This is a genomic window from Lacrimispora sp. YZC11 (assembly GCF_057543815.1).
Genome location: NZ_BAAJYQ010000017.1, coordinates 55361 through 113031 on the forward strand (window position 1 = coordinate 55361; position 57671 = coordinate 113031).

Annotated in this window: 62 protein-coding genes (2 of these 62 running past the window's edge); 23 read left to right on the forward strand and 39 right to left on the reverse strand. The window is 45.0% G+C overall.

All coding sequences use genetic code 11. From position 1 onward, the window contains the following. The 7 genes from AC27IJ_RS19540 to AC27IJ_RS19570 all read right to left on the reverse strand — a co-directional run. A protein-coding gene (locus AC27IJ_RS19540; protein WP_487150415.1) for a DEAD/DEAH box helicase crosses the window boundary here: on the reverse strand, positions 1-140 show its beginning. The gene continues 1444 nt to the left of window position 1, outside the view; only the first 140 of its 1584 coding nucleotides appear in the window; the start codon lies at positions 138-140; its stop codon lies beyond the left edge, outside the window. Between the two features lie 2 nt (positions 141-142). Then, positions 143-592 carry a hypothetical protein gene (locus AC27IJ_RS19545; protein ID WP_487150417.1) on the reverse strand — a complete coding sequence of 150 codons (450 nt, stop codon included), beginning with the start codon at positions 590-592 and terminating at the stop codon, positions 143-145. 14 nt (positions 593-606) lie between these two features. Next, the gene (locus tag AC27IJ_RS19550) at positions 607-1731 is read right to left on the reverse strand and encodes an ATP-binding protein (protein WP_487150419.1); all 1125 of its coding nucleotides are present in this window, start codon (positions 1729-1731) and stop codon (positions 607-609) included. Continuing rightward, positions 1731-3005 (reverse strand): AAA family ATPase, encoded by a 1275-nt coding sequence (locus tag AC27IJ_RS19555; protein WP_487150421.1) that lies wholly within the window; start codon positions 3003-3005, stop codon positions 1731-1733. The genes AC27IJ_RS19550 and AC27IJ_RS19555 overlap by 1 nt, the downstream gene beginning before the upstream one ends. Positions 3006-3058: 53 nt before the next feature. Beyond that, positions 3059-3298: a hypothetical protein gene (locus AC27IJ_RS19560; RefSeq protein WP_487150423.1), complete on the reverse strand. Its 240-nt coding sequence runs from the start codon at positions 3296-3298 to the stop codon at positions 3059-3061. A gap of 16 nt (positions 3299-3314) precedes the next feature. Continuing rightward, complete coding sequence (locus tag AC27IJ_RS19565; protein ID WP_487150425.1) at positions 3315-3464, reverse strand: hypothetical protein; 150 nt, start codon at positions 3462-3464, stop codon at positions 3315-3317. Positions 3465-3684: 220 nt separating this feature from the next. Continuing rightward, positions 3685-3894, reverse strand: coding sequence for a hypothetical protein (locus tag AC27IJ_RS19570; RefSeq protein ID WP_487150427.1), 210 nt, complete (start codon positions 3892-3894; stop codon positions 3685-3687). Between the two features lie 160 nt (positions 3895-4054). Between AC27IJ_RS19570 and AC27IJ_RS19575 the strand changes: the two genes are divergently transcribed. The 5 genes from AC27IJ_RS19575 to AC27IJ_RS19595 all read left to right on the forward strand — a co-directional run bounded on the left by AC27IJ_RS19575 (position 4055) and on the right by AC27IJ_RS19595 (position 7968). Then, complete coding sequence (locus AC27IJ_RS19575; RefSeq protein WP_487150429.1) at positions 4055-4540, forward strand: helix-turn-helix domain-containing protein; 486 nt, start codon at positions 4055-4057, stop codon at positions 4538-4540. A 33-nt stretch (positions 4541-4573) separates the two neighbouring features. Further along, positions 4574-5038 carry a hypothetical protein gene (locus tag AC27IJ_RS19580; protein ID WP_487150431.1) on the forward strand — a complete coding sequence of 155 codons (465 nt, stop codon included), beginning with the start codon at positions 4574-4576 and terminating at the stop codon, positions 5036-5038. 76 nt (positions 5039-5114) lie between these two features. Further along, the gene (locus AC27IJ_RS19585; RefSeq protein WP_487150433.1) at positions 5115-5606 is read left to right on the forward strand and encodes a zinc ribbon domain-containing protein; all 492 of its coding nucleotides are present in this window, start codon (positions 5115-5117) and stop codon (positions 5604-5606) included. A 13-nt stretch (positions 5607-5619) separates the two neighbouring features. Beyond that, a complete protein-coding gene (locus tag AC27IJ_RS19590) occupies positions 5620-6339 on the forward strand; it encodes a hypothetical protein (RefSeq protein WP_487150435.1) in 720 nt (239 codons plus the stop codon). Positions 6340-6525: 186 nt separating this feature from the next. Further along, complete coding sequence (locus tag AC27IJ_RS19595) at positions 6526-7968, forward strand: recombinase family protein (protein WP_487150437.1); 1443 nt, start codon at positions 6526-6528, stop codon at positions 7966-7968. Between the two features lie 60 nt (positions 7969-8028). Here AC27IJ_RS19595 and AC27IJ_RS19600 read toward each other — a convergent pair whose 3' ends face one another. The 3 genes from AC27IJ_RS19600 to metG all read right to left on the reverse strand — a co-directional run bounded on the left by AC27IJ_RS19600 (position 8029) and on the right by metG (position 11670). After that, on the reverse strand, positions 8029-8805 hold the full coding sequence (locus tag AC27IJ_RS19600) for a TatD family hydrolase (protein ID WP_313257571.1): 777 nt from the start codon (positions 8803-8805) through the stop codon (positions 8029-8031). 21 nt (positions 8806-8826) lie between these two features. Then, positions 8827-9582 carry a TraX family protein gene (locus tag AC27IJ_RS19605; protein WP_487150439.1) on the reverse strand — a complete coding sequence of 252 codons (756 nt, stop codon included), beginning with the start codon at positions 9580-9582 and terminating at the stop codon, positions 8827-8829. 108 nt (positions 9583-9690) lie between these two features. Further along, positions 9691-11670: a methionine--tRNA ligase gene (metG, locus tag AC27IJ_RS19610; protein WP_487150441.1), complete on the reverse strand. Its 1980-nt coding sequence runs from the start codon at positions 11668-11670 to the stop codon at positions 9691-9693. A 520-nt stretch (positions 11671-12190) separates the two neighbouring features. Between metG and AC27IJ_RS19615 the strand changes: the two genes are divergently transcribed. Continuing rightward, entirely contained in the window at positions 12191-14011 is a 1821-nt protein-coding gene (locus AC27IJ_RS19615) for a DUF885 domain-containing protein (protein WP_487150443.1), read from the forward strand. 51 nt (positions 14012-14062) lie between these two features. Here the strand turns inward: AC27IJ_RS19615 and AC27IJ_RS19620 are convergent, their stop codons facing one another. From AC27IJ_RS19620 to AC27IJ_RS19630, 3 genes are all read right to left on the reverse strand, one after another. Next, a complete protein-coding gene (locus AC27IJ_RS19620) occupies positions 14063-14599 on the reverse strand; it encodes a GerMN domain-containing protein (RefSeq protein WP_312445594.1) in 537 nt (178 codons plus the stop codon). Between the two features lie 27 nt (positions 14600-14626). Continuing rightward, on the reverse strand, positions 14627-15076 hold the full coding sequence (locus AC27IJ_RS19625) for a MarR family winged helix-turn-helix transcriptional regulator (protein WP_312445636.1): 450 nt from the start codon (positions 15074-15076) through the stop codon (positions 14627-14629). Positions 15077-15179: 103 nt separating this feature from the next. Beyond that, on the reverse strand, positions 15180-15707 hold the full coding sequence (locus tag AC27IJ_RS19630) for a spore maturation protein (protein WP_312445592.1): 528 nt from the start codon (positions 15705-15707) through the stop codon (positions 15180-15182). 257 nt (positions 15708-15964) lie between these two features. On the opposite strand from AC27IJ_RS19630, the gene AC27IJ_RS19635 reads away from it, so the two are divergent. Continuing rightward, a complete protein-coding gene (locus AC27IJ_RS19635; protein WP_487150446.1) occupies positions 15965-16324 on the forward strand; it encodes an arsenate reductase family protein in 360 nt (119 codons plus the stop codon). Between the two features lie 77 nt (positions 16325-16401). Here the strand turns inward: AC27IJ_RS19635 and AC27IJ_RS19640 are convergent, their stop codons facing one another. Beyond that, a complete protein-coding gene (locus AC27IJ_RS19640; protein WP_312445588.1) occupies positions 16402-16890 on the reverse strand; it encodes a hypothetical protein in 489 nt (162 codons plus the stop codon). A gap of 110 nt (positions 16891-17000) precedes the next feature. Here AC27IJ_RS19640 and AC27IJ_RS19645 point away from each other — a divergent pair, with 110 nt between their 5' ends. Further along, on the forward strand, positions 17001-18068 hold the full coding sequence (locus tag AC27IJ_RS19645; RefSeq protein ID WP_312445586.1) for an undecaprenyldiphospho-muramoylpentapeptide beta-N-acetylglucosaminyltransferase: 1068 nt from the start codon (positions 17001-17003) through the stop codon (positions 18066-18068). Positions 18069-18071: 3 nt separating this feature from the next. On the opposite strand, the gene AC27IJ_RS19650 is transcribed toward AC27IJ_RS19645, so the two are convergent. From AC27IJ_RS19650 to AC27IJ_RS19660, 3 genes are read right to left on the reverse strand one after another with little or no spacing between them, the layout of a single operon-like run. Further along, on the reverse strand, positions 18072-18614 hold the full coding sequence (locus AC27IJ_RS19650; RefSeq protein ID WP_312445584.1) for an RNA polymerase sigma factor: 543 nt from the start codon (positions 18612-18614) through the stop codon (positions 18072-18074). Continuing rightward, positions 18601-19044: an HIT family protein gene (locus AC27IJ_RS19655; protein WP_312445582.1), complete on the reverse strand. Its 444-nt coding sequence runs from the start codon at positions 19042-19044 to the stop codon at positions 18601-18603. Before AC27IJ_RS19655 ends, AC27IJ_RS19650 begins: the two co-directional genes overlap by 14 nt. 23 nt (positions 19045-19067) lie before the next feature. After that, positions 19068-19688 carry a rhomboid family intramembrane serine protease gene (locus tag AC27IJ_RS19660; protein WP_312445580.1) on the reverse strand — a complete coding sequence of 207 codons (621 nt, stop codon included), beginning with the start codon at positions 19686-19688 and terminating at the stop codon, positions 19068-19070. 330 nt (positions 19689-20018) lie between these two features. Between AC27IJ_RS19660 and AC27IJ_RS19665 the strand changes: the two genes are divergently transcribed. The 6 genes from AC27IJ_RS19665 to AC27IJ_RS19690 all read left to right on the forward strand — a co-directional run bounded on the left by AC27IJ_RS19665 (position 20019) and on the right by AC27IJ_RS19690 (position 24045). Continuing rightward, positions 20019-20408: a Fur family transcriptional regulator gene (locus tag AC27IJ_RS19665; protein WP_312445578.1), complete on the forward strand. Its 390-nt coding sequence runs from the start codon at positions 20019-20021 to the stop codon at positions 20406-20408. Between the two features lie 32 nt (positions 20409-20440). Then, positions 20441-20737 carry an AraC family transcriptional regulator gene (locus AC27IJ_RS19670; RefSeq protein WP_312445577.1) on the forward strand — a complete coding sequence of 99 codons (297 nt, stop codon included), beginning with the start codon at positions 20441-20443 and terminating at the stop codon, positions 20735-20737. A 116-nt stretch (positions 20738-20853) separates the two neighbouring features. Further along, complete coding sequence (locus AC27IJ_RS19675) at positions 20854-21843, forward strand: metal ABC transporter substrate-binding protein (RefSeq protein ID WP_312445575.1); 990 nt, start codon at positions 20854-20856, stop codon at positions 21841-21843. A gap of 11 nt (positions 21844-21854) precedes the next feature. Continuing rightward, entirely contained in the window at positions 21855-22565 is a 711-nt protein-coding gene (locus tag AC27IJ_RS19680; protein WP_312445573.1) for a metal ABC transporter ATP-binding protein, read from the forward strand. Beyond that, on the forward strand, positions 22562-23416 hold the full coding sequence (locus tag AC27IJ_RS19685) for a metal ABC transporter permease (RefSeq protein ID WP_312503538.1): 855 nt from the start codon (positions 22562-22564) through the stop codon (positions 23414-23416). Before AC27IJ_RS19680 ends, AC27IJ_RS19685 begins: the two co-directional genes overlap by 4 nt. Then, on the forward strand, positions 23413-24045 hold the full coding sequence (locus AC27IJ_RS19690; RefSeq protein WP_487150450.1) for an LptM family lipoprotein: 633 nt from the start codon (positions 23413-23415) through the stop codon (positions 24043-24045). Before AC27IJ_RS19685 ends, AC27IJ_RS19690 begins: the two co-directional genes overlap by 4 nt. A gap of 166 nt (positions 24046-24211) precedes the next feature. On the opposite strand, the gene AC27IJ_RS19695 is transcribed toward AC27IJ_RS19690, so the two are convergent. From AC27IJ_RS19695 to AC27IJ_RS19745, 11 genes are all read right to left on the reverse strand, one after another. Next, positions 24212-25516: a DUF6382 domain-containing protein gene (locus AC27IJ_RS19695; protein ID WP_487150452.1), complete on the reverse strand. Its 1305-nt coding sequence runs from the start codon at positions 25514-25516 to the stop codon at positions 24212-24214. Position 25517: 1 nt separating this feature from the next. Beyond that, positions 25518-25907, reverse strand: a complete 390-nt coding sequence (locus AC27IJ_RS19700) for a hypothetical protein (protein ID WP_487150454.1) — start codon at positions 25905-25907, stop codon at positions 25518-25520. Beyond that, a complete protein-coding gene (locus tag AC27IJ_RS19705) occupies positions 25904-26338 on the reverse strand; it encodes a prepilin peptidase (protein WP_312503533.1) in 435 nt (144 codons plus the stop codon). The genes AC27IJ_RS19700 and AC27IJ_RS19705 overlap by 4 nt, the downstream gene beginning before the upstream one ends. 12 nt (positions 26339-26350) lie before the next feature. Then, a complete protein-coding gene (locus AC27IJ_RS19710; protein WP_312445564.1) occupies positions 26351-27274 on the reverse strand; it encodes a TadE family protein in 924 nt (307 codons plus the stop codon). A 62-nt stretch (positions 27275-27336) separates the two neighbouring features. Then, complete coding sequence (locus AC27IJ_RS19715; protein ID WP_487150457.1) at positions 27337-29223, reverse strand: DUF5702 domain-containing protein; 1887 nt, start codon at positions 29221-29223, stop codon at positions 27337-27339. Beyond that, positions 29223-29408, reverse strand: a complete 186-nt coding sequence (locus AC27IJ_RS19720) for a Flp1 family type IVb pilin (RefSeq protein ID WP_312445561.1) — start codon at positions 29406-29408, stop codon at positions 29223-29225. The genes AC27IJ_RS19715 and AC27IJ_RS19720 overlap by 1 nt, the downstream gene beginning before the upstream one ends. A 15-nt stretch (positions 29409-29423) precedes the next feature. Beyond that, positions 29424-30686 (reverse strand): immunoglobulin-like domain-containing protein, encoded by a 1263-nt coding sequence (locus tag AC27IJ_RS19725; RefSeq protein WP_313257552.1) that lies wholly within the window; start codon positions 30684-30686, stop codon positions 29424-29426. 14 nt (positions 30687-30700) lie between these two features. Further along, positions 30701-31438 (reverse strand): type II secretion system F family protein, encoded by a 738-nt coding sequence (locus tag AC27IJ_RS19730; RefSeq protein WP_487150460.1) that lies wholly within the window; start codon positions 31436-31438, stop codon positions 30701-30703. Further along, positions 31428-32648 carry a TadA family conjugal transfer-associated ATPase gene (locus AC27IJ_RS19735; RefSeq protein ID WP_487150462.1) on the reverse strand — a complete coding sequence of 407 codons (1221 nt, stop codon included), beginning with the start codon at positions 32646-32648 and terminating at the stop codon, positions 31428-31430. The genes AC27IJ_RS19730 and AC27IJ_RS19735 overlap by 11 nt, the downstream gene beginning before the upstream one ends. Positions 32649-32681: 33 nt before the next feature. After that, complete coding sequence (locus AC27IJ_RS19740) at positions 32682-33683, reverse strand: P-loop NTPase family protein (protein ID WP_487150464.1); 1002 nt, start codon at positions 33681-33683, stop codon at positions 32682-32684. A 101-nt stretch (positions 33684-33784) separates the two neighbouring features. Beyond that, on the reverse strand, positions 33785-34342 hold the full coding sequence (locus tag AC27IJ_RS19745; protein WP_487150466.1) for a prepilin peptidase: 558 nt from the start codon (positions 34340-34342) through the stop codon (positions 33785-33787). Positions 34343-34688: 346 nt separating this feature from the next. Between AC27IJ_RS19745 and AC27IJ_RS19750 the strand changes: the two genes are divergently transcribed. The 5 genes from AC27IJ_RS19750 (at position 34689) to AC27IJ_RS19770 (ending at position 39554) form a co-directional block, all read left to right on the forward strand. After that, complete coding sequence (locus AC27IJ_RS19750) at positions 34689-35069, forward strand: ArsR/SmtB family transcription factor (protein WP_313152456.1); 381 nt, start codon at positions 34689-34691, stop codon at positions 35067-35069. Between the two features lie 101 nt (positions 35070-35170). Next, positions 35171-35389: a YaaL family protein gene (locus AC27IJ_RS19755; RefSeq protein WP_312445553.1), complete on the forward strand. Its 219-nt coding sequence runs from the start codon at positions 35171-35173 to the stop codon at positions 35387-35389. 26 nt (positions 35390-35415) lie between these two features. Further along, complete coding sequence (locus AC27IJ_RS19760; RefSeq protein ID WP_487150469.1) at positions 35416-36750, forward strand: alpha-amylase family glycosyl hydrolase; 1335 nt, start codon at positions 35416-35418, stop codon at positions 36748-36750. A gap of 4 nt (positions 36751-36754) precedes the next feature. Further along, complete coding sequence (gene glgB, locus AC27IJ_RS19765) at positions 36755-38665, forward strand: 1,4-alpha-glucan branching protein GlgB (RefSeq protein WP_487150470.1); 1911 nt, start codon at positions 36755-36757, stop codon at positions 38663-38665. A gap of 139 nt (positions 38666-38804) precedes the next feature. Next, positions 38805-39554, forward strand: coding sequence for a phosphotransferase family protein (locus tag AC27IJ_RS19770; protein WP_312445548.1), 750 nt, complete (start codon positions 38805-38807; stop codon positions 39552-39554). Positions 39555-39683: 129 nt separating this feature from the next. On the opposite strand, the gene AC27IJ_RS19775 is transcribed toward AC27IJ_RS19770, so the two are convergent. From AC27IJ_RS19775 to AC27IJ_RS19795, 5 genes are all read right to left on the reverse strand, one after another. Next, entirely contained in the window at positions 39684-40103 is a 420-nt protein-coding gene (locus tag AC27IJ_RS19775) for a DUF3783 domain-containing protein (RefSeq protein WP_487150473.1), read from the reverse strand. Between the two features lie 16 nt (positions 40104-40119). Further along, positions 40120-41106, reverse strand: coding sequence for a diaminopimelate dehydrogenase (locus AC27IJ_RS19780; protein WP_312503525.1), 987 nt, complete (start codon positions 41104-41106; stop codon positions 40120-40122). A 136-nt stretch (positions 41107-41242) separates the two neighbouring features. Further along, positions 41243-41527, reverse strand: coding sequence for a septation regulator SpoVG (spoVG, locus tag AC27IJ_RS19785; RefSeq protein ID WP_312445542.1), 285 nt, complete (start codon positions 41525-41527; stop codon positions 41243-41245). A gap of 23 nt (positions 41528-41550) precedes the next feature. After that, the gene (gene glgD, locus AC27IJ_RS19790) at positions 41551-42672 is read right to left on the reverse strand and encodes a glucose-1-phosphate adenylyltransferase subunit GlgD (RefSeq protein WP_312503523.1); all 1122 of its coding nucleotides are present in this window, start codon (positions 42670-42672) and stop codon (positions 41551-41553) included. After that, positions 42669-43943, reverse strand: coding sequence for a glucose-1-phosphate adenylyltransferase (locus AC27IJ_RS19795; protein WP_312445538.1), 1275 nt, complete (start codon positions 43941-43943; stop codon positions 42669-42671). The genes glgD and AC27IJ_RS19795 overlap by 4 nt, the downstream gene beginning before the upstream one ends. 245 nt (positions 43944-44188) lie before the next feature. On the opposite strand from AC27IJ_RS19795, the gene asnS reads away from it, so the two are divergent. From asnS to AC27IJ_RS19810, 3 genes are all read left to right on the forward strand, one after another. Further along, positions 44189-45580 (forward strand): asparagine--tRNA ligase, encoded by a 1392-nt coding sequence (gene asnS / locus AC27IJ_RS19800; RefSeq protein WP_487150476.1) that lies wholly within the window; start codon positions 44189-44191, stop codon positions 45578-45580. 153 nt (positions 45581-45733) lie between these two features. Beyond that, positions 45734-46804: a metallophosphoesterase family protein gene (locus tag AC27IJ_RS19805; protein ID WP_312445535.1), complete on the forward strand. Its 1071-nt coding sequence runs from the start codon at positions 45734-45736 to the stop codon at positions 46802-46804. A 3-nt stretch (positions 46805-46807) separates the two neighbouring features. Next, positions 46808-48670, forward strand: coding sequence for an ATP-binding protein (locus tag AC27IJ_RS19810; protein WP_312503521.1), 1863 nt, complete (start codon positions 46808-46810; stop codon positions 48668-48670). Positions 48671-48740: 70 nt separating this feature from the next. On the opposite strand, the gene brnQ is transcribed toward AC27IJ_RS19810, so the two are convergent. Further along, entirely contained in the window at positions 48741-50057 is a 1317-nt protein-coding gene (gene brnQ, locus AC27IJ_RS19815) for a branched-chain amino acid transport system II carrier protein (RefSeq protein ID WP_313259280.1), read from the reverse strand. A gap of 10 nt (positions 50058-50067) precedes the next feature. After that, on the reverse strand, positions 50068-51246 hold the full coding sequence (locus AC27IJ_RS19820; RefSeq protein ID WP_312445530.1) for a ribose-phosphate pyrophosphokinase: 1179 nt from the start codon (positions 51244-51246) through the stop codon (positions 50068-50070). Between the two features lie 280 nt (positions 51247-51526). On the opposite strand from AC27IJ_RS19820, the gene AC27IJ_RS19825 reads away from it, so the two are divergent. Further along, entirely contained in the window at positions 51527-53200 is a 1674-nt protein-coding gene (locus tag AC27IJ_RS19825) for a S8 family peptidase (protein ID WP_312445529.1), read from the forward strand. A 63-nt stretch (positions 53201-53263) separates the two neighbouring features. Here the strand turns inward: AC27IJ_RS19825 and AC27IJ_RS19830 are convergent, their stop codons facing one another. From AC27IJ_RS19830 to AC27IJ_RS19845, 4 genes are all read right to left on the reverse strand, one after another. Beyond that, the gene (locus AC27IJ_RS19830; RefSeq protein WP_312445527.1) at positions 53264-54259 is read right to left on the reverse strand and encodes an ATP-binding protein; all 996 of its coding nucleotides are present in this window, start codon (positions 54257-54259) and stop codon (positions 53264-53266) included. 34 nt (positions 54260-54293) lie between these two features. Next, complete coding sequence (locus tag AC27IJ_RS19835) at positions 54294-55334, reverse strand: DnaD domain protein (RefSeq protein ID WP_487150480.1); 1041 nt, start codon at positions 55332-55334, stop codon at positions 54294-54296. A gap of 408 nt (positions 55335-55742) precedes the next feature. Then, on the reverse strand, positions 55743-57122 hold the full coding sequence (gene murC, locus AC27IJ_RS19840; protein ID WP_313152449.1) for a UDP-N-acetylmuramate--L-alanine ligase: 1380 nt from the start codon (positions 57120-57122) through the stop codon (positions 55743-55745). Positions 57123-57318: 196 nt separating this feature from the next. Continuing rightward, positions 57319-57671 carry the 3' end of a hypothetical protein gene (locus AC27IJ_RS19845; protein ID WP_487150483.1) on the reverse strand. Its footprint extends 532 nt past the window's final position, so only the last 353 of its 885 coding nucleotides appear in the window; its start codon lies off the right edge, out of view; its stop codon occupies positions 57319-57321.

Here is a 57671-nt window from a genome sequence, read left to right on the forward strand (position 1 = left end):
ACACAATCTTCTGCAACCTTGGCAAACACGATTGTTTTACCACATCCGGTAGGGAGGACCAGGAGCGTCCGTCTGACGCCCTTGTCCCATTCCTCAAAGATTGCAGCCTTTGCTTCTGACTGATATGGTCTAAGTTCCATAATTAAAACTTCCCTGCCTCAAATTTTTTCGGTTCATATGGAAGATACCTCTTCACATGGTTAAACTTTTTGCTTGGATCGTCTCTGCCTGGAGTTACCTCAATTGTGGCTTTTCCCTTTGCTCCAGGGACTGCTGGCCAGTTCATCCTTACCTTGCCGTCAACTTCCTTTTCACCAACGGAAAGGAAAAACTGTGCAATTTTCCACTGCATTTTATCATAAAGGAGTAAACTTTCAGTAATAAGTGCAGTTCCCTCTGGCGTTTCAATTCTCAGCTTTAATATTGCTTTGTTGCATTCCGGAGATTTATCACCGCCCGGATGTCTTGCGCGCTCAAAAGATTCTACTGTAAATTCATAATCTCCAGGAGGAAGGAGGACGAAATCCCCTCCGCCTTCTCCTTTTTCCACTTCATCATCCCAGCCTAATTCTTTTGCTTCATAATCTGCCATCTATCTTTTCCTCCTTAATTAAATACCAAGCTGTCTTTTTCTTTCATTTCCTTAATCATGGGGTATACCTGATCCCAGGCCCCTACCAACACCCCAGAGATAAAGTCTGGCGGATAATCCGCGACCGCCATATCTGCGGGGAAGTATCCCCTGGCAGCCACAACATTCTGTATATCCCACTCGTCAACCTGATTATGTATCATCAGATCACGAAGGGCTTTCGGGATCCGCTCGTCAACCTTCACATCCGGTGGACTTATAGGCCCTGACTTTGTTTCCACTGGTGGAGCAGCCTTCTCTTCCTTTGGATGCTCCTGAACGCTCTTATTGTCTGTACTCCCAGTCTTTTCCTGTCTCGGCTGAGAAGGAGGCGAAGTTGACTTCTTTTCACCCGAAATGGGAATTCCCACATCGGAACTTTCAATAATGTGGCGAATCGACTCATATTCAAAGGGTAATTCATCAGCCAGCCCATACCGATTTTTGGCATCCCAACAGGAGTGGTGGGTGGTGTACATGACGCGCCTGCCGCCCTGGGCCTTGTTCTTGCCCTTCTGAGTGCCCTGTCCGTCTACATTGACTACCATAGTCTTATAGTTACAGAACAGGACCATGTCCCCCCATTCCTTTACCATAGGGGCCACACCTTTACTAAGCTTCATTTCCCACCGATCATAAGCGCCTAATTCATCCGGCTGCTCAAACTTTCGCATTTTCGCGTGAGCTGTAAGGACCACGTTTATCCCAATCCTGATTACATCAGTAAGGAGATTCAGAAGCTTTCCAAATTCTTCCTGAATGTATGTATAGCCTTTCCCGTAACCAAAGTCTTCAATACTGCCCTTCTTGTTCACAGCACAGACGCTGGTAATACAGAGCATTTCCGCCCAATCTGCTGTATCAACAATCAAGGTCTTGCAGATACCTGGTGTCCGGATCACCCCTGAAACTTGTTCCAAAATCATGGTCCAGCTACTAGGCTCTGGAAACCTTGCCACATCCATGTCCTTTGTACTGCCCTCAGTGTCAATAAACACTGAATCCGGGAACTGTGCAGCAAACGTTGATTTACCGATTCCCTCGGGACCATACACAACAATTTTTTTCGCCCCCGGTAACTTCCCTCTAATAATCTGCATTAAAATACTCCTTTCTTCCATTCTGTTTTCTTATCTTCCATGAGTGGGTGCTCCTCGCCTGCCACGTATCCGTCTTCTATAATGATGGAACATTCTTCCCCAGTGCTTACCCGGGTAGCAATTGCCTGCAGGCCCTCTGATTCCAGCCATTCCCCAAACTCCTTAAGTACTTCAAGGTCCATCTGCTCCAGCTTGTCCAGGAGAACGAAACCGCACTCTGGATTCAGCTTCCTTACAATGGCAGTGGATACTTTGAGCCGATCAGAGCCGGACATGTTGTCCCACTGCTGACCCTTATAAACAAGTTCTCCGTCTTTGATGGAAAGTTCCGGGAGGGGAAGCGCTGCTGAGTTAAGAAGTTTATTCTTTGCGTCACGTGTGCTATCAATCTGTTTGGTAAGCTGGTCGTACTGCCTGCGGTACTCTTTGGCGTCGTCCTCCGCTTTTTCCTTATCAAGGTTCGCCCGTACTTTCCGGTTAATTTCTTCAATATCGGCAATGTTCTGCTCCAAATCAGCGGTGGACTGGTCCTCTAAATCTTTGGCACTCATTCTGGCAATAGCAAGATCGGCTCGGACCGCCTCCTGTTTCTTAAGCAAATCCTGAATCTGCTCCATAAGTTTCTGGTCTTCCTGTTCCAGCTGATGGAGTCGCTCCCGCTTTCTCCGATTTTCTCCGTTCTGTGCCAGGATATCCTGCTGTTTTTTAATGAGTTCCGAAGCAGATACCAGTTCAGCCGGTGCATCATTATAAGAAGGCTGCTCTTTGGCATACTTCTCTTTCTGATCGGCAATGTGACCAATGACAAGCCGCTTATTATAATGCTCTTGCTCTTCCTTCTCCAGTGTCACCAGCTTGTCTCCTACCCCGATAATCTTAAGAAGGATCTGAGCCTTTTCCTTTGAGGTTGATTCCATGAACTTAGGAAGGTTAAGTGCGAACTGCTCCACAAAGTCATTAAGGAGCTGCTGACCACCCTTCTCTCCGTTTGGATCCGTGACCTTAAGTGCGCTGTTTTTTCCCTTCCGTTCCACCACAAGGCCATTGCTCATGATAATGCGGAGGTTCGGAGGAATCACGGATTGTTCCCGCTGGGCCTGTGAAGGCCGGAACTTGTCTCCGCCCAGCACCCAAGCAATGGAATCCAGCACGGAAGTCTTCCCCTGGTTATTCCTTCCTCCAATGATTGTCAGGCCGTTGGCTGATGGTTCGATCTTTACGGCCTTAATACGTTTTACATTTTCAATCTCTAACTGATTGATTTTCATAGACATTATTGCAATCCTCCTACAAATCCCCTATAATAAGGGTGTATAATATTTACGTGTTACCTTGATTCCCCGGCTGTTCCCGCAGCTGGGGTTTCTTTTTTATCCTTCCGGCATATATCGATTATCTTGATCATCTCATCATAGAACTTCGACATACACGGGTCGGCCTGTCCATCAACCTTACTAATCCCGTCAGCTTTAAAGGCTTCATAGTCTGTATTAGTCATCGGAAGGCACTTTTCAATGAGGTCATTTGTTGCTTGCAAAAGCTGGTTGTCCAGTTCTTGATTCACCATGGCGCACTCCCTCCTCTCACAAAGCTTCCAAATGCCCACATGTACCCAAAATCACAATCACGCAGGCTACAAAGATCACAGCCGGCAGAAACCATTTCATAAATTTCATAAAGCGTGATGGGCGAGTGTCAGTGTAATCATCTAAGTTATCAAAGTACTTTTGCATGGGATTCCTCCTTTCTGGGGCACAATATTAATCCCAAAGCCCTTAACGGCTCTGTAAGCACTCGATTTCCTAGAGCACGCTGCACTTTTTCTGGGAGGTCACAGACCCTTACGGGCTTTCCATCTATGGTGACCCAGTTTGTAAAGGTTATTTTTTCTTCTTTTTTTATTCTGATCACCTCCTATCTGAGTTCTGTTTTAAATAGATGATTTAAAATCATCTATTTGACAAAAAAAATATCTTCTTTCTCTTTTAAGGACTTAATGCCCAATAATTCACAAAGGGCAGAAACCTCACTAGTTTTAAACTCCTGCTTATTTTCCAATTTCAGTTGAAAACCATAAGAGGAAAGCCCTAAATAATCTGCAACATACTTCATCTTTAATCCTTTTCCTGAAATTAAACTCCTTAGCAGTTCTGTATTGGTCAAGATATCACCTCCTCGCTTTGATGATTTTAAATCACCCATCCACAATATATCATTCTGATGATTTAAAGTCAACTGTTTTTTTATATTTTTACAAAAATAATTGATTTTAAATAAACTTTGTGTTATATTTATGGTATCAATACAGATTGGATGGAAAATCATGGCGGATATCGGGAAAAGAATACGTGAAAAAAGGGAATCCCTTGGAATAACGCAAGAGGAGTTAGCGGTGAAACTTGGTTATAGGAACAAATCGACTATTGCCAAAATAGAAAACGGTACTAACGATATCGTTCAAAGCAAGGTAGTTGAATTTGCTAATGCCTTAAACACATCTACGTCCTACCTCATGGGATGGAAAGAAGAATCGCAAACACAATCGCAACCGCAAATTAATCAATCAGAACAAACTCTTCTATACAAATACCGATTGCTGGATGACAAAGGCAAGCACACAATAGATACAATCCTGGAAATGGAATATAATCGTTGCAATGCTGAGTGCACTGAAGTGGCAATGGTAAAGCCAGAAGAGAATAAACCGCACCTTCTCCCGATGGCCGCCCACAATGACACCGTCACAGAACCAGGAGAACTGGAAAAAACCAAGCATGACATTGCCAAACTAAATAGGCCAGTAAAATAATAAAATACAATTTAATCGGGGAAGTGTTTTTAAATGGAGTATGAAGAGCTACTAAATGAAGCTGATTCAGAAGGAATCTACGTTATTGAAAATTTAGAATTTGAGTCCCAGGCTTCTGGTCTCATTAATGGAGATGTGATCGGGCTAAGCAAATGCCTGTCTACATATTCAGAAAAAGCTTGTGTCCTTTCAGAAGAGCTGGGACATTATTATACAAGTGTTGGTAATATTCTTGATCAGGCTTTAGACGGAAATAAAAAACAGGAATGCCATGCAAGGCTCTGGGCCTATGATAAAATGATTACAATAGAAAAAATAATTTCTGCTAAGAAAGCCGGTTGCCGAAATCGATATGAGATCGCTGAGCACCTAAATGTAACGGAGCCTTTTCTTCAAGAAGCCATAGATTGTTACCGTTCAAAATATGGCCTCGGCTTTCAAAAGGGTGAATACATAATATTATTTGAGCCATTCAATATTTGTAAAATGGCTGAGTAAATATTGAGTTTAGCTAATTATGATTAAAATAGCCTATGGCTTTTTAATAAATAACTAAAGAAAAGAGGGAATGAGTATGAAATGTCCAAACTGTGATGCAGCAATTCCGGATGATAGTATCTTTTGCTCTTCATGTGGCCAAAAACTGGAAATATCAAATACATCCGCCTTGCCAACCAACATGACCAGTTGCCCTAATTGTGATGCTCATAATTCGAACACTGCAAACTATTGCACGAACTGCCGCAGGCCTCTCACAGAAACTGCAAATTTAGAAACAAAGAAGAGAAATGACCTGCAAGCTCAACAGACACAAGTTAAAATGCAAGCAATGGCATTAAAGGCACAGCAGGAGCAACTCCAACTCCAGAAAGACCAATTCGCCTCCATGGCCAAATGTCCTCGGTGCGGTTCCACTTCTCTATCAGGAAATAAAAAGGGATTTGGAATTGGAAAAGCGGTGATAGGGGCGACATTAATGGGTCCTATAGGACTTGTTGCAGGGAATGTTGGTGCTAAAAAAGTACAAGTAACTTGTCTCAATTGCGGCAAAAATTTTAAAGCTTAGGGAGGATATGAAAATGTTTTGTAGAAAATGTGGAACCGAATTTCAGGGGAATTTCTGTCCAAATTGTGGAGAATCATCAGATCCTATTAAAGAAAGTACGCAGGAGGATTCTACGTCAGCTTCTACGGTTCCTACTGTAAAAAAGAAAAAAGGACACGGATGTTTGACAGCTATTTTAATTTTTATCGGTATTTCTGCTATTATAGGTATTTCAGCAAATCTTTCCGCAAGTAAATCAAGCACTAGTTTAAAAGGTTCTACGAATGAGGTTGCTGCATCTGTCACCTATTCGAAAGAAGATGCTAAAGACATAGATGAGAAATCATGGGGCGGCGTCGAAATTGCGATAAAGGCTAACAATGAGATTGTAAATAATTTTGATAAGGCTTTTACTGGTGAGATTTCTTTGGTTGATTACTATGATTATTGCAAAGAAGCATCTAAGGTCTTGGGAGGCAACTCCACACAATTCCCTAAGTCTGACAATGAGGGAGCAGATACATATATTAAATCCTGTCAGCAATATGTTATCCAAGTCCAGATTCTGTCTGATTCGGTTATTCGATATATTGATAAGACAGAGACAAAAAATCTCTCCAACGTTAAGTCCAATATTGAACAATGTTCTAAATTAGCAACTATCGTTGCTCAAAACAGAGGAATATTCTTGGGGAGTAATGGCTTCACCGATGAGGAGATCAACGCTCTTGTAGAAGCAGTTTCAGTCGAGTAAGTAAGATTTCCATTATAATAGCAAAAACCGCCCGGTGCTATCAACACCGAACGGCTTCAAATAGATTTTCTCTTACCGTACTTCCGGAAAGATATATCCACTTCATCAATGGAATTATATCATTTCTGGAACGTCCTGGCAAGAGGGCGTCTTTTTTATACTCATTTTTAGGAGGATTGATATACTATGGAATATAAAAATGCTGCAGCATACATACGAGTGAGTACAGATGATCAGCTAGATTACAGTCCCGGTTCCCAGCTCGACGAGATTAAAAGTTATGCCAAGCAAAACGGGATACTCATATTGGAAGATTACATATTTATGGAGCCCGAGGGTCACAGTGGAAGAAAAGCGAAAAACCGACCAGAATTTCAGAAGATGATTGCCACTGCCAAATCAAAGCCCAAGCCTTTCGATGTTATTCTGGTGTGGAAATTCTCCCGTTTTGCCAGAAATCAAGACGAAAGCACGTTTTATAAAAGTATGCTTCGCAAAAAGCTTAGTATTGATGTGGTAAGCGTTTCAGAACCAGTATTAGAAGGAATGTACGGCCGGCTGATCGAAACAATCATTGAATGGCAGGACGAATTCTATTCGTACAATCTCGCCATGGAGGTATCAAGAGGTATGACTAAGAAGGCAGAACTGGGCGAGCCACAAGTAGCGCCTCCTCTTGGGTATAAAATTCCCTATAAAGGAGCTTCTCCAGAAATTGTACCCGAAGAAGCGGAAGTTGTGAAACTCGTCTTTAAAATGTTCCTTGAAGGTACCGGTGTATTTGGTATTGCTAGACACTTATTAGATTGTGGAATTACCGGTAAGCGGGGTGGAAAAATATGGAGTACCGCTCTTACAAGAATGCTCTCCAACCCATATTACGCAGGATACAGTCGTTGGAACGGAATAACCGCAAAAGGTGACTTCCCTGCAATTATCAGCAATGAGGATTTTGAAGCAGCCCAAAAACTTCTTAAAATAAAAAAAGGTCCTAAATATTCCAAACCGGATGAGTTGTCAAGGCACTGGTTAAGTGGCATAATACATTGCTCATCTTGCGAAAAAAGGCTGGCTTCACAAACAATTCAAGGGGCAAAGGGTAAATACATCATCTTTCAATGTGGAGGATATGCAAGAGGCGTATGTAAGGTCTCACATCGCGTCAGGGAATATAGACTTGAAAATGCAATCATTGAAGCATTGAAGGAAGTTCTCGCCCTCGGAACCATCAATTTTACAGTGCGCCGTTCCGAAACTGATAACAGTTCGCATGTCAACCTAATACAAGCACAAATGAAACAAGTAAAACTAAAACTAGAACGTGTAAAAAATTCATACATGGCAGGGGTTGACACGATAGAAGAATACAAGGCGACCAAAATATCTTTAATGGAGGAACTTGACCGCCTTGAAAAACAATCTGAGCAGATGCAACCAAACTCAGATATTGCAAAAAAGAAAATGATGGAAAATGTTCAAAACGTATATAACATTATTACATCAGAAGAATGTACCGTAGTGCAAAAAAACTCTGCCATTAAATCAATTCTTGAAAAGGTTATTTTTTCAAAAAAAGATAATCATATAGACCTCTTTTACTATCTCGACGCAGCGGACTTAATGGAATAATTCTATAGTAAAATACAATAAGGATTTCCCAGTGTTGCCATGCCTGCCCTCCGTTTTCTTTTATAGCTGTTCCTTAAGCCTGTACAGCCTTTTGGCATTCTGATTGGTAATTTCAATGACCCTTTCTTCCGCAATCCCCTTAATGGCGCTGATTTCCTGCACCACATAGGGAAGATTTAAGGAAGAATTGCGCTTTCCTCTATTGGGCGAGGGCGCCAGGTAAGGGCAGTCTGTCTCCAGGACCAGCTGTTCCATCGGCATATACTCCACCACTTCCTTAAGCTTTTTGGCATTCTTAAAGGTGAGGACGCCTCCGATTCCCAGATAATACCCCATATTTAAGTATTCCCTGGCAATCTCCTTTCCATAGGAAAAGCAATGGATCACTCCTCCGATACCCTTTGCCCCCTCTGCCTTCATGATATCCAGGGTGTCCTTTGCCGCATCCCGGCTGTGAATGACTACAGGAAGCTTTACTTCCTTTGCCAGGCTTAGCTGGCGGACAAACCATTTCTTCTGGGTCTCATGATCTGGCTCGTCCCAATAATAGTCAAGACCGATCTCTCCGATTGCCACGATCTTTTTATGGGCAGACTGCTCCTTCAGCCAGTTTAAGTCTTCCTCATTCAGCTCCCCGGTTTCATTGGGATGAACACCGATGGCTCCATATACATATGGATATTTCTCTGCCAGCTCCAGGGTGTGTCTGGAGGTTTCCATGCTGGCACCTATATTGGTGACAGCCTCAATTCCATGGTCAAAGAGGCTTGCCAGCAGTTCTTCCCTGTCTTTATCAAATGCCTCATCATCATAATGGGCGTGTGTATCAAAAATCATAGGAATCTCCTTGTGCCTTTCTTACTTTATAATAATCAAACGCAGGATATAAAGCAAAACTAAGTGAGCGGGATAAAACCAGTAAAAAAAATATTTTAAATTCCTTTTCCCTCTGGCTCCGCTGTACATGCGGATAGGAATGAAGGCCAGGATGGCCGCACCAAAACAGCTAAGGCTCTCAACGGCAGCCAGGATTCCAGCAAATATAGTCTGCATTTTCTTGTTTTTATAAAAAACATAAAAAAGCAGAATCATGGCAATTCCTATAATATCATAATCACATTTCAGAATAACAGCCGCACCGCATCCCGCCAAAAATACCAGAGTGCGCTTAAATGGGTCTCCCAAAAACTTTTCATACCAGTAAATGACCCACAGGCCGATAAACAGGGTAAAATATACATTCTGATAGCCGGGGTAAAACCATTGGTCAAAGAGAGCCAGATCAAAGGGGATTTCAGAGATAAGGGCGAACAAAAAAAGTCTGGCTCCATATTTCTTAATATCCCTGGTATGGAAAAATCCTTCTACCAGCAGAAAACAAAAAATAGGGAATGCAACTCTTCCAATGGTACGGAGCACAAGATCCGCCATGCTCCACATGCTTCCTCCCTGCAAGCCAAAGATCTCCCAGTCCGGAGGGATGTCCTGATATTTTAAAATACCGTTTTCAATAATAGCCACGCCGATATGGTCTATGAGCATGGTGACAATGGCAATCATCTTTAAGGTATTTCCTGTTATTCCTTTTGTACGGGTACTCAAAGACTCCTTCATGGAATTCTCCTCCTTAAAACAATAAGGCCGGTTCAAGTCAAATACCCCGTAGCTTCCTACGGGGTATTTGACTCCTGCAGCATTCTATAGATGCAGTATTCCCTTTTGTCAGCAGATTTCCGCTCCTGCCGGCATTGTTTTCTCTGGAATCATAAGGGATAAATTGCCTTGTGCATCCTCCGCACAAAGAAGCATGCCTTCAGACATGACTCCAGCCAGTTTTGCTGGTTTTAAGTTTACCACAACCATCACCTTTTTGCCAACCATTTCTTCCGGTGTATAGTGTGCTTTGATTCCGCTGACAATCTGTTTTACCTGGCTTCCGATCTTCACCTGGGAACACAGAAGCTTCTTTGACTTTGGAACCGCCTCGCAGGCAATGATCTCGCCTACCTGGAACTGCAGCTTGGCAAAATCATCGTATTCGATCTCTGCCTTTGCTTCTATATCGATCACAGCAGAAGCATCTTCTTTGGTATTTTCCTTTGACTCTTCCTCTTTCGGTCCATACATGGCTTCCACCTTCTCCATGACTTCCTTGATATCCATGCGGGCAAACAGGATCTCCGGCTTATCAGTAACCTTGTTTCCAGAGGGATAAACGCCGAATTCATTCATCTGGGACAGCTCTCTCTTTGAAGTGTTAAGCTGGCTGAGAATCTTCTTGGAGGTATCCGGCATAAAGGAATCAAGGAGGGAGGCTCCGATGGCAATGGCTTCCGTCAGATTATAAAGAACGGTTTCCAGCCGGCTCTTTAAAGCTTCATCCTTAGCAAGGGTCCAGGGAGTCGTTTCATCAATATATTTGTTGCTTCTTCTGAAAATATTAAAGATTGCTGTCATGGCATCAGCGACCCTAAGCTTCTCCATCTTCTCCTGAACCTTTTTCACTTCTTCAAGTACCACTGCCTTTAAGTCTTCATCAACAGCCTCCGCTGCCTTACCGTCAGACACGATGCCGTCAAAGTATTTATTGGACATGGAAATGGTACGGTTCACCAGATTGCCAAGGATATTTGCCAGGTCAGAGTTCATGCGCTCCACCATAAGCTCCCAGGAGATGACCCCGTCATTGTCAAAGGGCATTTCATGAAGGACGAAATAGCGGACTGCATCCACACCGAAGAAATCCACCAGAGTATCCGCATAGAGGACATTTCCCTTGGATTTACTCATCTTTCCGTCTCCCTGAAGCAGCCAGGGATGGCCAAATACCTGCTTTGGCAGGGGAACATCAAGGGCCATAAGGAAAATGGGCCAGTAAATTGTATGGAAGCGGATAATGTCCTTACCGATCAGGTGAAGGTCCGCCGGCCATAATCTGGCAAACTGATCACTGCTTTTGCCGTCACAGTCGTAGCCGATGCCGGTAATATAGTTAGTCAGCGCATCAAGCCAGACATAGGTAACATGCTTCGGGTCAAAGGATACCGGAATTCCCCATTTAAAAGTAGTCCTGGATACACAAAGATCCTGAAGTCCCGGAAGAAGGAAATTGTTCATCATTTCATTTTTTCTGGAGACAGGCTGGATAAAATCCGGGTTCTCATTGATGTGTTTTATCAAACGGTCTGCATATTTGCTCATGCGGAAGAAATATGCCTCTTCTTTTGCCGGCTTAACCTCACGTCCGCAGTCCGGACATTTGCCATCTACAAGCTGTGATTCCGTAAAAAAGGATTCACAGGGAGTACAGTATAAGCCTTCGTAATGCCCCTTATAGATATCACCCTGGTCATAGAGCTTCTTAAAGATCTTCTGAACCTGCTCTTCGTGCTCCTTGTCTGTGGTGCGGATGAATTTATCATAAGAGGTGTTCATCAAATCCCAGATATTCTTTATTTCACTGGCCGCCCTGTCTACAAATTCCTTAGGTGTGATTCCTGCAGCCTCTGCCTTTTCCTCAATCTTCTGGCCGTGCTCATCGGTTCCTGTCTGGAAAAACACGTCATAGCCCTCCGCTCTTTTATAGCGGGCGATGGCATCTGCTAATACTGCCTCATAGGTATTGCCGATATGGGGCTTTCCTGATGCATAGGCAATGGCTGTGGTGATATAGTATGGTTTTTTGTTAGAATCTTTACACATTCTGATTTCCTCCTGTTTATAAATTGAGATGCGGCAAAGGGGGTTCTTCCTTACCGCAAAGAAAAACCCGCCTTAAAATATCCTTTCGGAAATTTAAAGACGGGGAACTGTCCCGTGTTACCACTTTAATTTATCCGTACCTTACAGTACAGACCTTACCGGCTGCGTTAGTCCCATAAAATCTGCCTAAGACCTTATGGTTACACAATTACAGTCTGACACGATAACGGGTGTAACCGTCGAAATTTAAAGGCACGATTCGCCAATTCAATTCCGCTGCTCCAAGGCCATGTTGGGAAATACGCTCAAGCTTCCTTTTCAGCTTCCGGAAGTCTCTGCACATGAGGTTGATTTCTTACTCTTCTTTTCTCAGCATTCTCATATATATAGATTGTGTAACCCTAGTTTAATAGTTTCAGTAAGGTTTGTCAAGCGGGTAAGTTGGTACATCAGTGCTTTTGTCATGACTTTTTTAATATCATCATATAAATAATAATAGTGAATCACGGAGGAATCATATATGAAAAACATCATTTTGAAACAGGGCCGCCGTTTTCTTTCCATCATCCTGGCTGTTACCCTGCTATGTGCCTGTGCACCCCCCAATAAATCGCCTGCAACGACTTCATGGAGCGGGTATGAACAATACCATGCCAGGGATCTGTCCGCTCAAAACAATTTTGATCAATTTACAAATGACTTGTTTCGTGATGAGATCAGCGAATCTGGGATCAGCTTTCATTTCAGCATTGCAGATCCTGCTTCCCGGGGACTTGATACAGTTCCTTTGACCCTGGGGGATTTTTCTCTGGATAAAATGAAACAGGGAACAAAAGACCTTCTGGAGTTAAAAAAGAAGCTGAATGATTTTAACCCCCGCCAGTTAACCGACGAACAGCGGATTACCTGGCAGATTCTCCGCTCCTACATAGAAACAGAATTAGGCTCCGATGGTCTGGAGCTTTACGTCCAGCCTTTAACAACCACCATCGGAATCCAGGCACAGCTTCCAATCCTGTTCTCAGAATATGCCTTTTACACCCGGGATGATGTGGACCACTATCTTGCACTGCTTTCTACCATTGATGATTATTATGGGCAGATCCTGGAATTTGAAAAGAAAAAATCAGAAGCCGGCCTGTTTATGTCTGACGCTTCCGCTGACCATGTATTAAAGTCCTGTGAGGCATATTTAATCCAGCCTGACCACAGCTTTCTTGCCGACACCTTCAACAACCGGGTGGATGCCCTTACAGACTTAACCGCTGAAGAGAAAGCTTCCTATAAAGAAAAGAATTTAAAAACACTGGAAGAGCATTTCATACCCGCCTATAAAAATCTTGTTAGCGGCATCACCGCCCTTATGGGGACAGGGACCAATGACAAGGGCTTATCCTGGTATCCCAAGGGAAAAGAATATTTTGAATACCTGGTCAATTCCAACACCGGTACCTCCTATGATTCCATCCGAAGCCTGACAAAGGCAATCGAAAAACAGTTAAACTCCGATATACAGGCCATAGGACAGATTACAAAGGAACATCCGGAAGTGCTTGACCACCTTGAAGACTATTCCTTCCGTTATACCAAGCCGGAAGATACACTGGAATTTCTAAAGTCCCAGATCTCAAAGGATTTTCCAGAGCTTCCGTCCTGCAGCCATACGGTAAAATACGTTCCCAGTTCCCTGGAGGCATCTTTAAGCCCCGCCTTCTATCTGGTTCCACCTCTGGACCGTTATGAGGATAATGTCATTTACATCAACGGCAACCCGCGTTTTCAAAATGATGACCTCTTCACCACCCTGGCACACGAAGGCTATCCGGGACATCTATATCAGAATGTTTATTTTTTAAGCAAGAAGCCTAACGACTTAAGAAGTATCCTATCCTTCCCCAGTTATTCGGAAGGCTGGGCAACCTATGTGGAGTTTTATTCCTACACCTTAGATAACGGGCTGCCCCCGGAACTTGGGAAGCTTCTGGCGCATAATACTGCCGTTACCCTGGGCATCTATGCATATTTGGATATTTGCATCAATTATGAGGGCTGGGATAAAGAGCAGACTGCCAAATACCTTGGCACGTTTTATAATATTGAGAAAACAGATATTGTAGATTCCATTTACTCCAGCCTGGTCGAAAATCCCACCAATTATATGGAATATTACGTGGGGTATATGGAGATTATGGAAATGCTTAACACCGCTAAGAAGATTTTAAAGGATGACTTTAATTTAAAGGATTTCCACGCATTTTTACTTGATATAGGTCCTGCTCCGTTTTCTGTCATCCAGCCTGCGTTCCGCAGCTGGCTGTCCAAACAGTTAAGAAATCCATAAATCAAAAAGGGCAGAAGCTTGTAATTCAGCGCTTCTGCCCTTCGTTTGGTCTTATTTTATTTTCTTATAATTCTTAACATATTCCAGATAGTCATTCTCTCCCTGCTTGATCTGCTCATTGGAATAATTCTTACCATTAACAAGAAGTTTTAATTTATCAATTTCAAAATTCTCGATAAAGGTATTGCCAACTGCTGTCAGGGTAAGTAAATCATCGCTTGAACCCTTTTCCGGCACCTTGGATAAATCAAGGGTGGCAGTTCCATCTTTCTCTTCATATTTCAGAACCTTTGTACCGTCCTCTAATACGCCGTATTCAATCAGCTTGTCCACCATGGCGTCTGCCGTCAGCTCAGATACTGCATCCATCGCCTGATTTAAACCAGTAGCGTCACCATTCTGGCTGTATACGGAAATAATCTCCATAGGCTCTGCGTTTGGATCAGGAACTTTATCACTGGCGCCTCCCGTTGAAGCCATCGCCTCAGGGTTAGGCGCAGTCGTCTCCATCTTGGGCTTTGTTGGTGCACATGCCACCAGGGACATCATCATCATTGCGCTCATTAAAAACACGATGAATTTTTTCATAATTGCATATTGCCTCCTTAAATTCTGTTAAAGGCTCCGAAACCAATGGTTTAACTTGGTCAGAGCTTTGATCAAAACTTCTATCTCATTCTCACTTAAGCCTGCAACAGCACCAGCGATCATCTCCTGATGAAATCTGGCATGGTGTTCATAGGCTTCTTTTCCTTTTTCTGAAAGAGAGATGTATACAACTCGCCGGTCCTCTTTTCCTCTCTGACGGGTCACATACCCCTTCTTTACAAGACTGTTCATGGCAATGGTCAGCGTACCGACCGTAACGGACAGTTCCCTGGCTATGGCCGACATATTCTTTGGCTCTCCAATACCAATGGCCTCGATCACATGCATATCATTATTTGTAATATTATTAAAATCCTGTGTAATGATAGCCTGTTGTTCAATGTCCATAATATCCCGAAACAGTCTTACCAAAACTTCGTTAAGAGTCCCGTAAGTATCCACGTTTATCCCCTTCACATATGACAATAAAAGCTTCTTCGTAATTATACATGATTATGTATCCCAAGACAACCACCTGAATTCTTATAAAATTCTTAAAATCGAAACAAAAAAATACCTTTTATACCAGAAATCGGGATATGACGACGCTGGCGGCAATGCCCGCCGCAGTTGCTGCCAATGCACCGCCCAGAGTATACCGGGTTTTTTTGATTTTTACGGTTCCAAAATAGATGCTCAGACAGTAAAACACGGTTTCTGTGCAGCTCATGAGTACAGAAGTCAGCATCCCGATATAAGAGTCAGTTCCATATTTCTTAAAAATATCAAGCACAAGCCCTGTGGCCGCTGAGTTTGATATCAAACGCACTAAAATCACAGGTACAACCGGTGCGGGAAGAAAAAGGAAGGCAGCCGGCTTTGTCAGGCATTTTGCAAGAAAGTCCAGAAAACCGGAAGCCCTAAGCACACCCACAGCAGTCATAAGTCCGATCAGCGTAGGCATAATCCCTGCCACTGTTTTCATCCCTTCCTTTGCCCCGTCTATAAAATCATCAAAAACCGGACGTTTGGATAATATGCCAAAGCCTACCATGTAAAAAATGATAAGCGGCACCGCCGCTTCCGACAAAAATAATAAAAATTTCATATATTCACCTAAAAATCCATGATTGTTATAGTTTATTCCAATTCTTTCCTTTTCATTCAAGGCTTTTTGAGGTAAACTATCCACGAAAGCAATGAGCAGTGCGAAACAGGGCGGGGCAGAATTTCCATTGTGCTCGCAAATAAGAAAATTTTGACCTGCCCTGTTTCATAGGGCGAATGCTCGTGAGCGAGTGAATCCGCAGGGCTCACTCGCTGCACTGCGGACTTACGCTATTAACCGAAAGGAGATGTACAGATATGAGCGTTTTATTTTTACAATATCCTCCCTGCAGTACCTGCAAAAATGCAAAAAAGTGGTTGGATGCCCATGAAATAGCATATGACTCCAGGAATATCAAAGAAGAAAACCCAAACACCAATGAGCTTGCGGACTGGATCAAAAAAAGCCGCCTTCCTATGAAGCGGTTCTTTAATACCAGCGGGATCATCTACAAGGAAAAGAATTTAAAAGAGCTTTTGTCTGGCATGAGCGAAGAAGAACAGATCGATCTCCTGGCGACCGATGGAATGCTGGTCAAGCGTCCTTTAATCATTGGTGAGGATTTCGTCCTGGTTGGCTTTAAAGAAAAGGAATGGGAGACAGCGTTACTCCGGTGAATCGACGACTGAATATGAATAATACCCGGCGGAATAAAGGATCGTCTCCTATCCGCCGGATATTTTGCCATATAATTTCACCAATTCATTTTATGAGGCCTGTTGTTAATCATTAGCAGGTTGATCCCAAGATGCTCTTTCATTTCTTCATACGCTTTTGACACCTTGTCCGCTTTGAGTACCTCATTTCTGCTTCTACCGGTATTCTGCTCTCTCAATTGGTAATCATAGGCCTTCTTTGCCGATGCCCCGATTGCGGAGGCGGCCAGTATGATCAGAACCACCATTACTATAAGCAGCGGCTTCTGCAGGGAATTTACAAATCTTTGGCCGTAATACAATACCTTCAGCTGCTTTCTTACCACTGTTTCCGCCCCCCGCCGGTTAAGTTCCGCCATGATCTTCTGAAATTCGCCGGGAGGAGGGGAGGGGGGCTCAGGTGTTAATTCCGGATGCTCCTGCATATAATCAAGCAGATGGGCTTCTGACTTTTCCTGTGACGACACATATAATTTTATCTGTTTTAAAATAAAATACATTGTTCCATGGTTTCTCTCCTTCTCCACGTTACACCTCTTAAATACAAGTTATCCTTTAGTTCCCACAAGCTTTGGGGTTGACTTTTTATCGCTAACGTTTACTATAATAGTATATCGAATTTGGGAGGCAACGCTTTATGAAAAAAATCATCTTAACTGGCGGCGGTACTGCCGGCCATGTTACCCCGAACCTGGCTTTAATTCCCTCGTTAAAAGAGCGGAAATACGATATTCACTATATAGGATCATACCAGGGAATCGAAAGTCAGCTCATCAAGGGAGCCGGCATTCCCTATGACGGCATTTCTTCCGGTAAATTCCGCCGGTATTTTGACTTAAAAAACTTCTCTGATCCCTTCCGGGTATTAAAAGGATATTGGGAAGCATTGAAACTGATAAAAAATTACAAGCCGGATGTAGTTTTCTCAAAAGGAGGCTTTGTAGCCGTTCCCGTGGTGTTGGCAGCAAAACACTGCAAGGTGCCTGTAATTATCCACGAATCAGATATGACTCCAGGGCTTGCCAACAGACTATGTATTCCGTCTGCTGTAAAAGTATGCTGCAATTTTCCGGAAACCCTTCCTTATCTTCCAAAGGAGAAAGCTGTACTCACAGGATCTCCCATACGGAAAGAACTTTTAAGAGGAGATCGGCTGACAGGATTAAACCATGCACGGTTGTCTGCAAACAGGCCTGTTATCCTGATCATCGGCGGAAGTCTTGGTTCTGTAACGGTCAATACCGCCTTACGGGGCATTCTCCCGAAACTGCTCAAAAATTACCAGGTGATACATATCTGTGGAAAAGGCAATCTGGACGAAAGCCTGATTGGAACGGAAGGATATGTACAATACGAATATGTAGACGCCCCTTTAAAACATCTTTTTGCTGCTGCTGATCTTATGATCTCAAGAGCCGGAGCCAATTCCATATGCGAAATTCTCGCACTTAGAAAGCCAAATATCCTGATTCCTCTTTCCGCTGCCGCCAGCAGGGGAGATCAGATTTTAAATGCCAGATCCTTTGCAAAGCAGGGATTCAGCTCCCTTCTGGAAGAAGAAAACCTAACCGGAGATTCCCTCTTGCAGGCTATCACCGATACATTTGCCAACCGACAGGCTTTTATCTCAAAAATGGAGCAAAGTGAATTATACAATGCGGTTGATACTATTATTAATATGATTGAATCCCTGGTTCAGAATTGACCTTTACACATGAAAATTAGGACCCAGGATTTTTTTCAAACAAACTCTTGTACGATATATCCGGGAGCGGCAAACCGTTCCCGGAATTTTTAGGATTTCGCAGATTTCAGGAATGGTAAGCTGCTCCAGAAAATAAAGAACAGCCATTTCCTTCCATTCTTCTCTCATATTGGAAATCTCCCCGGTTATCCTTAAAAGAGCTTCTTCTCCAAGGATCACCTCCAGGGGATCAGTGACCACATATCTCGTAAGCATTGCCACCTCATTGACCGCGTCACCTTCATCCAGGCTCACCTTTTCATAATGACCGTTTTTACGGAGACAGTCAATGGATTTACGCTTTAAAATCTTAATCAGCATGCCTTTCTTTCGCGTATCTGTCCATGATAATGAATAATTCTCAAAATATGCAATAAAAGTTTCCTGCACCACATCGTCAAGTTCCATGTCTGGCACATTGAGTGTTTTCGCTATCCTGCGGAGCAGTCCCTGATATTCCCCGTATATAGACTGCAGCAGCAAATTTTCATCTTCATGTATGCTCATTGATTATGTCCCTCTTCAGGGCGCTCCTTATAGCGGCTCCTGTCTGTGTTAATTCTTCCGGATTTGCCTCGCCCGGCACCCATGAAACCATAACAGGACCATCCTCATAACGAGGAATTAAATGCACATGAAAATGAAAAACCGTCTGGCCTGCTTCTTTCCCATTATTCTGCACAACATTAAATCCGGCACAGTCTAATGAGTGTTTCATGGCGTTTCCTATTTTAGCCGCTAATGGGAGGACCCTTTTTGCTGTTTCCTCATCCAACTCACAGATGTCTTTGTAATGCTGTTTTGGAAGAATCAGGGCATGTCCTTTGGAAGCCGGTCCTAAATCCAGGATTACACGAAAGGTGTCATCCTCGTATATTGTTTCAGAAGGTATCACACCATTTGCAATCTTGCAGAAAATGCAATTATCTTCCCTCACTTTCTCACCTCCTTCCAATTATATTATCCCCATATTTCCATATCCTGGCGCCTTCTCGGCTTACGGTAAAGGAGTATTCCCATAACAATGCCAACAAGCAGCCCGCCAATATGGGCTGCATTATCTACTCCTGTGCTGGTAAAACCAAAATACAGAGAACATGCAATCACAACTACCAGCTGTCTGACACTTAAGTCCTCCAGCCGGCCGCGGTTGATAAGTACCGCATATAAAAGGCCTCCGATCACGCCAAAAATAGCGCCTGACGCCCCTGCCGAAACTACCGTCCGGTATTCTCCTAAGTTCACGATCATGGACAGCACATTGGCGCCCACTCCGCAAAGCAGATAGAAAAGCAGGTATTTTATATGGCCCAGGGCCCTCTCCAGATTATCACCCAAAATAAACAGAATGAGCATGTTATTCATAATGTGGTTAATTCCAAAATGCATAAAAACAGAAGTGAGCAGCCGGAAATACTCTCCTCCCTCCAACACAAGCGGAGCATACATCGCTCCATGCGCCACCATAAACTGCGTATTTTCCGTGGAGCCTGTCAGCTCCAGATATAGGAAATAGATGACATTTATTGCGATTAAACCAATGTTAACAAATGCCGTCTTACGCTTGTACAAGTCATTCATTGCCACTCTCCTTGATAAATATTATGCCTATTTTAACACAGGCTGACATATTATGTAAATATAAACGCGAAATTTGCGGTAAAAACTTCACCATTTCACTCCTGCCTGCTGATTCACCCTATCTAAGTCCGGCCTGCTGTTTTTTAAAGCATCCGGAATCCCTCCCTGCCAGGAAAGTGTTCTGATAAGAGCGCAAACCCTTTTAAAAAGGAAGATAAGCCAGTATAATCGAGAAGCAATTTGCGAAACATTCGCAAATTACCTTGACAATGTTTTGATTTCGCAGTACACTTATTTGCAAATAAATCGCAAATTAGGAAGTGAACCCCTTTGGCTAATTATATGACAGAACAAAGAAAACAGCTTTTCGCCTTTTTGCAGGAAAACCCTGATAAGCAATTTTCTGCAAGACAAATTGCAGATAGTCTTTCCTGTTCCTCCGTCAGTTTAAGTGCGGTGTACCGAAACCTCACTTATCTGCAGGAGAAAGGTCTGATCAACCGCTTTACAAAAGAAGGAAGCCGGGAGCTTTTTTATCAGTATATTCATTCAGAGGATTGCCGTAATTGTATTCATATGAACTGCATAAAATGTGGAAGGACATTCCATATGAATGTCGAAATTGCAGACCGGATGCTGGAAGACATTTCCAAAGCAGACGGATTTCAGATCAAAAAAGAAAAATCCGTACTTTACGGAATCTGCAAAAACTGTATCTGATGTATCAATTGTTTTTAAAAGGAGGAAGAGACATGGCAAAAAACAAAAAACTGCTTGCCGGATTTATCATCATTGCGGTTCTTTTTATGCTGCTCTTTTCCGTCTATTTTATTACTGCTGAGACCCGCCATAACTGCATAGGCGAAAACTGTCCCATCTGTCTTGAAGTCCAGGCCTGCGTCCAGGCGCTGAATACTCTTGGAACAGGCCTTGCGACTACTGTTGCCGTATTCGCGGCAGCTCACCTTTTTGTAATCTGCGTGATTCCGGTATTTCACCGCAGCCCTTCACACACTTTGGTTTCTCTTAAGGTAAAGCTAACGAATTGAATATTGATTTTACAAGGGAGTATTTTGCCCATTTTTAGGCAGAAACCGATTTTACCGGTGCTTCCTTATATTCTTATGCCCTTTTTTAAGATCAATATTTATCCGGAGGTAAAATAATGAAAAAATTAATCGCCTGCCTGTTAGCAGGACTTATGATAATGGGAGCACTTACTGCATGCTCCAGCACAAATGCAACGACAAAAACCAGCAATAACGATAAGCTAAGCGTGGTATGCACAATCTTCCCGGAATACGATTGGGTGAAAGAAATCCTCGGCAGCCATGGAGACGATGAGGAGATCACCTTGCTTTTGGATAACGGTGTGGATCTTCACAGCTATCAGCCGACAGCAGATGATATCATCAAAATCTCAAACTGCGATATGTTTATCTATGTGGGCGGGGAATCCGACCAATGGGTCGAGGATGCTCTGAAGGAAGCAAAAAACAAAGACATGGTCGTGGTCAACCTCCTGGAAGTCCTGGGGGACACGGTCAAAGAGGAAGAAGTCGTTGAAGGAATGGAATCAGAGGAAGAAGAAACCCAGGCTGACAGCGAAGAAGGCCCGGAATATGACGAGCATGTCTGGCTGTCACTGAAAAATGCCAAGACCTTTAGCAATTACATTGCATCAAAGCTGGGCGAAATCGACAGTGCAAACGCCGCGGATTACTCTGCAAACGCAGATGCTTATGGAAAAAAGCTGGATCAATTGGATGAAAGCTATCAGCAAGTGGTAAACTCTGCAAAACAGAATACAGTGCTGTTTGGGGACCGCTTCCCCTTCCGCTATCTGTCAGATGACTACGGCCTTACCTATTATGCCGCATTTGTAGGCTGCTCGGCCGAAACGGAGGCCAGCTTTGACACCATCGCTTTTCTTTCAAAGAAAGCTGATGAATTGGGACTTAACACTGTGCTGACGATTGAGGGCACTAAGCATAAAATCGCCGAAACCATCGTCCAAAATACAAAGGACAAAAATCAGACAGTACGTACCATGGATTCCATGCAGTCCACCACTGCCAAGGATGCAGAAAGTGGTGCTACCTATCTTTCTATTATGCAGGCGAATCTGGAAGTGCTGAAAGACGCATTAAATTAAGGAGGAATTAAATGGCACAGCTAACATGCAACAACCTCACCATCGGTTATGACGGTAAAACTGTCTTAAAAGGGCTTAACCTTTCCGTTAACAGCGGTGATTATCTCTGTATTGTGGGAGAAAACGGCTCCGGTAAAAGCACGCTCATGAAAACTATCCTGCACCTTCTGGCACCGCTTGAAGGAAGCATTGTTATAGAAAACAGGCTGCAGCCCGGAGGAATCGGGTATCTGCCCCAGCAGACAGTGGTACAAAAGGACTTTCCGGCTTCAGTTATGGAAATTGTTTTATCCGGCTGCTTGAACCGCTGCGGGCTGCGTCCCTATTATAGCCGTGAAGAAAAGCAGCTTTCCTGTGAAAACATGGAGAAAATGGGTATCTCCCATTTATCCAAACGGTGTTACAGGGAATTGTCCGGAGGCCAGCAGCAACGGGTTCTGCTGGCCCGGGCGCTGTGCGCCGCCGGAAGTATGCTTCTGCTTGACGAACCTGTTTCAGGGCTTGATCCAAAGGCCACTGCCGAGATGTATGAATTAATCCGTAAACTGAATGAGGAAGGCATCACCATTATCATGATATCTCATGATATCGGTGCTGCCGTGAACTATGCAAGCCATATCCTCCACATGGGAAATCCCTACTTTTTCGGAACAAAAGACGAGTACCTGGAAAGCAGCATCGGCAAAGCATATTCATCTAGGGACGGAGGCAAAGAAGCATGAGTGTATTGATTGAAAAATTAGCCTTATATTTTGAATATCCTTTTGTGCGTTATGCGTTGATTGTGGGAATATTGATTGCTCTTTGTTCCTCTTTGCTGGGTGTTACACTGGTGTTAAAACGATTTTCCTTTATCGGCGACGGACTTTCCCATGTTGCCTTTGGCGGGATGGCAATTGCGACAGTGATGAAGCTGACCAATCATATGCTGCTCATTCTGCCGGTTACGGTTGTGTGTGCAATTCTTCTGCTACGCACCGGACAAAACGCAAAAATCAAGGGTGATGCGGCTGTCGCAATGATTTCCGTGGGCGCTCTGGCCCTGGGATACCTGCTCATGAATATATTTTCCACCTCAGCCAACCTGGCTGGAGACGTATGCAGCACCCTGTTTGGCTCAACCTCCATTCTGACGCTAACAAAAACAGAGGTATGGCTTTGCGCCGCCCTTTCGGTGGTCGTTATCGCCGTATTTTTTCTCTTCTACCATAAGATATTTGCTGTCACCTTTGATGAAGACTTTGCAAAGGCCACCGGTACGAAAGCAGACCAATACAACCTGCTGATTGCAGTCATCATAGCCATTATTATCGTACTTGCCATGAACCTGGTAGGCTCGCTGCTGATCTCCGCATTGGTCATCTTTCCTGCGCTCTCGGCAATGCGCTTATTTAAAAACTTTAAGTCGGTGATCCTTTGTTCAGCAATCCTATCCGTTTTCTGCGCCGTACTGGGAATTCTGACGTCCATTCTGGCCGGAACACCGGTGGGTTCAACCATTGTTGCCGTTGATATTGCCGCATTTGCCATGTGCTCCCTTATTGGGTGGATCCAGGGAGGTGTCAGAGGATGAAACGTATCTTTGGAATGATTCTGATGCTTTTAATGATAAGCCTTGCATTGACAGGCTGCGGGAAGAACACCGGTACTGATCCCGGTCCGTTGCCGCCGCAAGGGGATGGGGCAGACTCCGGACAATATGGCGCCGCAGGTTCTGAACAATACGCTTCGGAAAGTCCTGAAGATTTTGACATCAATTCCTATCCTTCGGATTCCTTCCAGCCATCCACGGAGCAATTCCAGGAGGACGGTGCCGGTTCTTCACAGGAATATCCGTCAGACTCCGGAGATAACACCGGAACAGATATTGATCTGACGAAATTAAGCAGCACCATGGTTTTTTCCGAGGTATACAATATGATGATATCTCCGGAAGAATATGCAGGAAAAACAATTAAAGCCGATGGGATATTCCAGGTTTACCAGGATTCGGAAAATAAGAACTTTTATGCTTTGGTCATTGCAGATGCTACTGCCTGCTGCCAACAAGGGCTGGAATTAATCTGGGACGGTGATCATACTTATCCGGATGATTATCCGGAAGAAGAAAGTGAAATAGAAATAACAGGTGTGTTTCAAAGCTATGTGGAGGAAGGCAACACATATTATTATGTGCTTGTAAACGACGTTAAGGCGGTATAGGATATCACTCCCATACCGCCTTTATTAACTTCCATAAATGTTTCTTTGCTCTTAATCTATGGTAAGTATGTAAGGTTTCTCTGCTCTTACCATGAAGATCATGCCACCGGCATACCGGCCTTAAAAACTGCCGGTGCTTCTTAAAATTTAGAAGATAGGGTTTATATTATGTAAATATAAAAGGAAAGTTTGCTATAAAAACTTCATCTCCCTTTTTCAAAGCCATGGTCTCATTGGTTTCTAATACCCGCCCATTCACAGACGTTCCATTGGTGGAGTTTAAGTCGCTGATCCGGTATTCCTCTCCTTCCCGGTCTATTCTGGCGTGAATCCTGCTGACAGCTTCTCCGGTAAGGACACAGTCAACCATGCCTTCCTGCTTTCCAATTAAATAAGGAACATAAGTAATTGCAATGTCTTCCACATCAGTACCAACCGCACGTAAGTACCTGATAGTTTTATCAGCACCTGTATCAGTCAACAAAGCCGTCTGAAATACTTCCTCATCTCCTGTTTCATGTTTTGGCGTCTTTTCCTTTATTTCTTCTTCAAATGTCATCTGCCAGTCAAAGCTTTCCGCCGGTTGGCGATCTCCCTCTTCCCTTTTCACCATCGTCTCCTTTGACTGCCTGAACTCCTTTTTCCATACGGCAAAAACTGTGAAAGCTGAGAAAGCACCGGTAATAGGCACCCCATACCAAAACTTCCGAATTCCTTCCATACCAAAAACCAGCCATAAAGCTGCAGCCATACCAAGCATGGCTAACACCGGGATAAAGAAAACAGCTCCTTTCTCTTTTATATCAAAAAAACTATCCCTTTCTTCCATCTCCTCATTTAAAGTGTATGGAAGAGGAGAGACGCGGCTTTCTTCCGGATTGTGTTCTCTTTCCTGCTGGGGGATATTATCATCGCCCCCTTTTCCGCCGGAACAATTCTTACCGGCAATTTCAAGGAGGTCCTTCATCCCGTAATTTTCCTTAAGGCTTTCCTGATAGAGTCCATAAGCCATTACTACGCATTCCTTATCCTGATGATTGACCTTACCCAGAAGATACCGCAGCAGCTCGGTCATTTCCCCAGGAAATCCTACTTGTCTTCCAGGAACAAGGCAAAGAGAGACCGTAAACTGCTCCGGTTCAACATAAATATATTCCGGTTCCAGAAGGATCTGTTTTTCTTTTAGTAAGTAAACTTCCAGCCTTTCCAGAGTCCGCCCAATATCCCCTATTAACTTCTTAAGCTCCTCCCTGCCAAGGCTATGATATTCAAGCACTCTGTTTAAAGGCTGCTTAGAAGTGATCTCATAATAATAGAATTTCCGGTTGTCCACCTGCTTTATATGGAACTTCAGCAATCCTTCTATCCTGTTAGCCGCCATCATATGTATTTCATAACTTTCATATCCGGCCTCCTCTGGCTCCATGATCAAATAATTGTGCTTCATTTCCCGTCTGTATGCTGCCTTCATTTCATTCCTCCTGATTGATAAGAGTCAACATCCTTAAAAAATTCTCCGGGTCAAACACGCCCTGTTCCATTTCCAGCTTCCAGGTCCCCGCCCTTCCACATGCTTCCACCCGTTTGCCTGTTACAGGGTTTCCTGCCATCTTAATCTGAAACTCATATCTTTTCCAGGAAAAAGGGTTGCCGGCCCTTTGGGCTGCCCACACCGCCGCTTCATCCTGCGGCTCGGTCTCGTTATGGCGCAGCCTTTGTACAGACTCCTCCAATGCCATTGATCCCACAACTTCATCCCTCAGCCGGTAAGCAGCCTGAACGGAAACCATCAGAGCCCATAAAACAATTGCCATAACAAAAGCCGCCTCAATGGTATAGCTTCCCCGCAGTTTTCCCTTCATAGGATCACCAGTCCTATCCACACAGGAACCAGAAATGGCAGAAACGGTACCGGTTTCTTTTTCACATCCCTTCCCCTCAGCCGGCACCAGAGATAAATTCCACCGCAGACAATGCCATTTACAAAGATGCCATAGAACAATAACTTCAGGTTTAAACGTGCTCTCAGAAATAGGCCGCTGACTACAAAAAACCAGCCATCTCCCATACCGATTGCCTCACCTGTTAATCGGCTCAAAAGAAGGAGTCCCACCCCCACCATGCAGCTTAACAGCCGTTCTACTCCAATATCTCCCTGTAAAAAAGCCAGAATTGCTCCGGCTATGCCTGCCGCCTGAAAAAGCCACACACTGACAGCTTTTTCTCTTCCGTCCTCCCAGGCAGCCGCCAGTAGAAATACTCCAAATAAGATTTTATTAATACTTTCCAGCATAGAAACACCTCCCTATTGTGAACAGTAAGAGCACGCTCCTAAATGGCGGACCTGGGATAACGGAACCGCCTCCACATATGCCATGATAGAGGAGCAATTCCTGTCACTGTGATACCTCTCACCTGACGGCATAATGTATACACTGCCGTTTTCCTCTGCAAATCCGCCGCATCTGCTGCAGGGCTTATATTTCCCACCGGATAAATTACGGGCATTTTCCACTTCCTTAAATGGAATCTCTTGTATGTCATTGTATAAATAATGACATGTCCGCTGCCGATGGTATCTAGTACTCGCCTTTCCAATGTATACAAGCTCATCCTCCTGCCCTGTCTTCCCGCTGCTTCCTCCCTCCTGGCCGATCCAGGCTCTGCGGCAGCATCTGGCTGTCATGGGGATACTGCTTAAGCCAAAGACGGAAAAGGGAATTCTGACCCGGTAATCCATGATCAGATCAATGGTCTCTCCATCTCTTAAAACGGAAGAACGTACAAAAGATGTTGATTCAAGCCGTTCAAACCCCACCCGTCCCTCCACCCGTTTTCTCACATAGAGAAGGATTCCTTCCTCTGTCAATCCGTCTAAAAACTCCTCTGAAAAATCATTGATTCCTGTGGCCTTCAGCCTTTCTCCCAGTTCAAGCTGATGCAATACATAAGCATACCGGCTTACTTCCTCTCCTGCCGCTTCCAGGGCAGTTTGAATGCGCCTCCCCTCCTTCATCACCCCCATGGGAAGCATTAGGATCACCATAAAAAACAGAAAGAGGGGCAGGACAAGGGCAGCCTCTATGGTCAGGCTCCCCTTTTTTCGGAAGCAGGAGGCAGATGATAATACCCTTTTTACAAGGAATCCATATTTCGTGAAAGGGATTTGTACCTGGAGAGTAACAATTTTTTTATTATTTTTTTCTTGGAACTCCTTGAAAAAGGGCATGATCATCCACCTCCTTTCCTCTTTCTTGCCCTGTTGACTGGGAATAAAAGTATGCCTGTCCCTTAATATGCTTTTTCTGTCCGAACTTCCACCGGATAGAAGGGATTATTTCCTCCGAAAAACATATGCCTTGATCTCACAGTTGCCCTTACCTCTGCCTGATAAACGCAGTGAACCATGTGAAAATCCGCTTGTTTCCTGCATAAGTTCATCTGGATCATATCCATAAGCCGGTAGTGCTGCTGCCCAGGTTCTCCCAGAAAAAGAAGAAGCTTTAAATAGCCGGTATAACCAATTCCGTTTTCATCTTCCTTTCCGCCTGCACATGTTCCCGTTCTGCCTAATTCCAAAAGTCCGTCCAGGGATAGCCTCCAGGTATCCCTGGATTTAAGAAAAACTACCCTTTTTCCTTCTAAGAGCATTTTCACATCCACAATCGCTTCTCCAAGTGCCCAGATGCTCATAATAAAAAATGCTACAATTCCAGTAAGAGGGGCCAGGCCAACAGATCCGGTAATAAGGCCGGCAAGAGCCATCGCCTCCTCCCGTTTCTGGCCATCTGAAAGAATATGAATTAAGTTCATGCCTTCTCTTATCATGAGAACATCTAATACCGTCTGCTTTAAGTTTTCCTCATCTGTTTTCTTCCCTGAAACCAGATACTCCAATTCGTACTTTACCTCCTTATCCTCCTCTGAGAGAAAGCTTGTGAGAAAGCGGTTGCAATACTCCCCAAACAGGATCCGGTCCATAAGGCCCGCCTCCAGCACCTGGCCTTCCCCGCAGGTGACGGAAGGAAAGGAATCGTCAGATAAAATACCTTTAGATATTTCCTTTCCATCAGGCAGTACCAGGGATAAGAGCCCTGTCTGTATGAATCCTTCCACCTGTTCCAGAAGTCTCTGTTTTTCCGTGTCCTTCACCCCATTGGAATAAGAGAGAGAGGGGATATCTGCCTCATCCCATATTTCCCCTACAGAACCCCAAAGTTCGGACAGGTCCGGACCGTCATCCTCTTCATCATCATTGTCCCAGTTATCAATGATGCTCTCTACCTCAAAGGAACGTTCCTTTGCCTGTTCCATAACCTGTTTCATCTGTTCCATCTGCCCTGGAAGGGCCTCTATTTCCCTCCTTCGCTCTCCATCCTGATTAACATAGGATCCATAGCAGGAGGTATCACCGCTCAAAGCCTCACGAACTTCCTCACTTAATTCTTCCTGTGCCGCAGATAAGCCATTGTTGGTTTCGTTTATGCTGTTTTTTAAATCATCTGCCCTTTTCCCGTAAGTCTTTATAAGGGAAGGGATCCTGTTCATTTCCCGCTCCAGCCGATCAGCCTCTCTCCGAAATCCCGGACCGTCATAATCCTCGATTCTTTCATAAGCAGCCCGCCAGTAAGCTTTCTGCTGCTTTAAGGAATCATTGATATCCTCCAAAGCTCTTTCCAGCCGGACGGCTTCCCGTTCATTGTCACGGAAAGATCCGGATAACCGTTTCACTGCCCTTGCTTCCTTTAAGTTCTTAAGCAGGTCTTCTGCACCCTTTTCATCTGTCATATTTTCAAAGATTCCATACTTCATATAATCCAGAATCTCCTGTTTCAAATACTGTCCTCCCCCGTCGGTAATACGGAAAATCCCCACGGTATCTGCCTTTTCCATATCCATGGAATACCAGCCGGAGCTGTCCATATAAGGCTTCATGAATCCCTTCCATGCCTTTTCCACTTCATCATCACTCTCACATTCCAGAAGAAAGAGACGGTATTTTTCCCAGGCTTCTCTATGGTACCTGCTGAATACAGAGTCCATGGCAGAATCTGCCGCCAGCTTTAAATAGCTCCTGGATCCAGCAGTCCGTGCGGACTCTAAAAGCCCGCACATCAGGCTGAATATGCATAAAAGGGCTAAACTGAAAAACACTGTTACCTGTCCGCTTTTGCGCATCAATATACCTCTTTAGACTGGCTGTTGATTTCCTTGAATACATTATCAAGAAGAGTCGTTATCTGCTTTTTAAAAATAATGACAAGTCCGATTAGAACCACCAGAATCAGCACTACTTCAATAACACCTACTCCATCTTCTTCCCTTAAAAAATCCCTGATCTGCCTGTTTGCCGATGTCAGCATCCTTTCACCTCCCTTCTAATAAAATGCCAGGAACGCAGGAACCACGATCATGACCATGACCACTCCCAGCATCAGGAACAGGGGCAGCAAAAGCTTGGTTCCAGCTTCTTCCCCCAGCTTTTTCGCCAGGTTCTTCCTTTGCTCAAAGGCTGAAACCATCTCAAGCTCTAAAGCAGGGCGAAGCTGCCTGCTTCCGTTTTTCTGGCTCTGTTCCAGAAGAGCGGAAAGCTTTATGTAGACCTGTAAGCCGCAGCGTCTTCCAAATTCACTGTAAGCCCGTCCTTCCGACAGCCCGCTGCCAAGCTGCCCTGCTGTTTTCACCATCTCTTCATACGCCGGGCGTACGCTTCTTTTTTCCTGCTTTACCGCATCCTTATAGCCAGCCGCAACCCTCTCCCACGCTCCCCGTACCGTAAGGCCTGCTCCGATGTAGACCACCAGCTTGGAAACCACCTCAGAATAATCAAACAGCAATTGCTGCTCCCGTATCTTCGCCTGGCTTTTCCTGTCAAACTCTTCTTTTATGTGCAGAAGTGCCGCCAGTAAAAGCCCCAGTACCGGCAGTATCCGGTAATCAGTCTCTTCAGGCAGGAAATATGTCAGTCGTTTTCCTTCATAAGCTGATGGCAGTAACAGGTGCTCCTGCGTCTGCTGTTTAAGATCCATCTGACCTATCCACTGAAGAAAAGCAGCGGCGGCCTTTTCTTCCTGGGTGAGTGAGGGCGGGTAAACCGTCACTTTAAACTCAAATTGGCCTTCATGACCCCCAGCCTTCATTCTGGCCCTTAACCAGACCGGTTCTCCCTCTTCCGGTACTTCCTCATTGTGAACGATTCCAAAGGAATCGATCACCTGGGGATTATCAGACTCCCAGCTGATTCTAAGCCCATGATCTTCCAGACTGTTCTTTAAATTTAAGTTTCCTCTCACCTCCTCCATGGACGCATTTTCCCCCAGCATCTGCTTTATCAGCTCAGGCTGGATCCTCTGAAACAGCTCCCTTGCTTCTTCTGCCCCATACTGCCGCTCCCTGACTGGGATTTTCATCAGTATCTTCCTATTACCATTCTCCCGGTCAAGCCCGGATACCAGAATATCGTATGTAGTTTCTCCCTGTCCCGGCTTTGCCCGTTTAAGCCCTCCTCCTTCAGACACCACCTGCCCCCCTGCTGCAAAAACCAGCTTCATGGCAACATATAAGGCAATCCCGGATACTGCACAGGCCGCCTGTACCCTTGTAAAAGGAAATCTCCATGTTCTGCTGCTCTTTCTTAACATCTGTTCTCTCCTTTTCAAATCTCGATCCTCAAGATCCGCTTCGCAATCCCTATCGCCAGGATGTAAATGACCATGCACAGGGTCATAAGGACTCTTCCGACTCCCGTACTGTACATGATGTTAAAAAAGCCCGGAGAAGTTAAATCAATATAAAGGACAATAAAGAAGGGAATTACGCTCATGATCTTTTGTTCAAACTGTTTTGAGGCTGTCATCGTTAGAATCTCCTGCCTTACCTGCACCTTATCCCTTATTACATCCGCCGTGTGGCTGATAATCGAAACCAGCTCTCCTCCGCTTCGCTTTGCCGCGGCAAATACCTCCGCAAAGTTTTTAACATCATCAAGGCCGCTGCGGCCTGCAAATTCGGAAAGCGCCTGCTCCACCGAACGGTTCATCCGGATCTGGCTCTCAATATGGCTGAATTCCCTGGAAACCATCCCCTCCTCCCCATAAAGTAAAATCAATTCCTTTACAGAAGCAGAAAATGCGTTCTCCACAGAGTAACCGGCACTTAAGAATGAGGCTAAAAGCAGGATGCCCTCCTTAAATTCCAGATTTAACTGCTGAAGCCTGCCTTCCTTTAATTCTCTTTTTTTAATTATGGGGAAAATAACAGCCATAGGGATAAATAACAGAAATGACGCAATGCTGCGGTAAAAGACGTATGCGAAAAGCCCTGCAACTGCCAGGCCCTGAAATCCATAAAGGCACCACTGAACCGGTGTCAGAACATAGTTTTCATATCTCAATGCCTGCTGCTTTAAGTTTTTCGGTGTTTTGAATGGTACCCACTTTTTTAAGACTGCCCTGAACAGCCTGTCCTCCCTCCCGGTTCTCATAATCCTCCTCAAACCTGTATAACGGATTAAGCCTGATTTCTCCGCTTTCATAACCAATTACCTCCACAATGGACAGGACCCTCCTGCTTTTATCTCTGAGCCGCCCTAGATGAATTAAAATATCAATTGCTGCCGCGACCTGGCTTCTGACCGCTGCCAATGGGATATCTGCTCCCATAAGCACCATGGTCTCCAGCCTGGAAAGCATGTCCCTTGGGCTGTTTCCATGACCGGTGCTAAGGCTTCCGTCATGTCCGGTGTTCATGGCCGATATCATATCCAAAGCCTCCTTTCCCCTCACCTCTCCAACGATAATTCTGGAAGGATTCATCCTCAAAGCCGCCCTGATCAGATCTCCGATGGTCACCTCCCCGTCCCCTTCCCCATTGGCCTCTCTTGTTTCCAGCCTCACCAGATTCGGAATATGGGTAATCTTCAATTCCGCAGAATCTTCAATGGTTACGATCCGCTCCTCCCGGGGGATATAGGCGGACAGGGCATTGAGAAAGGTACTTTTTCCGGAATTGGTCCCCCCGCTGATAAAAATATTGTAGCCTGCCTCTACTATGCATTTCAGGAAATTTGCAGCCTCTTCCGTAACCGAGTCCAGCTTTAACAGCCTTGCCATAGTAATGGGCTTGGGGAATTTCCGGATGGTCACTGCGGGGCCGTCCAGCGCAATGGGGGGCAGCACCACATGAACCCTGGAACCATCAGGCAGCCTTGCATCCGCGATGGGCCTTGATACATTTACTGTACGGTTTACTCTGCTGACGATCTGCTGGATGGTGTCCTCCAACTGTTCCTGGCTGTCATAGACTCTGCCCAACTGCTCCATGCGTCCGTTCCTCTCCACAAAGATGCGGTTCGCCCCATTCACCATGATCTCCGTCACATCCTCGTCATCCACCAGCTCCTGAAGGGCCCCCAGCCGCCGGAATGAATCAAAAAGCCGGCCCCGGAGCTCCGTCTTACCTTTTAGGGGCAGAAAACTGCCTTGCCCATATTCCAGAATTCTACGGTCTAAGATAGCATAAAGCTCCTCATCAGTTACCTGCTGCCGTTCATCCAGCTCTCTCATGATTTCTTCCCGCAGTTTCCTTCTCTCATCATCATCCATGGCCGTTCCCCCTTGTTCAATCCCTTTTACAGCTTATGGCTGCTTCCTCAATAGCTGTCTTGTATAATCCCCTAATTCTCCCCATAAAAGCTGTTCCAGATAATTGTCTTTCCGGCTGAAGCTGCAGTGATAGGGTGGTTTTATTTTCTGAATCCGGTCCTTCAAAGACCCACGGCCGGATGACATCAGGTATTCCTCAAACTCTTCTATCTTTGCTGCGGATACGCAGTCATCCTTTACCGGCATGTATACCACATCACATACCTCCAGCACCTCTGCCGCTTTCTTACCGAATTGGCCTAAATCCAGAATGATGGACTCATAAACGCTTTCCCTGGCAATGTGGGTTACCAGCTCCGCCATCATCTGCCCGGTCACCTGGCAAAGATCCTCAGGGTATTGCACCGGCGGCACATAATCCAGCTCTCCCCAGGTATAGACGACGGATCCAAGGCGTACCCAGCGAAAACCTTCCTGGCTGTAATAATACAAAAGATCAGATAAACAACCCCTGTACTCTTCTCCGATCAACCGCCCGAATCCGGAACAATCCTCTAAATTTAAATAAAGGACCTTTAAATCCCGGGCCAGCAACTGTCCCATGGTAAGGGAAAAAGAAGTCTTTAAGCACCGGTTGATGGGAGAATATACTCCAATGGTCCTGCCTGCCTTTGATACCATGGCATATCCCGGATCTCCGGGATCGTCACAGTAATACTTCATCACCTCACGCATTAAGCTGTCCGCAGCCTGATACTTATAAACACTTGGATACGGTCCTTCCGGAGGAGCTGCCTCACCGTCCGCCAGCATGACCACATAGGCGGCACCTGTTTTTTCTATTTCCTCCCTGGGAATGGAGGTACTAATGAGCAAAAGCTCTATCTTATGGTCTTCTCCATAAGTCTTTAGCCGATCCAGGGCAGTAAATGCCATAACCGTGAACGGGACCTGCTCCTTTTGGTTTACAAATTCCGTGAACCTCTCCGTATACAAAGGGTCTGTATCATAAACCGCCATCACTCTCTTTGCCAAAGCTAAACCTCCTTATTTTGTATACTAGTAAATTAAGCGGATATGTTTTCATATCCAACTGATCAGCAAATGGAAGGTTGAAAAAAGCTTTTCCCTCAGCCTTATCCTAAAAAAACCATAGAACCCAGCGTACCCAAAAACAGGCACAGACCCAAAGGTATCACCACATCATATCCATCCCGGTCAGGATCGTAGTAGGTTGTAAGATTCCCTGTTTGAAATACGTGCCTGATATAGGCAAGAAGACAGGAAAGGCGGGTGAAAAGGATTCCACTCCCTGCCAATTTGATAAAGGACCAGAAAGCCCCTATAAGAAAACCAAGTCCAACTGCCAAAGCACCCGCTTTAAGTCCCAGAAAGCCGCATATGAGAGCAGTCAGCTTGATATCTCCCGCACCGATCATACGGCACAGGAATAGTAAAAAGAATATCCCTGTCACAATTACAAGCCTCAGCAAGAACAGAAGGCCGCCCAAAGAATTCTCTGGCCCAGGGATTTCAAGCAGAATGCCAAGAATGATTCCTGAAAGCACCAGCCAGTTGGGTATGCGGTGTTCCCGGACATCATAAAAAGCTCCTACCCCTAAAATCAGCATCAAAATAACATACCGAACGATACAATCCCCCTCTTTACATAAAATTTTAACATTGGAATTCACGCTGGAAAAATCAGCTTTGGATTATGGAATCAAGCATCCATAATTCTTTGAAAACTATTGAAATGCTGTATGCGGAACGCATATAAGAATGTGCCTTTATTATGCACAAGGGGAAATGAAATGTCAACTGTTTTTTATAAGAAACATTGTATACATTCTTTTATTTGGTTTTTTGAAATCAAAGGCTACTATGTTATTTTATTGTCATTTTCAACAATTTTTTTCAATATTTTCCCTTTTTCGCAGCATAAATCACAAAATTCCGGCAGTAAAACATTGACGTTATCCTCCTGGGATGGTAAAATACAATTAGTTTAATTTTTTAAACCAAAGGAGGAATCCACCGATGCATGCCGAGGATTTTAATGAACTTTTCCAGAATTGCATGCCAATTTTTATCGCTCTCGGAGACGAAGTCCGGCTGACCATTATTGAGGTTCTCGCCTATACAGGTCTTTATGATGACTTAGGAAACGACGTTTCAAGCATTAAAGAAGACCTAAGCATAAGGCCCAGGCGGGGAATGAATGTAAAGGAAATCACGGAAATGACCCGGTTGTCCCGCCCTGCTATTTCCCATCATTTAAAGATTTTAAAAAAAGCAGGCCTTGTGAATGTCCGCCAGGAGGGAACAGCTAATTATTACTACCTGACCATTGGAGACAGCACAAAAAAGCTCTGTTCTCTGGGGCAATATTTACAGGAGCTAATAAACCAGGTTACATAAATTATAAAAGATATACAGGTAAAATATGAATAAAGTGCCATTTTCCAGACATACTGAATTTATAGCATTCGGTAAAAATTATAAAATCTGGAGATGATAAAATGAAACATGGTCTTTTAAAAAAACATCTGGTCCTATCAGAGGAAGAGCGGAATTTAAGGCGTGAGATCGAACGTTCTAAAACCGCCATTGATTCCGCCAGAAACCACTTTGAACATGTGGTTGACCCAACGCTTATTGATTGTTATATCTACGAACTTAACGCTGCACAGCTGCGTTACCAGTTCCTTCTGCGACGCTTTAAAAGCCGGGAGGTATAAACTACTATAATCTGGAGGATAAGTATATGAGCAAGTGGTATGAAAGGGGAGTTTTTTATCACATATATCCCCTGGGGCTTGTGGGCGCTCCGAAAGAGAACAGGGAATCTTCTGTTACGGAACGATTTGGGGAACTTAGTGAGTGGATTTCCCATATCCGGTCTCTGGGGTGCAATGCGATCTACATCGGGCCACTGTTTGAATCCTCTACCCATGGGTACGATACGCGTGATTACCGGATGGTGGACCGCCGTCTTGGTGACAGGGAAGGCTTTCAGGAGTTTGTGTTACGCTGCCATGAAGCAGGTATCAAGGTAGTTGTTGACGGCGTCTTTAACCATACGGGGCGGGAGTTTTTTGCATTTCAGGATATTTTAAACCATGGGGTGAATTCTCCCTACAGGGACTGGTACCGGGGAATCAACTTTGCCGGAGTCAGCCCTCTGGGAGATTCCTTTGGATACGAAGCGTGGCAGGGACATTATGAGCTTCCTTGCCTTAATCTTTTTAATCGCGCAGTCAGAGAGTATTTATTTGACACCGTACAGTTTTGGATCAACACCTTTGACATTGACGGAATACGTCTTGACTGTGCCAATGTGCTTGACTTTGGATTTATGAAAGAGCTGCGGCAGCACACGATAGAAATGAAAGAAGATTTCTGGCTCATGGGGGAAGTTATCCATGGAGAATACGGCAGATGGGTCAGTCCCGGCATGCTGCAGTCTGTCACCAACTACGAACTACATAAGAGCATTTATTCGGGTCATAATGACCACAATTATTTTGAGATTGCACACAATGTAAAAAGACTGGAATCCATCGGCTCACAGCTTTATACCTTTGTGGACAATCATGACGAAAACCGGATCGCAAGCAAGCTATACAATACCCAGCACCTCTATCCGGTTTACACCCTGTTATTCACCCTTCCCGGAATCCCCTCCGTCTACTATGGCAGCGAGTTTGGGATGGAGGGCAAAAGGACCAATACGGAGGACTCCATGCTGCGTTCCCAGGTTTCCATTTCTGAAATAAGGGAGCTTTCCTGTCCGCTTAAGGACTTTATCAGCAAGCTTGGTCATATCCATGAAGAAAACCCGGAATTTCATGGAGGTAAGTACCAAGAGCTTCTTCTCACCAACCGGCAGTATGCATTTGCACGGTTTCACGAAAGACAGACCATCATTACTGCGGTAAACAATGATGATTCCGACGCATTTTCCGGAATTCCCTGTCCTTGTGAGGGAGACACTGCTGTCAATCTTCTTAATGGAGAATTATTTCCAGTGATTGACCATAGAATCGGATTGACCATACCCGCTAACCGGGGTGTTATCTTAAAGATCATGGAGGGATGAGCGAATGGAAAGTGACAGAAATGAAATCGGAATGGGCTTTATCACAGAAGTAGACCGGTACCTTTATAACAATGGAAGGCATTACGAGATCTACGAAAAACTGGGCGCCCATCCGGAAAACTACGAAGAAAACGACGGGATGTATTTTGCAGTCTGGGCTCCTCATGGAAATCAGGTCAGCGTAGTAGGAGATTTTAACGGCTGGGATCCTGAGGCAAATTCCATGACACTGCTTGATGATTCCGGAATCTGGGAAGCCTTTGTTCCTGGTTTAAACGTTGGGGAACTGTATAAATATGCAATCACCACCAGTAGCGGCAAGATCCTTTTTAAAGCGGATCCTTACGCATTCCAATCGGAATACCGTCCCCAGACCGCTTCTGTTACCGCAGACCTTTCAGGATTTCAGTGGAAGGATCTGGCCTGGCTGGAAAAGCGGAAAACCAAAGACCCTTTAAATGAACCCATCAGCATTTATGAGGTGCATTTAGGCTCCTGGCGTAAGAAAAACAGGGATGAAAGGGATGGATTTTATACCTATACCGAAGCGGCTCATGAACTGGCAGACTACATTCTGGAAATGGGTTATACCCATGTGGAGCTGATGGGAATTGCAGAGCATCCCTATGACGGCTCCTGGGGGTATCAGGTAACAGGATATTTTGCCCCCACTTCCCGGTATGGCACTCCAACGGAGTTTATGTATTTCGTTGATTATATGCACAGAAAAGGAATCGGGGTCATCCTGGACTGGGTTCCTGCCCATTTTCCAAAGGATGCCCACGGCCTGGCGGACTTTGACGGAGAAGCCTGCTATGAATATGCGGACCCCAGGAAAGGGGAGCATCCCGACTGGGGAACAAAGGTCTTTGATTACAGTAAATACGAGGTGGATAATTTTCTTATTGCCAATGCTCTTTACTGGGTGGAGAAATTCCATATAGACGGGCTCCGGGTCGACGCAGTGGCTTCCATGATCTATCTGGATTACGGAAGAAGCAGCGGGGAATGGGTAACAAACCAATACGGCGGAAATGAAAACCTGGAAGCCATAGAGTTTTTTAAGCATTTGAACAGCGTCATTAAGAAGCGCGGAAACGGAGCAATGGTCATTGCCGAGGAATCTACCGCATGGCCAAAGATCACCGGTAATCAGGAAGAAGGGGGCCTTGGTTTTACCTTTAAATGGAATATGGGCTGGATGCATGACTTCCTGGAATACATGAAGCTTGACCCTTATTTCCGTAAATTCAACCACCACAAAATGACCTTTGGCCTTACATATTTTACCAGTGAGAACTATATATTGGTATTATCCCATGATGAGGTGGTGCATTTAAAATGTTCCATGGTCCAAAAAATGCCGGGACTATTGGAAGATAAATTTGCAAATTTAAAATTGGGATATACGTTTATGCTTGGACATCCCGGTAAAAAGCTTCTGTTTATGGGACAGGACTTTGGGCAGTACCATGAATGGGATGAAAAGACCGCCCTGGACTGGTATCTGTCTGAGGAACCGTTAGGAAAGAACCTTAAGGATTATGTGAGGGATCTTCTGCACCTGTATAAAAAATATCCGGCGCTTTATGAGAAGGATTATGACTGGGAGGGCTTTTACTGGGTCAATGCCAATGACAACGAACGCAGCATCTTCAGCTTTGTCAGGTACAGCAAGGACCATAAGCGCAGCCTGCTGTTTGTTTTAAACTTCACTCCCGTAGCACGTCCCGATTACCGGGTAGGGGTTCCGAAACGGGGAACCTATGCTCTTGTTTTAGACCAGGATCACGGACTGTTCAAGCGTGGGGAGAAAGCGCCTTCTTTCCGCTCTGAAAAGATGGAGTGGGATGGCCAGGAATACTCCTTCCCTTACCCTCTTCCGGCTTATGGCGCCGCTGTTTTCCGCTTTTAACAACACAGGCATATTCAGTAATTTTTTCCAGATAAATCAAAAAACAAGCTATACTTTTTATGGATTTTGTAGTAAAATATAAGTACAGAATCACTACATAACGGTTCAGACTAATGGTTGGATGGAAGGAGAGGTTCTTATGGCAGCACAATTAATTGCTACAACTGCAACAAAAAAGGTCTTTCGTGATGGGGATAAAGCAATCAAGGTTTTTAACGCTGATTTCCCAAAGGCAGATGTATTGAATGAAGCATTGATTACCGCCCGTGTGGAAGAAGTAGGCGGAATCAATGTTCCCAAGGTTCTAGAAGTTGGTGTTTTCGAAGGCAAGTGGTCCATTACCTTTGATTTCATTGAAGGCAAGACTCTCCAGCAGCTCATGGATGAAAATCCCGATAAATTACCGGAATACATGGAGGGTATGGTTGATCTTCATTTAAGCATTCTTTCAAAGCAATGCCCGCTTCTTAATAAGCTGAAGGATAAGATGTCGCGGCAGATCCTGGATACGGAAGAACTGGGTGACGTGACCAGATACGATATGAGGACACAGCTTGACAGCATGCCAAAACATACAAAATTATGCCATGGGGATTTTAACCCCAGCAATATTGTGGTAAAGGATGACGGAACCATGTATGTACTGGACTGGGTACATGCGACCCAGGGAAATGCCAGCGCAGATGTGGCAAGAACTTACCTGTTGTTCTGTCTGCAGGACCAGAATAAAGCAGATATGTATATGAACCTGTTTTGTAAGAAGACCGGTACTGCGAAGAAATATGTGCAGACCTGGCTCCCCATCGTTGCGGCTGCCCAGCTTTCAAAGAAAAGACCGGAAGAGGCGGAATTGCTGAACCAGTGGGCTAATGTTTGCGATTATCAGTAAATAAATAATATAAAAAACTAAAACGCATCTTGAAGGGGCTTTCACTCCTTTATCAAGATGCGTTTTTTGTACGTTAATTTTTAAGCACTGATTTTCTGTAATCCCAGCTCGGGGCGGTCCGTCAGGCGTTTAATCCGTTTCTGTATTATTGGTACCTGACATGGCATCATGTTCTTCTTTAAGTTCCAGGTACAGGTCATAGAATTTCCATTTGCAGTTGGTATCGGTAATTACCGCCTTTAAGTCGATTTTAGGAACTCCTGCCCGCCTTAGATCTGAGAGCAGTTCGTCTATCCGTCGGTTTGAAAAATTTTTCATTACCAGGATCTCCTCTTCCACATCAGGGCTTTCCATCTGTTCCGTCTCTTCAAAGCCATCAAAGCCTGCTAAATATCCTATGGTCTGGCCCACCTGATCCGGGGAAATATTTTTAATCCGTATCCCCATACGGACAAGTACTGCCTTCAGTTTTGCAGCCTTTGTATCATTTCCGCTCTGCCGGTCCTTCTCAGGCTGGTAATACAGGACCATTTCTTTTCTTGCTGCCACGCTCTATACCTCCTATCTATAAAAGACGTCCTCTAAGTTCTGTTCCGTTAAAAGCGCTTAAATATGCCGGAGCAATATCAAGCACGGTTTTACAGCCGCACTGTCCTTCTTTATTCAGACGGTAAGCAGCTCTTGCATAGGCCGTCAGCACGGAAGCCGTAAATTCCGGATTGGAATCCAGCTTTAAGCTGTATTCGATCACATGGCTGTTCTCATCCTCCCAGCCTGTCCTTCCGGTCCTTATGACAAAACCGCCATGAGGAATTCCCCTGTGATCCTTACTTAGCTCCTCTTCACTTATAAAATGAACTGTAGTGTCATAATCTGCAAAATAATTGGGCATTGATACGATTTCTTCCCTGATCCGGTCCAGATCTGCATTCTCTTCCGCTACTACAAAGCATTCACGGGTATGCTTCTCTCTGGTGGACAACTCCGGACTTTTCCCGCTCCGGACCGCCTCAAGGGCTCCTTCCACCGGAATGGTATACTGCCTGGCATCCTTTACGCCTTTTATCCTGCGGACCGCATCGGAATGGCCCTGGCTTACGCCCCTGCCCCAGAATGTATAATCATGGCCGCCTGGTAGGATTGCCTCCCCATAAAGGCGGTTTAAGGAAAACATGCCCGGATCCCAACCCGCGGATATGATTCCAACCTTGTTTCCTTCTTTTGCCGCCCCATCCACCGCTTCGAAATGCTGGGGGATCCGGGCGTGGGTGTCAAAGCTGTCCACCACGTTGAAATGTCTGGCAAGAAGGGGCGTCTGTACAGGAAGGTCTACGGCGCTTCCGCCGCAGAGGATCATTACATCAATGGAATCCTTTTTTGAAACGGCTTCCTCCATGGAATACACCTTTACGCCCGGAGAAAGTGGGGTTATTGATGCCGGGTCTCTTCTGGTAAATATAGCAGAAAGCTCAAGATCCGGATTATGGCGGATGGCGCATTCCACCCCTTTTCCCAGATTCCCGTAACCTGCAATACCTATTTTAATTGTCATATTTTCATCAACCTTTCCAAAATTATTAATATTATTATAACTCTAAAAAGAGTGACCTGTAAATCCTGTATTTTAGAAGAGATACCATACAAAAATCCGCAGGCAGAGTCACCCCTGCCTGCGGATAAAAGGCTTATTAAGCAAATGCCGACACCTCCGGCATCTCTAATGCCGTGGTCTCATATTTATCCAGAATGACCTTCTGGATCATATCTCGCGTGTCGGAATTAATGGGATGTGCTATATCCCGGTATTCCCCATCGGCAGCCTTTCGGCTGGGCATAGCAATAAATAACCCCTTCTCCCCTTCGATTACCTTGATATCATGAATTACAAATTCATTATCAAGTGTAATGGAAACAATTGCTTTCATCTTTCCTTCTTTTTCAATACGTCTAACCCTCACGTCTGTAATCTGCATGTCAAGCTTTCCCCCGCATTTCCTTATAATGTGTATCTTTCGTTTTTTTCTAAGACAATTTTTATATTGTCCGGTGTACCGATATGGGTGGTATTGGCCCGGATCGTGTCCCGGCTTTCCACAATACAATTTTCAATAACCGTATTATCACCTATGTAAACATCATTTAAAATAATTGAATTTTTAATGACACAGTTATTGCCTACATATGCCTTTTTAAACAGAACTGAATTTTCAACCACTCCATTGACGATGCTGCCGCTGGATATCAGACTGTTCTTAACCACTGCGCCCGGATTGTATTTTGCCGGGGGCAAATCATCTATTTTAGAATAAACATCCGGGTACTTACGGAAGAAATAATCCCTCACTTCCGATTTCAGAAAATCCATGTTGGTCTTGTAGTAAGACTCAACGGAAGCAATGTTCCTCCAGTAGGTATTCATCTTATAAGCATAAATCCTCTTTAGATTCCGGTAACGTATCAGAATATCGCTTACAAAATCATAACGGTCTTCCATGGCACAACGTTCGATCAGCTCGATTAACTGCCGCCTGCGGATGACATAAATGCCGCAGGATACAACACTGGAAGATGCCACCATCGGCTTTTCTTCAAAGTCCGTGATCCTTCCGTCTTCATTGGTCCTCACAAGACCGAACCGTGTGGTATCCTCCCCCTCCGGAAGCTCCGTACATACGACGGTAATATCCGCCTTCTTCTCAATATGATATTCCAGAACTTTTCCATAATCCAGCTTATAGATACCGTCACCGGCCGCAATGACCACATAGGGTTCATGGCTGTTCTTTAAGAATGTAAGGTTCTGGAAAAGCGCATCTGCGGTCCCCCGGTACCAGTCACTGCTTTCAGCAGTTATGGTTGGGGTGAATACAAACAATCCCCCCTGCTTTCTTCCAAAATCCCACCATTTGGAAGAGCTTAAATGCAGGTGAAGCGATCTGGAATTATACTGAGTTAAAACCGCTACGTTCTGAATATGGGAATTCGTCATATTGCTTAGGGCAAAATCAATGCTGCGGTAATTCCCTGCAATGGGCATGGCCGAGATCGCTCTTTTATTGGATAATTCCCGCATTCTTTTACTGTTTCCGCCTGCTAATACAATTCCTATCGCTCTCATCGCATTCCACCTGCCTTTATGATGTAGTCTCCGCCAGCCAGCTCGCCATCAGCATAATCTTCTGCTGTTGTCTCACCGACAATTGCCGTATTCTTACCCACCTTCACATTTTCAGGTATGGTCGAATTTTCACCGACTGTTACCAGATCAGACAGATAGACCTTGGGATCATATTTGCTGGGAGCAAATTCCCCAAAACCAAGCTCAGAGTTTGCACCTATCTTTACATTTTCAGCGATAATGGCCTTCTGGACCTTAACATTCTCTCCTATCACGCATTCCCTCATGATGATGGAATCCTTGACCACGGCTCCCTTTTTAATGGTGACACCTGCACCAATGACAGAATTATGGATTTCTCCGCAGATTTCCGATCCTTCTCCGATGATGCTTCTGTCTATGACAGCTTCCTCTGACACATACTGAGGCGGTATGATGTCACTCTTGGTATAGATCTTCCAGTATTCCTCATAAAGGTTAAATTCCGGAATGATATCAATCAGCTCCATGTTGGCTTCCCAGTAAGAGCTTAAGGTCCCCACATCCTTCCAGTAGCCATTGTATTCATAGGCAAATACCCGATCCCCTGATTCAAAGCAGTACGGTATGATATGCTTTCCGAAATCACAGCCCGGGACTTCAGACATCTTGATCAATGCCTCCTTTAATACCTTCCAGCTGAATATGTAAATACCCATGGATGCCAGGTTGCTTCTTGGGTTTGCCGGTTTTTCCTCAAATTCCGTGATACGGTTATTCTCATCGGTTATAAGGATTCCAAAACGGCTGGCTTCCTCAATCGGCACCGGCATAGCAGCAATGGTGATATCAGCATTATTCGCTTTATGGTATTCCAGCATGACCTCATAGTCCATCTTATAGATATGGTCTCCTGACAATATAAGAACATAGTCCGGATTGTAGGTTTCCATATACTCGAGGTTTTGATAGATGGCATTTGCCGTTCCTGTATACCAGTCACTGCCCTTGCTCTTTTCATAGGGAGGAAGGATTGTAACGCCGCCGACGTTCCGATCCAAATCCCACGGGATTCCAATCCCGATATGGGTGTTTAAACGCAATGGCTGATACTGAGTCAGAACTCCCACTGTATCAACCCCAGAATTGATGCAGTTACTGAGTGGGAAATCAATAATACGGTACTTACCGCCAAATGATACTGCTGGTTTGGCCACTTTTTGCGTTAACACGCCTAAACGGCTTCCCTGGCCGCCTGCCAAAAGCATGGCAATCATTTCTTTCTTGATCACGTTATCACCTCTCGCTGTTGTAATTTTATTGTACTAGCATTATAACACATAATCAGAAAATAGTGAACAAATTTTTGAATTATTACGATAATTTTTTGTGCACTTTCCGACATTTTTCACGTTTTTTTCAATTCTTTTACATTTTAATCCATATCTTGCGTTTTTGCACCCTTCCCCCTTGAATCAAGGCTCGAAATACAGTATAATCTTATTAAGTATGCGAACATGTAAAAGGAGATGCCATTATGGATTTAATCACTGTAAGACAGATATATAAAGACAAAGAATCACTTCTTAACACCCAGGTAACGATCGGAGGCTGGGTAAGAAGTTTAAGAGATTCCAAGTCATTTGGATTCATTGTTTTAAATGACGGAACTTACTTTGAAACGCTTCAGGTCGTCTATCATGACACCATGGAAAATTTCTCTGAAATATCCAAACTAAACGTAGGAACTGCTGTTATCGTCACCGGTACCCTGGTGCCCACTCCTGAAGCAAAACAGCCGTTTGAAATCCAGGCGGAAAAAATTATTGTTGAAGGAACTTCTACACCAGACTATCCCCTTCAGAAAAAGCGCCATTCCTTTGAATATTTAAGAAGCATTTCCCATCTGCGGCCCAGAACCAATACCTTCCAGGCTGTTTTCCGCGTACGTTCCTTAATCGCATATGCCATTCACCAGTTTTTCCAGGAAAGGGATTTTGTGTATGTGCACACCCCCATCATCACTGGAAGCGACTGTGAAGGAGCCGGTGAGATGTTCCAGGTTACCACCATGGATTTAACAAACATTCCAAAGACCGGGGAAGGGACTGTGGATTTCAGCCAGGACTTCTTTGGAAAGCCTACCAACTTAACCGTAAGCGGCCAGCTCAATGCGGAGTCCTATGCCATGGCATTCCGCAATGTTTATACCTTTGGACCGACGTTCCGTGCGGAAAATTCCAACACCACACGCCATGCGGCCGAATTCTGGATGATCGAGCCAGAGATGGCATTTGCCGATTTGAGTGACAATATGGAGCTGGCGGAAGCCATGCTCAAATATGTGATCCGTTTCGTTCTGGAGCATGCGCCGGAGGAGATGAATTTCTTCAATCAGTTTGTGGACAAGGATCTTATTAACCGCTTAAACCATGTTCTGAACTCTGAATTTGCTCATGTGACTTACACCGAGGCCATAGAGCTTCTGGAAAAACACAATGAAGAATTTGACTATAAGGTGTTCTGGGGCTGTGACTTACAGACCGAGCATGAACGCTATTTAACCGAGCAGCTCTATAAGAAGCCTGTATTCGTAACAGACTATCCAAAGGAAATCAAAGCTTTCTACATGAAGCTGAATCCGGATAACAAGACAGTGGCTGCCGTAGACTGCCTGGTTCCCGGAATTGGTGAGATCATCGGCGGAAGCCAGAGAGAGGACAATTATGACAAGCTCGTGGCACGTATGGACGAACTTGGCCTTGAGAAAGAAGATTACGAATTCTACCTTGACTTAAGAAAATACGGATCCACCCGCCATGCAGGCTTTGGCCTTGGCTTTGAGCGCTGCGTGATGTATTTAACCGGAATGGGCAACATCCGTGACGTGGTACCATTCCCAAGGACTGTCAACAACTGTGAGCTTTAAGCCTGTACCACAAATTCCCTTCCTGACCGGCAGGGAATTTGTGGTTTTAGTTAAGCCACGCCGAGACATTTGGCGGCATATGCATAAGCCTTTCAAAAATATGGCATGGCAGAACTGTAACTAATTGTGCAGAGGACCAGCGAGGTAATGACAATGAAATTCATACATATTGCAGATGTTCACTGGGGCATGAGCCCGGACAGCGACAAACCGTGGAGCAAGGAACGGTATCAGGACATCAAGGACACCTTCGCAAAGGCGGTCAGCCAGGCAAAAGCCCTGGAAGCCGACTGTCTTTTTATTTCCGGAGACTTATTTCACCGGCAGCCCCTGGCCAGGGATTTGAAAGAAGTAAACTATCTTTTTACCACCATACCGGATGTCCATGTGGTCATCATTGCCGGTAACCACGACCGCATCCGCAGCAACTCCGCTCTTTTAAGCTTCACCTGGGCTCCCAATGTGTCTTATCTCATGGGAGAAGAGCTGGAAAATGTTTACTTTAAGGACATCAATACTGAGGTTTACGGCTTCAGTTATCGTTCGGCCGAAATCCCGGAAAACCGCCTTGACCATTTAAAAGTGCCCAACAACGGGCGCATCCATGTTCTGCTGGGTCATGGGGGCGATGCCAACCACATCCCCTTTGACAAGGGTGCCATGGCCAATCTGGACTTTTCCTACATTGCCATGGGACACATCCACCGCCCGGAGATCCTTTTGGAAAACCGTATGGCATTTGCCGGCTCCCTGGAGCCTCTGGACAAAACGGAATCCGGCCAGCACGGCATGATGGTAGGGGAAATCAATGAGGTGACCCGCATGGTGACTTCCTTAAAGTTCATCCCCCTGGCAAAGCTCCAGTACATCTCTCTGGCCGTTAATGTTACAACAGCCACTACCAATACAGAACTTGCCATGAAAATCACCCAGGAAATACAGACCCGGGGGCCGGAAAACATCTTCCGGTTCCGGATCCGCGGCATGAGGGACCCTGATATCTCCTTTGACTTGGACATGCTTTCCACCCGGTTTAAGATCATGGAAATCATTGACGAATCCGAGCCTCAGTATGACTTTTCCGCATTGTTTGCCGAACATCCCAGTGACATGATCGGCTTCTTTATCCAGGCCCTTCAGAAACCGGAGATGAGCCCGGTGGAAAAAAAGGCCCTTCATTACGGCATCAACGCACTGCTTCGTACAACGGACGAAAGGAGCTGACCCATGAAAATAATTGATATCTATATCAATGGCTTTGGAAAATTCCATGGCAGGAACCTTACCTTCCGGGATGGGCTAAACATTGTATATGGGAAGAATGAGGCCGGAAAATCCACCATCCATACCTTCATTCGGGGAATGCTTTTCGGCATTGAACGCCAGAGAGGCCGTGCGTCCCGAAATGATCTTTACACCAAATTCGAGCCTTGGGAAAACAGCGGTACCTACGAGGGGCAGATAAGGGTAGAGCATAAGGATCACATTTACCGGATCGAGCGCACCTTCCAGAAAAATAAAAAAGAGTTTAAGATCGTAGATGAAACCGCTGGACGGGAGATAGAACCTACTAAGGCTTTTTTAGATGACTTATTATGCGGTTTAAGCGAAGCCGCCTACATTAACACTGTCAGCATCGGGCAGTTAAAAAGCGCTACCGATGAGGGCATGGTTTCTGAACTTAAAAATTACATAGCCAATTTAAATACCACGGGAAACTTAGCGCTTAACATCACAAAATCCGCCGCCTTTTTAAAGTCACAGAAAAAGGAGCTGGAATCCCAAATGGTTCCGGAAGCGGCACGGACCTACACCTCTTTATTAAGCGAAATCCGCAACACGGAAAAGGAAATCTCAGCTCCGGAATACGAAAACCAGATTCAGGAATATCAGAAGCTCCGTTCCCATATCAGAGTTTCCATGGATGACGAGCAAAAGGAAAAGGAAGAACTCCTTCAAAAAGCTGCCAGGGGCAGGCAGGTACTGAACAGCAACCAGTTTTCCGACCAGGCATCCATTAACGCCTGTCTGGCAAAGGCTCAGGAAAATTATGAGGAATATATGGAAGCAAGGGCGGCCTGCAATAAAAAGCCGCGAAAGATCTTCTCCGTCCTTTCCCTGATTATTGCCACCGTGCTATTATGCGGCACCGGAGTGCTTTATTATCTGGGGGAAGCCAATTATTTCACCGCTTACTATGGACTTGACCTCATTCTTTTGCTGGGAATTTTTATAGGAACAGCCACTATTTTCTACCTGATTGGCCTGATCCTGTTTTTAAAGCTGAGACACAGCCAAAAGGACATGGAAATGAGCGCCAAGATTCTGCAGGAGATCCTTTCCAGGCATTTGGGAAACACAGAAATTTCCTCAGAGGCGATCCGGGCATTCCAGACGAGGATGGCAGAATTTACACGCTTATGCTCTGCCGTATCCAAATCTGAGGCTGTCATCGCACAGAAAGCAAAAGAAATTGAGGAGCTTTCAAAAAAGCAGGAAAACTGCGGCGAATCCATTGAAAAGCAGCAGAAAAGCCAGTGGGAGCTGGAGAGAAAGCTGGAGCACTTATCAAGCTGCAAGACCCAGGCAGAAGGGCTTAAGCACATCCTGGCAGAGAACGACCGGATCCGGGAAGAAATTTCCGCCATTGACTTAGCAATGGAGACCATGACCTTCCTCTCCTCCTCCATACGGGACTCTTTTGGCCTGTATTTAAATAAGACGGCCTCCGACCTCATCGCCGGGATCACAGGCGGAATCTATACCAGCATGAGCGTAGATGAGAACCTGAATGTCTTTTTAAATACAAAAACCAAGCTGGTTCCCTTAGAACAGGTCAGCAGCGGCACCATGGACCAGGTTTACTTAGCGCTCCGATTGGCGGCCGCCACCTTGATTCAGGAAGGCGCAGAACGGATGCCTTTCATATTTGACGACAGCTTTGTGCTGTATGATGATGACAGGCTACGGACTGCTTTAAGGTGGCTGGTGAACACTTACTCCGACCAGGTCATTATCTTCACCTGTCATCAGCGGGAGGCTCAGATGCTGACCGCAAACTTAATCCCTTATCATCTGGTAGAAATTTAATCATATCATAATGTTCCAATGTAAAAAGACTGTCATGCCGGTTCTCCGGCTCATGACAGTCTTTTTCCTATCAGCCCCTATATCTGTTCCTATTGCTTGCAATACCGGCTAAAACCCCTGCCAGAAGCCCTGCAATGGCCGGTCCGATCCAGCCAAGTCCCATATCGTATAAGGGAAGCCTGGAAAGCCCGTCATTTAAAAAACCAAGACCTGTCTGTTCCAGGGATAAAAGCACACTGGCGATGCCAGTGAGACCAATGGAACATACATAAGCGGCCTTCCACTTCCTTCCATCCGGAAAACCAAAGGACAGCAGAATGAGGACAATGGCTACAGGGTAGATCGCATTCAGCACAGGAACTGAGATTTCCAAAATCCTGTTAAGTCCGATATTGGAGATCACCAGACTCACCAATGCAAATAGAAGCGCCCAGGTGCGATATCCTACTTTTGGTACAATGGTGCAGAAATACCTGCTGCAGCAGCTGATAAGGCCGATACAGGTATTTAAACAGGCAATAAAGAAAATGACGGCCAGCATCACAAGACCTACATTTCCATACAAAAAACGTACTGCCTGGTTTAAGGTCTGAGCTCCGTTTTCTCCTATCCCAAGTGCGCCGCCGGTAACGGCTCCCACATGAGCCAGAGCGCTGTATACAAGAAGAAGGACCCCTCCTGCGATAAAACCTGCCTGAATGGTCTCCTTGACCACAGAAGCCTCCTGCTTAATTCCCATTGCCTGAACATTCAAAGAAATAATAATTCCAAAATTCAGGGCAGCAATGGTATCCATGGTCAGGTACCCCTCTAAAAATCCTTTTACAAAGGGATTGGACCCATAGGACTTAGCAGGAATCCCGTAGGAACCTGCCGGATGGAGTATGCAGCCTGCAAATATCACCACGATCAGAGCCAAAAGGCAGGGAGTCAGTATCTTACCCAGCCGGTCTGTCAGCTTGTCCGGTTTTAAAGACACTGCAAAGGCTATCGCAAAGAACACGGCGGAATAAAGGAACTGGGTAAACGCCCCTGAGCCTTCTTCCTTTAAAAAGGGAACCACCGCCATCTCAAAGGACGTGCTGGCAGTTCTGGGAATCGCAAGACACGGACCTATGGACAAATAAATGAGCAGAGTGAAAATAAATGCAAATCTGGGGTGAACACGGCCTGCCAGCTTATCAAGGCCACCGGACCTGGCCACTGCAACCACACCAAGAACCGGAAACCCAATGGCCGTCACCGCAAAGCCTGCCATGGCAATCCAGGTATTCGTTCCCGCGGATGCACCCAAATAGGGCGGAAAAATAAGATTTCCCGCCCCAAAAAACATGGAGAAAAGTGTAAGGCCCACTAAGACCAGCTTCTGTTTCGATAATTGTTCCATATGCCCTGCTCTACCTGTCACCTGCGCGGTAGCGCTCAAGAAGCCGGTTAATTCTGTTGGTCGGATTTAAAAGCTCGCTTAAGGAGGCGTCATGGTTTAAATTATCTATAATCAGCGCAATGTACTTACTCATATCAACATTGATGTAGTATGGCCTGGACAAAAGATCAGGAGTCTGGTAAACCAGGTTGGTTGTGAGGATCCTGTCTATAAACCCATTCTCATAATATTCATCAAACTTTGCAAGACCGTTGGTAAACAGGCCAAAGGTGGAACAAACGAATACCTTTCTGGCCTTTCTTCTCTTAAGCTCTTTCGCTACATCCAACATGCTTTCGCCGGAAGAAATCATGTCGTCAACAATGATCACATCCTTGCCTTCTACGCTGCTTCCCAAAAATTCATGGGCAACGATAGGATTGCGTCCGTTAATGATCTGGGTATAATCCCTGCGTTTATAGAACATACCCATATCAAGGCCAAGAACATTGGCAAAGAACACAGCACGTCCCATGCCTCCCTCATCCGGGCTGATGACCATCATATGCTCACTGTCAATATCCAGTTCCTTCTCTTCCCTCAGTAAGTATTTAATAAACTGATAAATAGGCTGAACAGTCTCAAAGCCCTTTAAAGGAATGGCATTCTGCACTCTTGGATCATGGGCATCAAAGGTAATGATGTTCTCAACTCCCATGTTCACCAGTTCACGAAGCGCCAGCGCGCAGTCTAAGGATTCTCTGCTGGATCTCTTATGCTGCCTGCTTTCATATAAAAAAGGCATGATCACATTGATGCGGCGTGCCTTTCCTGCCGAAGCAGCAATAAGGCGCTTCAAATCCTGGAAGTGGTCATCAGGGGACATGTGATTGGTCATCCCACAAAGTGAATAGGTAAGACTGTAATTACATACATCTACCATGAAATAAAGGTCATCACCCCGTACAGATTCCTGCAGGGTACCCTTTGCTTCGCCTGTTCCAAACCTTGGCGTGCTGGCTCCGATCATATAAGAATCCCTTTGATAGCCTGAAAAAGCAATGGTAGACTTATGTTCGCTCTCCCGCTCCTGTCTCCATGCCACCAGGTAATCATTGACCTTATCTCCCAGCTCTTTACAGCTTTTTAACGGTATCAAACCCAACGGACCTACCGGAATGGTTTCTATCGTCTTTTCTTCGTAAAGCATTCTTCTCTCCTCCAACGTGTCCTAATACAATGCAACGGTTCTTTTATAACATTATGTGCGGAAATAGTCAAGTTAATCGATACGATTAAGACTCTTTATATTTCATTGTAACCTTTGGCTACACTTGATGCAACTGCTAATTTCTTACGTTTGAAACCAGATTTTTACTCGCATTACAGGCTGACTTGGAATTCACTGCAATGAACCATGAGATCTTCATAATAGACGCTTTTCCGCATAAAATGTATCATGTACCCATCAAATACAGGGAGGATTAATCTTGTTAAAAATTTTGGATAATAATTATTATGACTTAATAATCAGTAATACCCTGGCTCCTTCCTATGATACCGGAAATAATATCACCCCTTTAGATATAAGGGATTCTCTTCTTCACGTACCGGTCAGCACCGTAGATCCCTGTGATTTAGGCCGTCATCCCTATAACAGTTTTCCCTTCCTCTACACTCTCACCTCTACCACGAGCCTGGAAAAATCCGGCATCTCAACGGTTCAGAGAAATCCATACCTGGCCCTGTTTGGAAGAGGAGTCCTGGTGGCTGTCATTGATACCGGAATCGACTACCAGCATCCTGCATTTAAATATAATGACGGAACCTCCCGCATTATCTCCATATGGGACCAGACAGTGCAAACCGGTACGGTTCCCGAAACCTTTACTTTCGGTTCCGAATACAGCAGGGATCAGATCAATGCCGCATTAAGCTCAGAAGATCCTTTATCCATTGTCCCCACAACAGATACCATCGGACACGGAACCGCCATAGCCAGTGTTCTTGCCGGTACTCCGAACGTAGCCGAATCTTTCAGCGGTGTCGTACCCCAGGCTGATCTTGTAATCGTCAAGTTGAAGGAAGCAAAACAAAACTTGAAAAATATCTTCTTTGTTCCGGAAGATGCTCTCTGCTATCAGGAATCCGATATCATTCTTGGCATCCGTTATGCGGTCACGATTTCGGAACGGAATAACCAACCCGTTGTGATATGCATTGCGTTAGGAAGCAACCAGGGAGGTCATGACGGCAGAGGAGCCGTTGACAGCTACATCGATTACCTCACATTGCTTCCTGGAATCGGAGTATGCGTTTCCACCGGCAATGAAGGAAACAGCCAGAGACATTATTTTAACGCTACTAATGCAGCTCCCTACTACAATGATTTTGAGTTAAGAGTTGGAAGCAATGATAAAATGTTTTCCATGGAGATCTGGTCATATGCCCCGGCAAGGCTTTCCGTAGATATCTCTTCTCCGAACCGGGAATCTACCCAGCCTGTTTTTCCCACCTTCAATCAATGCAGAAGGTTCAGTTTCATATTTAACCAGACTACCATCTACGTCAACAATATCATATTTGAGGAGGGAAACGGAGATCAGCTCATCCTGCTGCGATTTAACAACCTTCTTCCCGGCATCTGGTATCTGAGGGTACAGAACATCGAAAGCGAACCCTTTGCTTTCCATTCCTGGCTGCCCACCGGAGATATGATCTCAAGAGAAACGTATTTTCTCAATTCAAATCCTGATACTACCATAACCTCTCCGGGAAATGGAAGGCATCAGCTGACAGTGGCCGGTTATAACGATACGAATAACAGTATACTGCCGGAATCCGGCAGAGGCTATACAAGAATCGGTGAGATCAAGCCAGACCTGGCCGCACCGGGCTACCAGCTCACCTGTGCGGTTCCAAGAAACCAGTATGGGACTGTAACTGGTACCGGAGCAGCAGCGGCCCATGCAACCGGAATCGTTGCCATGGTGCTTGAATGGGCGATTGTCAGAAACAATTATCCACGAATGACTGGTAATAATGTAAACCGCCTCTTAATAAGCAGTGCAACACGCAGCAGTTCTGATGTTTATCCAAATAACATTTGGGGATATGGTCAGGTGGATGTAAACCGTCTTTTTGAACGGCTTGCCAGTCTTTGATAACCGCAAAGAACATAGAGAATCCAGGGGCCTGACTGCATAAAGGGCTTCCTGGATTTTTAGCTAGTTGGTTCTTTTTTCTTTTTTTCTGATGCGGATATCATCTCCATAGAGAGGGATCACCGTATAACGGCTGATCAGTCTGGAGGTCACTCGTTCCGTATACCGGTCCCTGAGCTCATTTATGGGATGGTTGGTGGAAATAATGGTGGCCCTGGAAGAATTAAGCCGTTCGTTGATGCAGTAAAACAATTCTGAAGATGTAAAGCTGTTATTAAGCTCTGTTCCCAAATCATCAATGATCAGAAGGTCGCAGTCCAGAATATACTGGTACATCCCTTTCATATCATCTTCATCCTGATAATCGAACCGGTTCTTGGAGAACACCTCAAACAGATCATTGGCGGATAAGTATATCACGGAACAGTACCGGTCAATCAGCTCCCTGGCAATGCAGTTGGTCAGGAACGTCTTACCGACTCCGGTAGGACCAGTAAACAGCAGGTTTCCATGTTCAGCGGAAAATCCCTTTACAAAGTTCTTGCAGGTCTCCACGACCTGTCCCATATACTGCCTGACGGTCCTGTTAAGAACCGGGACAACCCTGGTATCATCATAGTATTCATAAGAGAAAGTGCCGAAGTTTTCTACCGCAATAATCTGTTCGATGTTTGACTGGGCATAAAGATATTTCATTTCAGACTGGTGGAAACAGTGGCACTTGATCCCATCTGCGTATCCGGTATCCTTACAATCCGGGCACCGGTACCGCATGTCCATGTAATCAGCCGAAAAACCGGAAGCCTTTAATAGCACACTCTTTTGTTCCCTCAAATCTGCAATTTCACTTCTTAAGTCCTTAAGGGCTCCCTTGTCCCCGTCAAGAAGTCTGCGCGCACTGGCCACCGCACTGGTGCTGATGAAATCATCTAGCTCTTTGATAACCGGAATCTTGCGGTATACTTCCGCAATCCGCTCTTCCTGTTCATGGCGGTTCTTAAACTGTTGCTGCCCATATGCCCGCATGATTGCATCGTACTGTGAATTGCTCAGCGCCATAATTACCTCCATTCCTCCTGCTGCTTTATGTAAACTACTGCTCCGTTAATTGTTTTAGAACAAGGGCATCATAATCAATCTCCCTTTGAGGGAAATTCTGAAACTGGTTCTGTCCCCTTTTCCCTTTTTGGCTCTGGGCCTGCTTATTATCTCCGCTTTTTCCTGCCTTATGTTCTCCGCTTCTCACGCGGTCCGCATACTGTTCATCCAGTTTTTTAACCTCTTCCATGGAGCGTACTCCAGCCTTTTTCCAACCCTCTAATATTTTGTCCGCATACTGGAAGCTGGGCGCATGGGTGGCCGCCAGCGTCCGGTTACAGGCTTCAACCACCAAGTCTCTGGCAAATCCATAGGCCCTGAACCACCTGTCTATAAAATCCCGCTCCAAATCTCCCGGTTTCCTGTCACTTAATCCAAAGGCCTTCATGATTGCAAAGGAATCCTTGGTAAAGGTATGGGCATAGCCCTTGGCATCATCCACGGTCCGGAACCCTTTTTCATGCCAGTTGATCGCCACTGTTTCAATATAACGGATGCTGCTGTGTCCGCCCTGCACACAATATTCCACCACATATTCCAGCAGCTCGGCAGGCATGTGCAGGCCGTCATATAGGTAGGCGAACACCTCGCACTCCCTTTGGGTGAATACCTTATTCATGTATTTCTGGGCAATATAAAGAAGCTGGGAAAAATCCTCATCTCCGGCAAGACCGCTTATCTTCTCAGGTGAATAGACCATCCTGCGGCCGGCTGCCTCGGGTTTCGCTTGTACATCTGCGTTTATTCCGGAACATGCCGTCTCAGATGCCGCTGGAGACACCGTCTGTTTTAACGGAATGCCCCCTTTAAGGACTCCGGCATTCTTCCAGTAAGATAAGGCCCGCGCCACATCCGATTCCGTATGGTTTAACGCATCCGCGATCATGGATACGGTGATCTCTTCCCCTTCATGGCGCATCAAATATAAATATTCCTTTACGTACTCCCCATTGGCCGCAGCCATATATTCATCAATGAACTCATTGGAAATCACCGTAACGTTGATCTTGAAACTGCTTTTCATATTCAATGACATAACCTCACCTTTTTCATATAGCCAGTCCGCAGTGCAGCGAGAGGAGCTTATGGGTTCTCTCACTCACGGGCATTCGCCCTATGAAATTGGCCATGGCAAGTTTTTCTTATGTGCAAGCACAACGAAAATCTTCCCATGTCCTATTTCGCACTGCTCATTGCCTTCGTGAACATCATACCACAGGTCCTATCAAAAGAAAATAGCCGCAGTTATCCACTAAATGAATTGTGGATAATGTGGATAATGTGGAAACCAGGTATACATAAATAAGTTTTCTCCTCCGAATCATGTCGATTTGCTGATAAAACCGAGATTTTATAAATTGTGAGAATATAAATTATGTAAATTAAAAAATCCACATAGCTTCTTAACATAAAATGTTGAAAACTATGTGGATAATGTGGATAACTATAAGCCTAAAAGCTTTTCCCCCACTTTTACTATGTCTCCAGCCCCCATAGTTATCAACAAATCACCGTGTATACAATTTTCCAAAATAAATGTTTCAATCTCATCAAAGGATGAAAAATAATGGCATTTGACGCCTCTTTTCTCGATTCTCTCCGCAATATCCTTAGAACTGATTCCTAAATCGTCCGCTTCACGGGCTGCATAGATGTCCGCTAAGATCACCTCGTCCGCCAGAGACAATGCCTCTGCAAATTCATCTAAAAACGCCTTTGTCCTGGTATACGTATGAGGCTGGAATGCCACCCACAGCTTTTGATGAGGATAGTGTTTAGCCGTATCAAGAGTCGCCCTGATTTCCTGGGGATGGTGGGCATAATCATCAATAATGGTAATGCCGGACAGCTCTCCCTTTTTTTCAAAACGCCGGTTGGTGCCGGTAAAACGCTTCAGCCCTTTTTTAATCAGCTCCACAGAAATTCCAAGCTCTGTACAGACTGCCGCAGCTGCCAGGGAATTATACACATTATGCTCTCCCGGAACGCCAAGCGTTACGGTATCCACAACATTCCCATCCACCTTTAAATCATAAGTAGCTCTTGCCAATTCGTCAAACCGGATGACTTCGGCCTGGTATCTGCTTCCCGCCTTCTTGCCAAATGTGATCACGTTACATGGCAGTCCCTGGGTGATCTCTTCCCTGCTCTCTATGTCGTTATTAATCACCAGAGAGCCGTTTTGGGGAAGCTTTTCGGCAAACAGACGGAAGGAATGACGGATATCCTTAATATCTTTAAAGAAATCCAGATGATCAGCCTCTATGTTCAGGATCACCTCCATGGTGGGGAAAAAGGAGAGAAAACTATTGGTATATTCGCAGGCTTCTGTTACAAACAGTTTGGGGCCGCCCACCCGGATATTGCCGCCAATGGAATTCAAGATTCCGCCTACCGATATGGTGGGGTCTGTTTCAGCTGCCAAAAGAATCTCAGTGATCATAGATGTGGTGGTGGTCTTTCCGTGGGTTCCGGATACGGCTATGGAGTTCTCATAATTTTTCATCATTTGTCCAAGAAGTTCTGCACGGCTGAGTATGGGTAGTCCTTTTTCTCTGGCTTGTGCAAATTCCGGATTATCGGGATGAACGGCGGCTGTATAAACCACCACATCAATTCCTTCTTTAATATTCTCCGCCCGCTGGCCATATGCGATTGCTGCACCCTTTGTCTCTAAATGGCGTGTCAGCTCTGATATCTGGGAATCTGACCCTGTAATGGTAAATCCCTCATCAATGAGAATTTCCGCCAATCCGCTCATGCTGATTCCGCCTATTCCAATAAAATGAATTGCCTCTGGTTTATGAAAATCAATTTGATACATGCTTTTTCCATCCTTAATTTTGTTTTCTGTAATAACTGATGCCTTCCATTACTTTTAACGCTTTTCTTATGTAAAGGCAACTGCTTTCTTCTTTATTATATAAGAAAGCACCGAGAAAATCTACAATATAATTACAATCAAAAAAATGCACCCTACAGATTTTATGTTCTGTAAAGTGCACTTTATGACACAGTTCTTATGAACCCAGTGCAATTGGCGGCACATCTTCTACAAGGTTACCACTGCTTTCCTGCGGAACACCCACTGCTGATACCATCAGATAAAGCATTTCCTTGAAACTCCGGAAAGGCTGCTCCACCCTGCCTTCCCGCCAGTAAATAATGCCTTGCCATGTAGAATGCTCACGAAACATTATTTTAATAGAAAAGGTTGCCTTTTGCCCGCCTCTCCTGCACATGGAACAAACCTCATCGGAAATCAGACGTCCATATTGCATTCCATACTTTGGAATATTTTCCTTTAAAACCTTGACCTTCATAAAATTCCCAAGGGTCCCTGCCAGGTCAGACATAACTTCGTGCCGTTCTG

Excerpts from the sequence above, each read along its gene's own strand:
- AC27IJ_RS19635 (WP_487150446.1), top strand. The coding sequence starts at position 15,965 with ATGAGCGTTTTATTTTTACAATATCCTCCCTGCAGTACCTGCAAAAAT.
- AC27IJ_RS19750 (WP_313152456.1), top strand. The coding sequence starts at position 34,689 with ATGCATGCCGAGGATTTTAATGAACTTTTCCAGAATTGCATGCCAATT.
- spoVG (WP_312445542.1), bottom strand. The coding sequence starts at position 41,527 with ATGCAGATTACAGACGTGAGGGTTAGACGTATTGAAAAAGAAGGAAAG.
- AC27IJ_RS19605 (WP_487150439.1), bottom strand. The coding sequence starts at position 9,582 with ATGAAGGAGTCTTTGAGTACCCGTACAAAAGGAATAACAGGAAATACC.
- AC27IJ_RS19695 (WP_487150452.1), bottom strand. The coding sequence starts at position 25,516 with ATGAAGGCAGCATACAGACGGGAAATGAAGCACAATTATTTGATCATG.
- AC27IJ_RS19585 (WP_487150433.1), top strand. The coding sequence starts at position 5,115 with ATGAAATGTCCAAACTGTGATGCAGCAATTCCGGATGATAGTATCTTT.
- AC27IJ_RS19650 (WP_312445584.1), bottom strand. The coding sequence starts at position 18,614 with ATGAGCATACATGAAGATGAAAATTTGCTGCTGCAGTCTATATACGGG.
- AC27IJ_RS19550 (WP_487150419.1), bottom strand. The coding sequence starts at position 1,731 with ATGCAGATTATTAGAGGGAAGTTACCGGGGGCGAAAAAAATTGTTGTG.
- AC27IJ_RS19545 (WP_487150417.1), bottom strand. The coding sequence starts at position 592 with ATGGCAGATTATGAAGCAAAAGAATTAGGCTGGGATGATGAAGTGGAA.
- AC27IJ_RS19670 (WP_312445577.1), top strand. The coding sequence starts at position 20,441 with ATGGCAAAAAACAAAAAACTGCTTGCCGGATTTATCATCATTGCGGTT.
- murC (WP_313152449.1), bottom strand. The coding sequence starts at position 57,122 with ATGTATCAAATTGATTTTCATAAACCAGAGGCAATTCATTTTATTGGA.
- AC27IJ_RS19555 (WP_487150421.1), bottom strand. The coding sequence starts at position 3,005 with ATGTCTATGAAAATCAATCAGTTAGAGATTGAAAATGTAAAACGTATT.
- AC27IJ_RS19575 (WP_487150429.1), top strand. The coding sequence starts at position 4,055 with ATGGCGGATATCGGGAAAAGAATACGTGAAAAAAGGGAATCCCTTGGA.
- metG (WP_487150441.1), bottom strand. The coding sequence starts at position 11,670 with ATGTGTAAAGATTCTAACAAAAAACCATACTATATCACCACAGCCATT.
- AC27IJ_RS19755 (WP_312445553.1), top strand. The coding sequence starts at position 35,171 with ATGAAACATGGTCTTTTAAAAAAACATCTGGTCCTATCAGAGGAAGAG.
- AC27IJ_RS19705 (WP_312503533.1), bottom strand. The coding sequence starts at position 26,338 with ATGCTGGAAAGTATTAATAAAATCTTATTTGGAGTATTTCTACTGGCG.
- AC27IJ_RS19710 (WP_312445564.1), bottom strand. The coding sequence starts at position 27,274 with ATGCCCTTTTTCAAGGAGTTCCAAGAAAAAAATAATAAAAAAATTGTT.
- AC27IJ_RS19820 (WP_312445530.1), bottom strand. The coding sequence starts at position 51,246 with ATGCTTTACGAAGAAAAGACGATAGAAACCATTCCGGTAGGTCCGTTG.
- AC27IJ_RS19580 (WP_487150431.1), top strand. The coding sequence starts at position 4,574 with ATGGAGTATGAAGAGCTACTAAATGAAGCTGATTCAGAAGGAATCTAC.
- AC27IJ_RS19600 (WP_313257571.1), bottom strand. The coding sequence starts at position 8,805 with ATGATTTTTGATACACACGCCCATTATGATGATGAGGCATTTGATAAA.
- AC27IJ_RS19770 (WP_312445548.1), top strand. The coding sequence starts at position 38,805 with ATGGCAGCACAATTAATTGCTACAACTGCAACAAAAAAGGTCTTTCGT.
- glgB (WP_487150470.1), top strand. The coding sequence starts at position 36,755 with ATGGAAAGTGACAGAAATGAAATCGGAATGGGCTTTATCACAGAAGTA.
- AC27IJ_RS19830 (WP_312445527.1), bottom strand. The coding sequence starts at position 54,259 with ATGGCGCTGAGCAATTCACAGTACGATGCAATCATGCGGGCATATGGG.
- AC27IJ_RS19560 (WP_487150423.1), bottom strand. The coding sequence starts at position 3,298 with ATGGTGAATCAAGAACTGGACAACCAGCTTTTGCAAGCAACAAATGAC.
- AC27IJ_RS19690 (WP_487150450.1), top strand. The coding sequence starts at position 23,413 with ATGAAACGTATCTTTGGAATGATTCTGATGCTTTTAATGATAAGCCTT.
- AC27IJ_RS19810 (WP_312503521.1), top strand. The coding sequence starts at position 46,808 with ATGAAAATAATTGATATCTATATCAATGGCTTTGGAAAATTCCATGGC.
- AC27IJ_RS19660 (WP_312445580.1), bottom strand. The coding sequence starts at position 19,688 with ATGAATGACTTGTACAAGCGTAAGACGGCATTTGTTAACATTGGTTTA.
- AC27IJ_RS19675 (WP_312445575.1), top strand. The coding sequence starts at position 20,854 with ATGAAAAAATTAATCGCCTGCCTGTTAGCAGGACTTATGATAATGGGA.
- AC27IJ_RS19780 (WP_312503525.1), bottom strand. The coding sequence starts at position 41,106 with ATGACAATTAAAATAGGTATTGCAGGTTACGGGAATCTGGGAAAAGGG.
- AC27IJ_RS19645 (WP_312445586.1), top strand. The coding sequence starts at position 17,001 with ATGAAAAAAATCATCTTAACTGGCGGCGGTACTGCCGGCCATGTTACC.
- AC27IJ_RS19685 (WP_312503538.1), top strand. The coding sequence starts at position 22,562 with ATGAGTGTATTGATTGAAAAATTAGCCTTATATTTTGAATATCCTTTT.
- AC27IJ_RS19715 (WP_487150457.1), bottom strand. The coding sequence starts at position 29,223 with ATGCGCAAAAGCGGACAGGTAACAGTGTTTTTCAGTTTAGCCCTTTTA.
- AC27IJ_RS19565 (WP_487150425.1), bottom strand. The coding sequence starts at position 3,464 with ATGCAAAAGTACTTTGATAACTTAGATGATTACACTGACACTCGCCCA.
- glgD (WP_312503523.1), bottom strand. The coding sequence starts at position 42,672 with ATGAGAGCGATAGGAATTGTATTAGCAGGCGGAAACAGTAAAAGAATG.
- AC27IJ_RS19630 (WP_312445592.1), bottom strand. The coding sequence starts at position 15,707 with ATGAAATTTTTATTATTTTTGTCGGAAGCGGCGGTGCCGCTTATCATT.
- asnS (WP_487150476.1), top strand. The coding sequence starts at position 44,189 with ATGGATTTAATCACTGTAAGACAGATATATAAAGACAAAGAATCACTT.
- AC27IJ_RS19805 (WP_312445535.1), top strand. The coding sequence starts at position 45,734 with ATGAAATTCATACATATTGCAGATGTTCACTGGGGCATGAGCCCGGAC.
- AC27IJ_RS19725 (WP_313257552.1), bottom strand. The coding sequence starts at position 30,686 with ATGTTAAGAAAGAGCAGCAGAACATGGAGATTTCCTTTTACAAGGGTA.
- AC27IJ_RS19595 (WP_487150437.1), top strand. The coding sequence starts at position 6,526 with ATGGAATATAAAAATGCTGCAGCATACATACGAGTGAGTACAGATGAT.
- AC27IJ_RS19760 (WP_487150469.1), top strand. The coding sequence starts at position 35,416 with ATGAGCAAGTGGTATGAAAGGGGAGTTTTTTATCACATATATCCCCTG.
- brnQ (WP_313259280.1), bottom strand. The coding sequence starts at position 50,057 with ATGGAACAATTATCGAAACAGAAGCTGGTCTTAGTGGGCCTTACACTT.
- AC27IJ_RS19615 (WP_487150443.1), top strand. The coding sequence starts at position 12,191 with ATGAAAAACATCATTTTGAAACAGGGCCGCCGTTTTCTTTCCATCATC.
- AC27IJ_RS19700 (WP_487150454.1), bottom strand. The coding sequence starts at position 25,907 with ATGAAGGGAAAACTGCGGGGAAGCTATACCATTGAGGCGGCTTTTGTT.
- AC27IJ_RS19620 (WP_312445594.1), bottom strand. The coding sequence starts at position 14,599 with ATGAAAAAATTCATCGTGTTTTTAATGAGCGCAATGATGATGATGTCC.
- AC27IJ_RS19680 (WP_312445573.1), top strand. The coding sequence starts at position 21,855 with ATGGCACAGCTAACATGCAACAACCTCACCATCGGTTATGACGGTAAA.
- AC27IJ_RS19590 (WP_487150435.1), top strand. The coding sequence starts at position 5,620 with ATGTTTTGTAGAAAATGTGGAACCGAATTTCAGGGGAATTTCTGTCCA.
- AC27IJ_RS19835 (WP_487150480.1), bottom strand. The coding sequence starts at position 55,334 with ATGTCATTGAATATGAAAAGCAGTTTCAAGATCAACGTTACGGTGATT.
- AC27IJ_RS19720 (WP_312445561.1), bottom strand. The coding sequence starts at position 29,408 with ATGCTGACATCGGCAAACAGGCAGATCAGGGATTTTTTAAGGGAAGAA.
- AC27IJ_RS19735 (WP_487150462.1), bottom strand. The coding sequence starts at position 32,648 with ATGGATGATGATGAGAGAAGGAAACTGCGGGAAGAAATCATGAGAGAG.